The following is a 57,671-nucleotide window of genomic DNA, read 5'->3' as shown; positions in this document are numbered from 1 at the left end:
AACTGGTGGCCAGGCCGTGCAAATGGTTAGGGCTGGATTACAATCGATATATGTTTCCGGATGGCAGGCTGCAGCTGATAACAATACCGCAGGTCAGACTTTTCCCGACAGAAGTTTATACCCCTCGAACACAATGGCCGTGCTGACTAAGCGATTAAACCAGGCGCTGTTGCGAGCAGACCAGATTGAAAAAACAAATCTTGGCAAGTCCAGAGACTGGCTTGTCCCGTTATTGGTAGATGCAGAAGCCGGCTTTGGAGGCCCGCTAATGGTCTATGAGCTTTTTCAAAGTTTAATTGAAGCGGGTGCATCAGGCATTCATCTTGAAGATCAGCTCAATTCAGAAAAGAAATGTGGACATCTGGGAGGAAAAGTACTCCTCCCCTGCTCCCAATTTATCCGTAACCTGGTGGCCGCAAGACTTTCAGCTGATGTTGCCGGAGTGCCGATCGTCATCGTTGGACGAAGTGACGCTAATAGTTCAGGATTAATCTCCAACGACATCGACCCTGTTGACCGACAGTTCCTCACCGGAAATCGAAATATTGATGGTTACCATGAAATAAAAAATGGCCCTGAGCTGGCTATCGCCAGAGCAAAAGCTTTCGCCCCCTATTGTGACGTAATCTGGTGGGAAACCTCATCGCCAGACCTTGATGAGGCCAAACACCTTGCTGATGCTATTCATGAAAGTTTCCCGGAAAAGCCCTTAGCCTACAATTGCTCACCATCTTTCAACTGGAGCAAAAAGCTGAGTACTGCTCAAATCGCTACGTTTCAGCAGGATCTCGGGTCGCTTGGTTATAAATATCAGTTTATCACTTCAGCAGGTTTTCATTCTTTAAACTATGGGATGTATGAACTTGCTACTGATTATCAAAACAGGGATATGTCTGCATTTGTGACGCTACAGGAAAAAGAATTTAAAGCGGAGGCTAATGGATATACAGCCATCCGCCAACAGCTGGAAACTGCAAACGGATATTATGATGAAGTATTGCAAACGATTTATCAAGGTGAAGCTTCCACTGCTGCAATGCCCGAATCAACAGAACAAGATCAGTTCAATACGAGTAAATGAAAATGAACTTGAGTTCATCGTTGCTGTGTTAACAAAAAAACAAAAATCGTAGTTTTTCATAAGCGTCCTCGCCCGGCAATACCATAGCTGATCTTTAAGGAATATTTGGTTAGTGAAGGAGTCTGCTCAAGAGCCAGTGTTAATTTATGTAAGAATCAATACCTGGCGGTTGAATTATTCCGTGTTGATCTAATAAAAATTATTTATTTCCTCATAAATTTGAAAACATTTAAACACAGGAAGTGTATTATACAAATAAAATATTTTTTATATTTGTTTAGAGCCTGTTAAGCGACATAAAATCTGCTAAGTTCTAAACTGAATATACGCTTCAACGAATCTATAAACGCTCCAAAATGGAATTGATCATTCCATGATGTGATGACTAAAAATGTATGCTCTCTAACCATTTTATAAGGAAACACGTGAAACCAACTATTGCACCCTATTATCAAGATTTGCTTCAAAACACTAGGAAAATTCTCTATCATCGGATTTTCTACAGCAGGATGAACTGTAAAGTATTCACTCGTGATTAAACGACATTATTTAAATGACCACCATTTTATGCAAAATTTAGCGTGATCAATTGAAAACGCTTCTACAATTAACGCTCAACTATTAATACTAAACCAATGGACAGAAATCATCTATCCGATTATTTTTTTGAACAGAATGCTAAGGCTCCTGAGTACAGGGATGGCATGTACAGAAATAGGCTGCACAAGTTTATCTCTGCAAGGTTAATCACTAACGTTTACCCTAAGAATTTAATTGTACAGGTGCCTGGTAATGTTTGCGACCGGATCTATTTCGTAGATCAGGGAGCTATTCAGGGCTATGATTATGATCTGCAGCGCAATTCTAAGGAGACGCTTTATTTGTGGAATAAACATGCCCTGGCTACGGATGCGCTGAGTTTCAGTTATCAGCATCCTGGTGATTTCTATATGGAGATTATGGCCAACAGTACGGTGAGCCATCTGGGGTTTTTTGATTATCTGGAGCTGATCCATGAATTTTCCCCGGCCAAAAATTTTTCGGGTTCGTTGAAGGAGCTGGAAAAGTATTGGTATTGTGGAAGGTTTCGCAATTATCCTGGAAAGGCTGCTGAGAAACTGGAGTTTTTCCGGCATGAGATTCCTGGGGTGGAATTGTATATCACCAAGGGGAGCATGTCTTCATTTGTAGGGGTGTCCCGGGAGCATCTGAGCCGGAAGGATAAGTAATCCGACTATTTAGTTTTGAAATGTTATGATAAGAGAAGGGGGCGTGTTTTGATTTCCTTTTTTCTATGCTTATATCTTTTAACGACTTGCCTGATCTGGAATGATTGGGCTTTTTGCTGTTAGTTCTTTATAGTATACGGGTATTCCTTTAAATACTATTAATAAATCACCGTGATATTTCCAAATCTTTTGATCACAAAAGTTTGTGATAATATCACAATTTTTTGTGATCAAAAACTATTCCCAAAGGGGGTGAACCTGTCTAACTTAGTACTATCAAAACGAAACAAAATATAACCTAACCAAATAAATAAAAAGATCAATAAGATGAAGACGCTCCGAGATACTCATTTTCTTAACTCAGATCCTCAGCTAAAAACTGAGTTGTTGCTTTACTATTTCAGGTGTCTATTCTGTGCTGTTTTAGTGGCGATGACTTTGAAGGTGTTTGTTGACCTGGTGAATGGATGGGGAAGGGCTGAGGTAATGAATTATGTGGTTGCCGGTTTTACGGTGCTGATCCATTGCTCTTTGTTTCGCTTATTGATTTTTTCGAAGAGGCAAGTTATTGGGTTTGGATGGACGGCGGTGTTTATGGGTGTGACTACTGCGGGTATGCTGATCATGGCAGCTCACCTGATGGAGTTTTGGGAACCTTTTACTGATCAGATCACGCGCACGTTCGATGATAGCCGGATTTATCTGAACCTGATACTTGCCTTAATTGCTATTGCTTGTTATAAAATTGCCAAACAAACTAAACTGAATTGATATGAAAAGGATTTTAATTGGGTTGATTGCTATTGGGATGGCAGTGACCGGTAGTGTCTTTGCGAATGCAAAACGAGATATAGAATCAAGTTTAGCACCTGTTACGTATTCCAACTTAGGCAGTGGAGTTTATGTCCGCGGGACGTGGAGTTGTACCACACCTGATCCGAATCAATGTTTATTAACCTTTCCAAACCCAGCAAATAATACTCCTCCAAATGGTATTGTACTGCCCCACCTGCCAACTAATTTAGGTATAGGCACTTTCAGTGGTCCACTTGCAAGATCATAGTTTAATAAATAACAAAGGCTCAAAATATGAAACGCATTTTAATTGGCATAGTTGCTATCGGTATAACAGTATTTTTAGCTTTTAGTTCAAACGCGACCGATTTAGAAAAAAAATTTTCTGTAGTGGAATACATAAACATCGGAGGCGGCACATACATTCTGGATCGGAAGGATACCACTTGTTTGGTTTCCGATCCAAATCGATGTCGCTATTTTTTTCCTAACCCAGCAAATAACACGCCCGTCTTTACATTTACACTTCCGTTTATTCCAACTAATCTTGGGGTCGGTGTACAGTCAGGACCGTTTTTGAGAATTTAAATTTTCAGTAAATGATTTAGTATATAACCATTAAAACATAAAAATATGAAACGCTTATTATTAGGCCTATTGGCCATTATCTTCGCCTTGTCACCATCTGTGCTTGCTAACAGAGAAAAAGATATCAGTTCATCGTTCGCGATAGTGACGTATCACAATTTAGGGAGTGGGTTATATGCATTAGGTAGTGGTCCTTGCTCTACTCCTGATCCGAATCCATGTTTGTATTTCTTCGCGAATCCGGCCAATAATACACCCACTAATAGCTTTGTTCTTCCTAATATTCCGATGAATTTAGGAAATGGGGCTCAATCTGGTGCCAATCAGCGACTATAATTCACTTTTCAAAAACCAAATTCGATATGGAAACTACACTTACAACGGAATCTACACGTGGACTTTCACTCAAATCAAGAAAAATAATTTTCGACGTCACTGTTTATGCTTTTATAATTTTGTTTATTTACACTGCTACAAGCAAGATATTAACGATAAATCTATATACCGTCATCTTGAGCCTGCTACCCTTAATTGGAAAATACAACGAGACCTTAGCATATCTGATTCCGGGAAGTGAAGTAGTAGTGAGTCTATTGTTATTGATTCCGGTAACTAAACGATTGGGACTTGTCTGTTCTTTACTACTCATGACCGCATTCACAATATATATAACATATATGGTGCTCACGAATCCTCATTTACCATGTACATGTGGTGGTGTTTTACAGTCGTTATCATGGCAACAACACATTTTTTTCAACTTAGCATTTATTTTTTTAGCTCTTATAGGTCTTTCTGTGTCAGGCAATAGAAATAACATTCAAAAATGAAAGCACTTACATCGATAATTATTTTAGGGGTCGGAGTGTTCGCCGGAAATCTGAGTACACCAACAAGGGATTTTAGACAAACGGATTCTTGGATTGTTTATTCAAACGTTGGAAATGGAGTATATGTTTTGGGTGATAATATCTGCATGGTCCCCGATCCTAACGAATGTCTTTACTTATTCGAAAATACGCAAAACGCTACACCTATACACTCTTTCAACACCAATGCCTCACCAAGCCAAATCCCAACTAATCTTGGCAACGGTTACAAAATAGGATTATCACTAAGAGGACTTTGACAATTATGTTTAACAGGCTTCTGTGATGAGTATTAATTAAGCATTATTATTAATTGTCCAGCCACACCACTTGTGATGTAGAAGTTGAGTTTGTTGCCAGTTTTGATTAATAACTTTAGAAATAAAAATAATCATGGATAATTTTCTATTAAAATTACTACTTACATGGTCACCCATTTTAGTAGCAACGGTTATATTCAAATCGGATATAAACACGTGGCGTGCGGAAGTTATTTATCATAATATTGGGAATGGATATTATATCCTTGGAGACGGCATATGTACTAGCATAGATCCGAATCCATGCTTGTACATTTTTTCAAATCCAGCTAACAATACTCCAGTTAACTCATTCAGTATTTACAGTTCCCCAAATCAAATACCAACGAATCTAGGGATTGGTGTTATGGAGGGAGCGTTATATAGAAATTAAATTCTTGAAAATATTTTCGCGCGAAAAGCAGGTAAAGATACAACCTGGGTAAATAAATGTAGAAAACTACTTAACAACAAAAATTTAAAGTTATGAAAAAGTTATTTTTTGGCGTCATGGCGCTTACACTTGCAGTAGGTGCAAGTGCATTCACTACAGGATCCGATATCTCCAAAACAAGGGCAGAGGTAATTTACCACAATATCGGAAGCAATACATATGCATTAGGTGAAGCGACCTGTGCTACAACTGATCCAAATCCATGCTTGTATGTTTTCCCAAATCCATCAAACAATACAGCTCCTTCTACATTTACACTTTCTTCAGTTCCGACAAACTTAGGAACCGGAGCGCAAGAAGGTGCATTACGACGCCTGTAATTAAAAAACGGGAGTCGTAATGACTCCCGTTCTCTTTGTTATCACCTTGGATTTTGACGAATTCCACTTAGGAGGATTTCATCTTCTGGAATTGGGAGCACATATCTTAAACTGTTAGGTTCAAGTGAGAATATTTTGTCGTCTAGTTTACGGCTTATAATGACATTTCGTCCCTCGAGATTGAATCTTTTAAGATCAGTCCATCTTGTTCCACGAAATATAAGCGCTTTTCTCCGCTCTAATAGTATTTTGTTTAATGCTGTCTCAGTTGTAGAAGCATTTTCATTCTCATAAGGTTTGGAAGGAATCGTGGCATTTGGATTCCAGCGTTTTATTTTTAATGCATTCAGATAGATCAGTGCGTTTGATATATCATTTCTCCTAGCCAGACATTCGGATTTAATTAAATACATTTCATCGGTTGCAAGCCCAGAAAATGGAAAGGGATCTATGGTATTTATTGGTCGTATTTTATAGTTGCCTAGGTTATCTTTGATGTAGTAAACCTTAAGTCGTATGTCGTTCTGTTCGTACGTATTTATAAGTGAGGGATCGACTCCATAAGTTCCATATGAACGAATATAGAAGTAACCTCCAGTAGCTGAAGCAAAAGTATAATATATAGTTTCTTCGCTGTTTAAGCTAAACGCCGAATTTCCATTGTCTACCAGATTATTGAAATCGGTCAGAGTTGAAAATATTTTAAGAGACTTGTCCACGTATACTTCTGCGAGTTCATAGTTTCGCATGCTGAGATAAACTCTCGCCAACATGCCAAAGGCAGCGACTTTTGAAGGCTGGTTCCTTTTATTGGGGTTAATACTTTCATTTAGAGTTTCTGAAGCCTCTAAAATGTCTTTAATAATTTGATCATAGCATTCTTGTACCGAATTTCTTGGAACTATCTGCTCTATTCTACCACTCAATTTTAGTGGTATTCCTAAATCAGTCGTTGCTGTTGTAGCATCATATGCTTTTGAAAAAACACTTAATAAAGAATAAAATGCATATGCTCTGACAAATAATGCCCTACCTTTTATTCGTTGCTTTTGTACATCTTTGGAAATGTCTTGTTCCTTAAGTAAGTCCAATACACTATTTGCATAGAAAATCGCTACATATTGATTAACCCAATTGGTATTTTTGCTTTCTCCTTCATATACATCTTGCGCCCAAATAGCAGCATTGCGTTCACTAGCCGTTGGATTGGCTTGCCAATCACTTAATTTCGGAATGAAATACTCGTCAGCGGAAGTCTGAGGGAAATCTGGGGTTGAATAAATAAAGTCTTTGTACTCTAATAGAGCTTCGAGTTCTTCTGCCGATTTTGGAAGTATAATGCTGGAATTAGGTTTCAAATCAAGCTTACCTTTGCAGCCGAAACCAAATATAATTGTTAAAATGATCAATAATCTTTTCATTATTTTAAAGGCTTAAATTAACACCAAATGAACAACTTAAAGGCAGTGGTAAAACTGTAGACCCATAGTCAGGATCAATATTAAGTCGGTTTGCCCGCCAAGCAATTCCGATATTCCTAGCGTAAAAGAATAGAGAGGCTCGTTTTATAGATAACGTAGATAAGGCTCTTTTACCTACATCGTATGAGAATCGTATATCTTGCAATCGGATGTGATCTCCTTTTTCAATTAGATCACTCGAATTTAAGTAAAATTCGCCTTGCTGGATATTTGCTGGATACGATAAAGCTGGAACTCTCGTTGTCAATTCATCTCCACCTTTTTTCCACCGCTCGTCAAATCCAGAAATTTGAAAGTTTGGATTTGCTGCAGAGCCATAATTGCTTCCATTAAAAACATTGGTTCTTCGGAAGTAATATCCCAACTTATAAGTCATATTTATTGACAATTCAAACTGTTTGTATAAAAAGGTATTTATGAAGCTACCAAAAAATTTTGGTGATGCGGTACCATGATATTTAATTAGTCCCGTATCAAAAACATTCAGAATTTTGGATATCTCAGACGTTATTACCCCATTTAGATATCCTTGAGGTTTCCCATCTCCATTCAAACCAGCATATGGAAAACTGAAAATAGCGTGATATGGATAGCCTTCTAAAGGATTATTGAAGTTTTGTGGCACTAATAAGGCATTTGAAGATTGCTTCACCTCATACTTTGTAACTTTATCTAAATTGTAATTGAGAAGAAATGAAGTCAGCCACTGCACATCACCTTCCAGGTTTATTGAATTTAATACTAAATCAAATCCTTTTGTAAGGAGATTAGCACTATTCCCTCTGTATTGTGAGACACCGGACTGGTACGCGATTGGACTATTACCTATGAGGTCTTTACTATTCTTTCTATAAATATCGAAGCTCCCGGTAACTCGGTCATTTTTAGAGGCAAAATCAATACCTATATTCCATGTTTTGATTTTTTCCCATCTCAAGTCTGGGTTACTGGGATTCGTTATTATAGCATATCTACTTCCCCAACTATTTAATCTTGCGACTGATCGAGTTGCTAAATAGGCAGAAGTTGATCTGTCAAAATTTCCATTAAGTCCATATGTCATACGCAACTTTAGATTTGGTAACCAGTTTACTTTATAAAAACCTTCTTTATTTATATTCCATGCAATACCTCCAGACCAGAGTGGTATACCCTTTTGATTCGTTTCAACTCCAAAGAGATTTGATTCATCTCTTCTTATGCTTCCAGATAAAATATACCGATTTCTAAATCCGTAAGATCCATTTGCGAAGAAGCTTTGATTAATATCAACATTCATTACACTACTACTCGTTGTGCTGATACTAGCTGAGCCGGAACCATAGTAAAGTTTATAAAACCGAGTAGGATCAATTGTTCCGTTTGCATCACTTAAAGTTTCCCTATTATAGCCGTAATAGGGCTGACTTCCAATTTGATTTCTTGTATCGCTTCCTTCATAACCTCCCAAAAGGTTGATTTCATGTTCCGTTGCTAATTGTTTGGTATAGTTTAACTGAGCTCGGATGATTTTTGACGACCGTTGTCCTTTCAAGATGCTTAAATAGTCACCGAATGGAATAATTCGAGTGACCGTATTATTCGATACCGCTGAAAATTTATTAATAAGATCCCTTGTATAAAAACTGTTAAGATCACTTGTCCTATTACCATTTGTTACCTCATTCAAAAACTGATAATTTGCAATTAAGCTTAATCCTCTTACGATTTTAATATTAAAACCTGCTTTAATTCGATATTGATTTAAACTATTTGTTGAATTAGCATTTAATTCATCTAATGGGCGATAATGCCAATCCAATAGTTTGCCATTTGACACCGTATCAACATAGCTTTTACGAAGAGTAGAGAAACTTGTCACCGCCAGATGGTTATTATACTCGTCGGCCAATTTATCATACGGACTAAATGCAGTGTAGTTGTCGGAGGATGTTCCAGTCTTACTAGAGATAAAGTTGATGTCTGACGAGATTTCCAACCTTTCATTGAAAAAGTTGAATGTGTTGCTAGCATTTAAAGTAATACGATCATATGAATCAGATTGTTTACTTTCCAGTGTCTTATCGTAACCACCCGAAAGATAAAACTTGTGATAAATTGATCCGCCACTGAAGTTTAAAGCGTATTGTTGTTGGCTTTTTCTTCTGTAAGCATATTTACTCAAGTCAGCCCTAAAATCATTTGACTTTAGCCTGTCAATTTGTAATGAGGAATCTGAAGGCGACAACAGACCTAATCGGGTTTTATTGAATATTTCAATTGCGTCCGAAATTGGGAGATAGGGTTCGGTGATTTGCGCATTGTAAAAGCCATTATTAAACAATGTTTGTTCCAAATTGATAAATTGGCTAGAAGACATTTGAGGCAAATAGTATAAATCAGGTTTGTCTGCTGAAGTATAAGTTGATACTACTCCAATGGACAACTTTTTATTTCTTGTTCCTTTTTTAGTTGTAATAACTATAACCCCATTTCCCGATCTCACACCCCAAATTGATGATGCAGCAGCATCTTTTAATAATGTTATAGTCTCAATGTCTGCTGGATTTATCTGATCGATTGTACCGTCATAGGGGAAACCATCTAAAACAACCAATGGTTCCGGATTGGAGAAAAGAGTGCTTCTACCATGTATCGATAATTTGGAATTGTTTGTTCCAGCAAGCCCCTTGTTGAATACCAAGCCGCTTGCTATACCATCTAACCTATCTAGAATATTCGTACCTACATTTCGGGACAATGTCTTTTCATCAAGTGTTGTAAACGATCCGGTTGCCCTTTCTCTTGGTAATGTTTGGTAACCAGTGGTAACAATCTGAATCTCATTTAATAAGCTTATATCAGCAATCATTACTATTGATACTCGGCTTGTAGCTTTGAACTCTTGAGTTTTATATCCAATATATGTTATTGTTAAGATGTCGTTTTCGTTAACGCCATTCAGACTGAATTCGCCGTTATCATTTGTTCTAGTGTATTTGTTTGTTCCTTTTACACCCACGATTGCGCCAATTAGTGGTGAACCTAGGGTGTCGATGACCCTCCCCTTAACATCTATTTTCGAAATTAATCCAGTGATCTTATTCTCAATATTGTCAAGTATGGTCAGATTTTTTTTTGTCAGTAGTATGTTTTTTTCAACTATTTTAAATTGAATAGATGTATTCTTCAAAACTTGATTCAATGCATTTTTTATATCAGAATTTTTTAAAGAGACAGTAATTCTTGGTAACTCAGTATCTAGATTCTTCAATAGAAAAGTATAGCCACTCTGAGTTTTGATATCTAATAAAATTTCCTCTAAATGTGCATTATGTTTTTCCAATGTTATTTTCTGCGCTATCGTTTTGGCGCTGATCTGAGTGAGAGTAATAAATATTAGAATGCATGAGATTTTCATGATTAATAGCAATTTGGGTGGTAGCCATAGTAATGGCATACCTAGGTTAAAAGCATATAATTTCATACTTTTGTTAGGTTTGGTTAGCAGTAAATAAAACGGGGCTTAATTTGTTTTATCCCGAAGTTTCGGGACGGGTAGCCAAACATTTACTGCAGAAGTGCTAGTAACACTTCTGCGGTTTTTTTGAATACCATTGGATTCAGCTTACGAATCGGTTTCTTGTAGTCTTCTTTTCATGTTTAGGTTGTTTGGTGGTTAGGTTACGGTTAATTCGAAAGCAGTCAATCTATCTATATCTATTGTTACTGTCTGTTGCTTACGATTAATTTGCGACCATTAAGCCTAAATTGAATGTCAGGTGCTTGGAGAAGTTCGATTGTTTTAGCAAGTGATATGTTTTTGTGAAACTGTCCGCTGAATTTTGCTTTGGATAGTTCACCCTCGAAGACGACATCGACGTCATACCATTTAGATATTTGTCTCATGACGCTTCTGATGTCATCATTTTCATCGAATTGAAAGTACCCATCTTTCCAGGAGATGAACTCTGCGGCATCAACGTTTTTAACTTTGATATTGCCAGCAGTCGTAAATGTGGATTGCTGTCCTGGTTTCAAGATTGCTCCTGAGCTCTCTCCACCTGGGAGAGAGCTTTTGGAATCTTTGAGGGGGTAATTTAAACGGGCGGCGTTATTGTTATTATTTAGTGACTCATTAGCATTATTTGCTGATATAGCGTTCACAAGAACGCTGCCTTCTAGCAATGTTGTTTTTGTAGCTGGTTCATCAGCATAGGAGTTGATATTGAAATGTGTTCCTAAAACTGTTACCGTTTGTTTTCGAGTTTCAACAACAAATGGATGTTTTTGATCTTTTGAAACCTCAAAGTACGCTTCGCCGGCTAACACCACTCTTCGGATTGATAAGCCGGTAAACTTAGTAGGGAATTTGAGAGAGGACGCGGCGTTAAGCCATACTTTGGAGCCATCCGGCAAGATTATCTGATATTGACCACCTTTAGGGGTCGTTAAAGTTGAGAGCGCTAATTCGACAGAATTAGTGATTGTTTCTTTATTACCATTTATAGTAGTGCCATCGTTGTAAGCTAGGTTAGAGGCGTTTACTGTTATTCCATTTTTACTGCATTGCAGTTCAATAATTTTTCCGTTAGGCAGACGCAGGGTTGGTGCGTATTTTGCAGGATAAATTTTATCCAACGCAGCTGACGTGTTTTCTATTTCTATCGGGAAATCAAAAAAGTAAATCGTAACTGCTACGGTTATCATTGCTGCTACTGCTGCAACCAATTTTGGCCAAAATGTTAACACAGGTATTGCTCTGTGAATGGATGAATGTATCTGATTGATCTTTTTTTCAGATACTTCAATCTCGTCTTCAAGTAACACGTAATCAGCCACGAAGTCATATTCTTCTGAATTTGCATTTTCGGCTTGATACTTCGTTATCAAGCTTTTGGCATCCCTGTCTTTCATAATATCCCCTAATTAAATGTATAACGATTGCGAAAAATCAAATGGTCAAAATATTTTAAGTTTTTTATTTTGCTGCATGTGTCTTGATTGCCAAGCTTTCATCCAGCAATTTCATAAATGCAATCGCATTAGGGTTTTTCATAGTGACTTGGTCGTCAGGGTAGGCCTTGTATTTCTTAGTCTCAGGATCAATACCAAATAATTGTATTCCATCACTTGGTCTTGGAGGACGAGAAGTTACGAGCTGTCCATTTTTATCGATGACGACTTGCCAAGGGCCCCCTTGAAAATTATAGTATTTCATGATTGGGTGTTCTCCACCAAGTCCATTTGTGTAAAGGTTAATAGTCCCTGGTGAAGTATAGGCGTTCGTCTCCAGGCTTTTTATCCACTGATCTTTGTTTTTGTCTTCGCAAACTGTCATGAACACGATATCAGGGTTGTTCTTATATCGTTCAATGATAGTGTGCATAGCTGCATTTAGGTTAACGCACCAACCGCAGTTTGTAAACCAAAAGTCCATCACAATGACTTTTCCCTTGTAATCTGATAGTTTGTGAGATTTTCCATTTACATCTTCTAACTCGAAAGGGAAAGCTGTAAATTGTTCTCTTTTCCATTTAGCTAATGCTTGCTTATAGGATGGTGTTGTGATCGTGTTTAATGCTTGATCCAACTTAAGTTTTACTTGCTCAGATGAGGTTTTATTAAGTTCCTTAAAACTCATGAGTAATAACTCATCCCTCATGCGACCTGAATAATTTGATGTAATTCGATCGTAGAGAGAGTCAACCAAGAAGTTTTTATTTTTACCCGGGGTAAAAATCTTCAGGGGTGTCCATTCCTTTTGAAATGCCATCAATGGATAATAAACAGAATTTGTCACCAAAGTGGTGTCTATATTTTCTTCTATCTCCCTTTTAAAATATCTACTATAATATGTTGCACCTTCAGCTTTTGCACCTGGGTCTAGAAATAGAATAAAAAATGAGGAGAGCATCTTGAGTTCTGGGTACGCGCCAGCATTCACTGAAAGAATATTATATATTTGATCATTTAGGTTTTCACGAAACGAGTTCAGTATGCTCAAATTCAATTTTTGATCTAAATTCATAGCGGACTGCTTCAATTTGAAGAAGTCCGTGTATCGCTTTTGTAAATAATAGTTATCTCTCAGCTCATCTACTTTTAAAGTGTTTGGACCATTGAGTTTAAAAATCTGAGCCTGACAATTTAGCTTTTCCGAATTTGTTCCTGAAAAATTGAAAATGCCCCCTTTAGATATAGTCATGCCTATCTGATCACCAGATTCAAAAAGGTAAAGTTCATTAGAGCCTAACTCCATTCTTTCTGGAAAGTTAATTGGAATTATTGCGCCAGGACTGATTTTATTTGTTAAGGACTCATTTTGCATACAGAATCCGAAATAGTTAATCTCTTTGTCAACGGGAATATTTGTACGGAACTTACCTTCTTTATCAAGTTTTACCCTGATCATTTCACCTTCATTATTCAGTTCCTTGACGGGGTCATAAATTTTGATCACCATTTCATTGCTGGCGAATTTGTTCATGATGGCTGTATCAACGTTTCCAGTCAGAATGATTTCAGAGCCGTGTCCGAAGCAGGATAGTTCTGAAAATGAAAAAAAGAGCAGAAAACTAAAGGAGAGCACATACGTAAACATCGAAATCTTTTGACTTCTAAAGCTACCTCGTGGTTTTTTAGGGGTGTATTTAAACATTTTCGGTTGAATAGGTTAATTAAAGGATTTAGGCATGTTCAAGCAGATTAATGCTTGACAATTGGAAAACGGTTGAGAGTTAAGAAATGGTCAACAAAAAATTAAATCAATATTAATTACTTAGACAGGAAGTAAATCAGGTATAAATACCCGAATAATCCGAGTTTGTCTCTGAGGATTTTGAGCGCGCCTTTCATTTGGCTATTTACCGTTTGCTCGGGAAGGTCGAGGGCCTCGGCGATTTCTTTTCTGGACATGGAACCTTTCCGGCTCATCTCGTAAACGCGTTTCATCTTCGGAGGAAGCGCGTTGACTTCCCTTTCGATGACTGCGTGTAAGTTGTTGTGTCTCGCCCGGTAATCCGCGGTATCTTCACTTTGATCGATATAGTTCTGGAAACGTTCGATATAGCTCTGTGTAATCTTAATATGTCTGAAGTAATCCAGGATTTTGTTCTTAACCAATTTGAAGATATAGGCTTGGAATGCGGTATCTTCATTGAGATCATTTCTTTTATCCCAAAGTTTAGCAAAGACAGTTTGGATAATGTCTTTGGTATCTTCATCATCTTTGATTTTACTGTATACGAAGCGAATTAATACGGGAGTATATCGTTTGTAAATCGTATCGAAAGCAACATGGTCATCTGATTTGATCAACGTGACCAATTCAAAATCTGATATCTTTCTGTAATCAATCATGAGCCCCCTGTTAATTTTTGTAATAAAGCTAAAACGTATTATATACTACCTACCTTTAGCTAACGGCAATAATTAGCTAAATTTATATATCTAAAATATTCACAATTTCTTATTGACATCCCAATCAACATCAATCCAAAAATACCGCACGTACGTGTTTTTTTTTGATCTACGCAAACCGGATTATTATGGATTACATTTCCAAGACATTTCCCTCTTATTTTGAGTACTTTATCAAAATCTCGTGTTAAAATCATCGAATTCCCTATTGCAGAAACTGCAGTTACGCATCTATTTTCATTGATCCCATAATTTTCTAAAGAAAATCAAGGCTCCTGAGTTGATCCATATTTGTTTTTTATTCCCATTATTTCTATTTTCACACTGTCGCTCGGAAATCCTCCTTTTACCTCTCTCTCCTACTCCACCTCAACAAACATCACCTCAACTAAACTTTAACCTTTCAACCAAAATGAGTTTATCCAACATTTTCGCTTTCGACAAATGGAATTTTGTCACCCGTTCTGTGATAGAAAATCTTTCAGAAAATGACTACGACTTCTTGATAACCAGCCAAGGGAAAAAGCCCTATAAAAAGGGTGAATTACTTTTCAAAGAAGATGAAATACCCAAAGGAATATTCTATATTCATAAAGGTCTTGTGAAGAAATTCAAACAGCTTCCAGTCACAGAACAGACGCTTTACATTGCTGGAAGCGGAGAGCTGATCGGCTACCAGGCTGCCTTGGAAGAAGAAGGATATCCAGATTCTGCCGTAACGCTCCAGCCCAGCCTGATCACCTTTATACCAAGCAGCGTATTCTTTGACCTGCTTAAAAAATCCTGGGATTTTAACATGAGCATTCATAAGGTTAGCGGTCATGCCTTCAGAGTTCAGGAAAACTTTGAAACTCTTTTTTCAAAAGGCACATCCCCGCAAAAGCTAAGCATTGCCCTCATCATTTTTCGCGAAAAGTCAAAGGAAGGCGACGTCACTGGCGACAGCGCCCTTATCAATATCAAACAGGCCGATATATGCAGTCTTGCGGGAATTTCTGACGATACACTACAACGTAATCTGAAAGAATGGGAGGACAATAAAATCATAGCCCGTGAGGGTAGAAAAATATGGGTAAAAGACTTAAAGAGGCTGGTAGAAATGACGGCATGGCCTAAAAAAGAATAGATTGTCTAGTTGACAGCATAATATTTGCGGATCAACCATGCAATATTCTTATACCTCCACTACCCTATCCTGCTATTTGCATTCAAACCGGTTTTGGGTGCAGTTACGGTTGGCCGGTACCGTTGAGTTTTTGGTATCACTCAATAACCTTTTAGTGACGCAACACTAGAATGCGGATTGATAGTTCATATCATCAAAATGATTAGTTATCGCACAAATACCAGATGAATAATCACTCCCAGTGTCCTCAAATACTATCATTTATTTTTTCATTCTCTATCCCGATTTCCTGCCCTACAAGCCAGCAGTTTCCAAAACAAGTTAAAATACCATAAACAAATTCCCGCTCCCCTCATTTATCTCCGATAAACCCTTTGTTTTTAAAAATAAAAAGGCACTTTTGCAAAAACTAAAAAATGCTCCTTGGAAAACCTGCCTGCAGACATCTTCCAATCAGCAGCACACACAATATCGGTAATTAACAGAGCTGGAAAACATGTAAACATTGGTCTATGGAAGAATTGATTGTAGAAGAGGTAGTAGCGCTATTAGAACAGGAAGACAATACACAGTTGAAACAATATTTAGATGATCTGAATATTTCGGATGTAGAACACCTGATAGACGAACTCCCCCAGCATGCAGTCACCTTTATAGACGTCCTCTCTTCAAAACGAGCTGTTAACGTATTCCGGATCCTCGACTTCCCTACCCAGGAAAAGATCATTAAAAAGCTGCCTGGCAATAAACTCGCAGAGCTGATCAACCTGCTCCCACCCGATGACCGTACCTCCCTGTTTTCCGAACTAAAAGGTGATGCCGTAAAAAAGCTGATCATCCTGCTGCCTGCAAAAGACAGGGTCGAAGCATTGTCGCTGCTCGGTTACGAGGAAGACAGTGTGGGTCGTTTGATGACGCCCGATTATGTGGCCGTTAAGAAACACTGGACGGTAGCAAGAGTGCTGGACCACATCAGACGTTACGGAAAGAACTCAGAAACCATTGATGTAATCTATGTGATCGACAGGGATGGCGTATTGCTGGACGACATCAGGATCCGTGAGATCCTCCTGGCCAATCCAGAAGCACTCATCGGAGACCTTACGGATCAGCGTTTGATTGCCTTAAAAGCCAACGACCATCAGGAAGAAGCCATCAACGTCTTCAGGATGAACAATCGCGTGGCTCTGCCCGTAGTAGACAACAACAACGTCCTTCTTGGTATCGTGACCGTCGATGACATCCTTTGGATTGCCAACGAAGAATATACAGAAGACATGCATAAAATTGGGGGTACCCAGGCCCTCGACGAACCTTACCTGGACATGCCCATCATTGGCTTGTTCAAAAGAAGGATCGGTTGGCTGGTCGTCCTTTTCCTTGGGGAAATGCTGACCGCAACAGCCATGGGGCACTTTGAAGCGGACATTGCGAAGGCAGTGATCCTGGCTATGTTTGTACCGCTCATCATCTCCAGTGGAGGAAACAGCGGATCACAGGCGTCTACCCTGATCATTCAGGCCATGGCACTCGGTGAGATCACCGTAGGCGATTGGTGGAGGGTCATGCGCAGGGAGCTCATCTCCGGGTTGATGCTCGGTGTTGTCCTTGGCGCCATTGGATTTCTACGCATCTTCGTCTGGACGTTTTTCACCGACATGTATGGGCCACACTGGGCGCTGATCGGTATAACTGTAGGCGTTGCCCTTGTAGGCGTAGTCCTTTGGGGATCTTTAGCCGGTTCAATGTTGCCACTGTTGTTAAAGAAACTGGGGGCCGACCCTGCAACTTCCTCTGCTCCTTTTGTGGCGACATTAGTTGACGTGACCGGGCTGATCATTTATTTCTCTGTCGCAGTGATGTTCCTCACCGGAGTATTGCTGTAAGGAGCAATCATTTACATTTTTCTACAAAAACCAAAGCTGATGTGCTGCCAAGGCGGGATAAGGACATCTTTATGCCTATATCAGGAATAGACCAACACTATACGAACGTTAATATAAGTCCACGTTGTCTCCACGTTTACTGCACGTCAAGAGCAGGTATTTCCAAGAATACGTGGACTCACCATTAATTTATAGTCTATTTGCTATTGATTTATTATCTCGAGTGCTTATATTTGCCCTAGAGATTATACATAGTTAATACTGATCTTATATGGGAATTGTAAAAGGTAAAGTCATTACCGGAGCAGTAGGTCCGGTAACATTTAGCTCCTGGAGGGATATCCAGGTAGTTAAACAGCGCGTATTCGACATCAAGCAAAGCATTGCGACTAAAAATGTTTCTACCGTATTCGGTCTGGGCAGCAGGTTCAGCGCCATCCTTCGCAAATGGATGTACCCGATTCATTTTATTCATGACGGGGCCATGGTCAACCGGATGAATAAGGCAATGACCGCAATCCTGCTCAAACACCGGGATAAAGCCACCGGGAACTTTCATTTCCTACCTGAGAGCTTTAAGCCATTGGAAGGATTTGAGCTCAATGAGTCCTCCCCATTGAAAGAAAATCTGCATGTATTGCCACAGGTTAATCTTCAGGAAGGGAAACTGACCATAAGCATTCCTGAGTTCGAAATCAAAAAAGCCCTTAAATTCCCTACAGAGGCAGATCAATGCACCATCATTGTCTCCGTATACATCGCTTCCCTAAAAACAAAAGACGAATGTAAGATGACTGCAGAGCAGACAAAAACCTTCTCCGTAGACTGGTCTGACCAAAAATCCACTGCAATGGAATGGTCGTATGATGTTCCGGAGGGATGTTATTGCGTGACCAGCATGGCACTACATTTCCACAAACAATGGTCTAACCTGCAGGTATCCTTAAACAGTAAATCTTTCTGCCCGGCAATGATCTGTAACTTCAGCATCAACCCAGGAGCATTCAAGGATAGACCTGAAAATTTTAAAAAAGCACGTTTTGCATTCGTGGACGATGAATATCCTCCGATTAAAAGGAAAACCACCAGCAAAATCAAGGTAGCGAATAAGAAGGCTAAGGGCACAACCATAAAAGCAAAGAAAGGAAAGGTGGCTAAAGAGGCCGTTGAGGACGAAAACCATAACATCACCAAACTTAACAATGCGCAATTGCAGCAACAGGAAAATGAGGCATTGAAATCTGAGGTCAATGAACTGAAAGCACGACTGGCTGCAATTGAAAGCATGCTGAGCAATGCTAATACAGTTAATCAACAAACCGAAAGACCAAACATCGCATTAGAGGCTGGAATTCAAAGTGGTCTCCTTGGTAATCCATCCAGCAACGGCATTTATAAATTTCCAGTCCGTGATGCTATGGTAGCTCCGAAGATCACTCCGAAAGCCTTATCGGGTCAATTAAGCACTAAAAACAGAGGCAAACCCGCAGCATAACTGCTATTCCTTTTTGTTGTCTTTAGTTGGTTCAATATCATGATCTTCCAATGCCTTTTTGTACCCTGCGGAATAATTGATGGTTCCCCAGGCAGTAAGCATGGTGATAATATCTTCCTGTTTTAGCGGCCCTGATAGCTGACCCTGGCAATAATCTAAAAATTCCTTTTCCGTCATGACTAATTGATAATGGCCAAAATTAAGACATTTATCATGAACATGGCTATGGAAATTCAGAGAAACTGGCATCAATATTATGATATAAAATTAAACTGTTTAACTTGCATTAAATAAATCATGATCGTTATGAAAAGATTCATCCCCTATTTTGCTGTACTTGCCATCCCCGTTTTGTTCAGTTGTAACCAGGAAAGCAACAAAGGCGCCGCCAACGATAAGGCAGATTCTGTGTTAAACACAACTTGTTACCAGGCAATAGATGGACCTGATACGGCTAAAATGAACGTAGATGAGACCGCAGCGGGTAAAATCAAAGGGAAGCTGTATATCAAGTTTGAGGAGAAAGGTCCTAATGATGGTACTTTTGAAGGTGAGTTCAGGGGTGATACACTTTTCGTAGATTACAGCTTTACGATCAATACGACAAACAAGACGATCTATAAGAACCCGCTGGCTTTCTTGAAAAAAGATGGAAAACTGTTAATGGGTGTTGGTCAAATCCAGACCACTCTGGGCAGATCGTTTTTTGTGAAAGGGAAACCGATTGATTTTGAAAAAGGAAGATTTCAATTTGCTCCGGTAGACTGTAAGTAAAAGAAATGTTAGGCCGATCATTTTAGTAATGATACGGCCTTAAACATACAACTATATCTATTGTGCAGTCATACCTGCATCTATGCTATGCTCCGTTGCAGTGATGTACGAGGATTCCTCAGAAGCAAGGAACAAGACCAGGTTGGATACCTCTTTAGGTTCTGCAAGCCGGCCAAGAGGGATTTGTGCCAATGCATCTCCCCCCTCTTCATTTGTCGCGGCAACCATCATTGGTGTTTTGATAAAGCCCGGGTGTACGGAGTTTACCCTGATATTTTTTTCACCATATTCTATCGCTGTAGCCTTTGTCATTCCGCGGACGGCAAATTTACTGGCAACATAGGCAAGACTTGGAAACCCATAGTTGGCTACAATACCGGCAATTGAAGAGATATTGACAATAGAACCGATCCCTGCTTTAATCATTGAAGGGATCACGGCTTTCATTCCATAAAAAACAGAATGCTGGTTGATGTCACAAACTTTGAGGTAATCTGCCTCTTGAAGTTCCTGTGTTTTTACCATTGGTCCAAGGATGCCCGCATTGTTCACCAGCACGTTCACATGACCAAAAGCTTTTTCAGCTTCAGCGACCACATGCGCCCATTGTTCAGAACAAGTGACATCATGTTTGATAAATATTGCGTTTTCGCCAAGCTCGTCGGCTAATTTCTGACCTGCTTCTGCTGACACATCTGTTAGGATCACTTTGGCACCCTCAGCCACGAAAGTACGTGCGTGGGATTCACCCATACCTTGGGCTGCACCTGTGATAATAGCTACTTTGTTGATTAATCGTTCCATAATTTATACTTTGTAAGCAAAATTAATCGAACACACTTGCCGAAATATGTCAGGATCCGCTCAAAACATGTCAGTTTCCGGGTTGGCGCATGATATTAAAAAATGAGCTTTCGATACTGTGAAGGAATATAGCCACTTGATTTCTTAAAATACTTGCTAAAAGCAAAGGATCATTGAACCCTAACTGATAACCGATCTCCCCAAGGCTCTTCACGGAATAGCGGATTAAATATTTTGCTTCATTGGACGAGATCATCCGTCGTTTATGATTTCAATTCATACACTGTGCTCTTTGCTTCAAAAAGAAACATTGAAATGTCACAAAACATATATGCATAAACATTTTGGTTTTTTTAGTGGTTCATAATATAAGTTTAAACATTTAATAATTTTAGATATGAGCACATTACAAGGTAAAATTGCGTTAGTTACGGGAGCATCAAGAGGAATCGGTCAAGGTATTGCAGTGAGTCTGGCGAAAGCAGGAGCTGACGTAGCATTGGCAGATATCAGTCTGGATGTTTTAGAAGAAACAAAAAAGCTCGTGGAGAGCGAAGGTGTAAAAGTGAAAGCTTATCAGGTGAATGTTACGGAGTATGAAACGGTAAGCACTTTAGTAAAGGCTGTAGCGGCAGATTTTGGCACACTTGATATCGCAGTGAACAATGCTGGGGTTCTGGGTATTCATAAGGTGATCGATATGACACCAGATCAGTGGGATAGAATATTCGATGTAAATGCAAAAGGAGTTTTCCTATGCAGCAAGGCGGAGCTTGAGGTGATGTTGCCTAACAAATCCGGACGTATCATCAACGTTTCTCAATTTTAGGTAAGACTGGTATGTCTGATGTGTCCGCATATAGTGCTTCAAAATTCGCGGTGATTGGTTTTACCAATTCCCTGGCAAAAGAAGTAGCCAAAGAAGGTATTACCGTGAATGCACTATGCCCTGGAATTGTTGGTACAGGTATGTGGAGAGGTGATGATGGATTAGCAAAAGCATTTGCCAAAGAAGGTGAAACGGAAGAGCAATCCTGGGAAAGAAATCAGGAAAGCCTGTTGCCACAAGGTGAAGCACAGACACCAGAGGATATGGGGGCTTTAGTGGTATATCTTGCATCAGCAGCTCACGTAACCGGACAGGCAATCGCCGTGGATGGTGGCTTTGGTTTGTAGGTTTTTGCAATAGGGTTAAATATATATTATAACGGCAGGGCACAGCGATGTGCCCTGTTTTTTGGGGTTCCAAATAATCATCATTTAGATGGCTTTAGCACTACAACGATAATTTTGACTACATTGATTAATTTGTAAAACTATTTCAAGCCCAAGTAAAATGAAAGAGCAATAGAGATGACCGCAAGTGCTGTAGAACCGTCTGCGCCAGATTTACCATCTAAACTTCTCGAAACAAGTTTTGAAAGTTCTAACTAGAAGGGTAATACTGGTGGTTATTGACATAGTGAATATATGAATACTTCTCATATAGGCTTGGCTTATTGCTAATAAAAAAACGAGAGTTGTTACCGATAACACAGTTTGCAGGCTCGGTACTTATATTTTTTCATTGCCTGCTCCTTAGTCACTTTCAATATCTGATGGTTGCATGCCTTAATTCCCTTACATGTATCCCTTGTCTTATGATAAGCTACTGCTGTTTCGCTAATACAGATATATACGTAGTCGGATTTTTGCTGTCTATAAAGGCCAAGGCCCAAAACTAGTGCTATTGTCAATAATATTTTCATCATCGTTATATTTTTATTTCTGAGTTTATATGATTTTGAATCTCTCATCATTCAATAAATCTGGATTCATTAGAGTGTTCTGAATACATTAACTGGGCCGTACGAAACTCCCATTGAATTTATAGCATACGCTCTTACATAATAAGTTGTGCCGGTAAGTAATCCAGAGATACTACCTCCGACACTACCGATACCGGATCCATTATTGTTATGCATACTGGATGTAATTGTTGGACCAGTGGTGCTTGTCGAATAACACACTCCTTTTGAAGTAATAGTAGTGCCCCCGTCAGCGCTGACTGTACCTATGACGTAGGCTGAACTTCTAGAGATCAACGATATTGATACTGTGCCAACAGTTGCCAATCTCAATGGGCTCGTGCTGAAGCTGTACTCTGAGCCGTAGGCCGTTCCCGCTTGATTTGTTGCATATGCCCTGACATAATAAGTGGCTCCAGGAGTAAGCGGAAACAGGTCACCGACAAATGCCCCCAATCCACTGCCGGAAGCAACTTTAGCGTTGGCAATGGTAGGTAACGTCCTCGTGTTCCAACAGAACCCCCGAGAAGTTATAGTGCCCCCTCCCGCAGCAATGACGGTTCCGCTACCTACGGCACCGGTCATACTAATTCCACTAACCCCATTAGTCGCCACTGTGGGCAGGTGGTATCCAATTGTTTCGAAACTTACATTTTCACTATAAACCGTTTCATTCAAGGTCCTGAAATAAGCCCGGACAAAATAATCGGTTCCGGGAATAAGCCCCGTTATAGTCAAAGGCTGCCCACCCGCTCCTGGTCCGCCACTTATTTTGGTAGCCTCGATGGTCGGATCCTTAGTAGCTCCCCAACATATTCCTTTGTCTACAATGACATTTTGATCACCCGTGACATTCATATTCACAACTGCGTCAGTTTGTGTGACTGAAGATATAGACGGTATAAAGATGTTAACCATATTGCTTCGTCCAATGGTTGCAATGGGATCCTTTTGGCAGCCTGTAAACAGCGCAACTGCAGAAACGACAATGTTTACTATTTTTCTTATGTTCATCATTTTACAGATTAATTCCGATTCCCAGGTTAAAGTCAGTGTATTTAAATTTGATGTTGCTTGCACCCCCCATTATGTTAATAAATCCCAGTCGTAGCATAACACCGACCTCCAATTCAGCCCCCTTAAAACTAGAAGCAATATGCTTTGCATAACCACTGTAATGAAATCCACCACTACCGTAGTCATATTGGTCAATACCCCATAATAGCTCCCTGGAACCGTAACCTCCGGCCAAATACCCAGAGAGCATATGTCCACCGAAAAACATCCCCGCAGTATAGCCAGACCTCTTATCAACAATTTGTCCATTGTACTCGTAATAGCCCGGAAAGTTATAATTCATTACCGAAACATCATCGGTCTGAAAGGAAGCGGAAGTGTTTTTGCCACTTAGCTTCGCCCTTACAAATCCACCCAATCGACCACCGTAGCCTACAGAGATCATATAGTTATCAGTCTTCTCAATGTTAGTGATCTCGGTAAAGTTTACCCCACCATTAAGAATCAAACTAGATTTCCCCTTGTTCTTCCCGGCCAGCACCTGATGGCTACCGTTGACCACTGAGATTGAACGGGAGATGAATGATGTCTGGCTACATCCACCTTCAGCCCTTATGGAGAATACCTCTTTTTGATATAGTGGTCCAGTAGCAAATACAGTCCCATTTCCCACAGCCTTCATATTCGCCCCACTACCTTTATACCAAACCCATTTTGCACCCGGCGCAAGATAGCCACCCACAATCTTCAGGTTACTTCCTCCTCCATAATTTACGATTTGCGGCCCCTCTATTGCGTTGGGGTTAGTAGAACGACTTTTAACTGAGACCAGTAAGGATTGGCACATTGTTATATCATCCCCATTTTCGGCCCTAACAAAATACGTGGTGGTTTTGACGGGAGATACCTGAATGAATGCCCCCTCCCCCAGGCGCTCACCAGCACAACTTCCGGCGTACCAAACCCACTTAGCTTGCGCCACTAACTTGCCTCCACTCACGCTGAGGGTAATATTCCTTTCTCCTTCGCAGATCTCATTGCGGCCCAGGATGGCTGTTGGCGCTATGCTACCCTGCTTCACGCGGACCTCTGCATAAATACATGGCGTATTTTTTTGGCCAACTGCACGAACAAATACATTGGTTGTTCGTAGAGGTGAAATGGTAAGAGTTGCTCCTGAGCCGAGTAGCTTACCCTCGCAAGATCCTTCGTACCACATCCAGCTTGCACCGGTTCCAAGACTCCCCCCTTCGAGGCCTAAAGTCGTTGGCTCCCCACTGTTGATATCTTTAATACCAGTGATTGCAATGGGTTCCATGGAAAGTACTGAGATAGGTTTATAAGATCCGATCTCTGGAAGTCCAGAGGAGCGTCTCACGTCATTAAAATAATTTGACATTTTTTTGCCGGCAAAGGAGTTTCTTTCCGGGACAGATACGCCGAGTTTAGTCTGCCTAACGATATGCAGGCTATTTAACTGCGTTTTAAGTTCGTTATTACAGTTGAAGAAATCGAACCTCCAATTGATATAATAATCTCTAATAGCACCCAGCCTAGTAATCTTATAGCGAAAATAAGAAAGACTACCACCTTCTTCGCATCCAACAGGCGATATTAGGTATTCAATTTCAACCGCAATATTCTTATCAGAATAAAGCGTTCCCTTTGACTGCCACCTTTCTTGTGCCCGAAGACCAATACTGAATAGCAACAAAGCCATAATTAAGAGAGTAAATTTAGTCTGCATTTTTTATTTTATAATGTGTCGTTTATTTGAAATATCTCTAGTAGGTATCTATTGACAAAACTCCGGTACAAAGGCTTCGACTAAAGGGATCAGCTGCCGATCGCGTGGCTTCAAGCTTCGCTTCGTAGTAATATTGTATACTATTGGCTTTGACCTTACCCTGCGGACCAGACAGCGCGTACTGGCCCGGCTGTGGAATGAATATCGATTCCCAATCGCTCCATTCCCCACCCTTCACCTTTGCCGTACGGTAGAAAAACCTCAAACTATCCGACCTTACCGTTACGCTTACTACCGCTGTCCGTTCCTCGCAGGCCAGCCGTGCAGGAATATCTTCCCTTTTTACTTTGGCATCTACTGCTTTCAATTTCTTACGTCGTTGTACAGGGAGCCTGACCTTCGATACAATCGCAGGAGCATCCACTGTGTCGGCAGTTGATTTCTCAGCATAGACATCAGGCCGAGGTGTTATTTGTGTAAATGGGCCAGTTCCGAGCAGCAGACTAAAAATCAATACTACCACAGGAAGGCAGGAAAGCAGATTTACTATTTTTCCCAGTTTAAACTTCCTCGAGGCCACTACGCTTCCTAAAATTATTCCCAGAAATGATCCTACAAGGCTCCACATGAATACGGGAGAACCTGCGCCAAACGAACTAAAGATATTATCCAGGATGACGAAAGCATTATAGGATAAGGCACCGAGGACATTATGTAAGGCAACAAGGATGAATAAAAACAGTAGCACATACTTCCAGGTGTGTTTTTTCTTTGCATTCGAAGCAGTGTTTACAGATCGTCTATTTAGGCTCATAATTGCTCTATTTTTTTAATTCTTGGCCATATCAGAAATGGTGCAACAACAGCCAGTATAAAGATGAAAATGTAAGCGGCATGGTTAATGGGTACCTGTGCAACGATATGGTCCCACGCGAGTTCTGGGAGTAACCAACCAGATTGGGGGCTAGCAGCAGCGACCAACAACCTTATCATACCGAAAAAGATCGCTCCCAGGAGACCATACTTCAACAGGCTTAGTGCAAATCCCCATACCGGAAATACCGTTTTGAGCGAAACAGGGATTTCAATTAACTGGTAATCTGTATGGATAATAATCGAAAGTGTGTATAGATTATTCTTAATGAGCTTTGATGGATCGACGTTAAAATATAAAGTAACAGACGCTTCCCCATGCAGATCAGATAGTGAAAACCGGGTTTTCGAAACGGTGATCCCCGGAATGTCCCTGTCCAATCCGACTGTAACACGAACATATCCTTTTGTTTGCAGACTGACGACAATAGGTTGCAACAGTGGTTTAGCCTGAATGCTTAAAAAGCTAACTTTGTCCACTGACACCGATATAGACGGAACTTCAACTTCTGGCTCCAAGGCCTCCAGGAACTTCTGCACCAGATACATGGAAAGATCGTCGCTCGGTTTTTCAACGGCGCGCAACGCTGACGTCTTTATTTTAAAATTCGACATCAGTTGCCCCATCCCCTTTCGTTCCAACCATATAACTAGCAGGTTATCATCTATGGATGCCAAAAGGGGTTTCCAGAATGCACCCGCTTTCCTGGCCTTGGAAACGATATCCCCAGGTTGAAGAAACAGTTCCTTTCCTACATAAAAAGGATAATTTGAATTGAGGTCATAAAGGAAAGAAAGAAAGTTAGGAAAGTTGTTTATCGATGGCAGTAGCGATGCAAGCTCCGGAAAAAGTCTATATATCCAAATCTGAAGATGGCCAATGGAAAAATTACGATAGATGTCTAAGAAGAAATCGTGATTGATCCAGCCACGTTCCAGAATTTCCACAACAGTTGAAAAAGAAGCGACACCAATCCGGAACGGCAGCCTGGAATTTAGTTGGTAACATACCCTCAAGAAGCGGCGCTCAGCATCCTGATCTCCAGCATGGAGCTCCATCATATCCATTGCCAAATCCACATTCTGATGACTGAGGTAGGTCACGTTTTCTTTTAGAAAAACACCATCTTCCAGATATTTCATTGCTTTGACCCTATTTCCAAAAAGAACCTCCCCCAATTTCTCCAGGCTCCGCACTTCCGCTCCAAAAATATGAATTGGTCTTAGCACTCTATCAGGTCCTTCCTGCTGATCTCGTAATGCACTCCAGTTGATGCTTAAATGTATTTCCTGAAGCAAGAAGCTGAACTGTCGATTGTCCATTCCAAGATGCTGGGCATGCTGTTTTAACCTGACCTGGTCAGAGTCGGATAGCACACCAATCCGCTCCACCAGCAGGTCCCTAATCTCTTTTCTTAATGCACTAAGCTCGTCCATATCCTATCATTATTTGAATGAAATCGTAGCCTTTTCCTTAATTTCCCATTTGCCTCCCAAAAGAGACAGCAGCCCCGGTTTCTCATTGACAATGAGTCCCGATGGAAATGTATCATAATGACAGGTTTGTTCGAGGAAATAATCTGCATTGCTAAGTGCATATTTTTGAGCCACAGGATTGACACTCACCCTGAAGCTTGCTTTGTTTGGAGAAAGTAGTGTAATCTCAAAAACGGTATCTTTATCCTCCCGGGGGAGTAATTCCGAAGCAGAAAAGCCATCGATCAAATCGGCATAGCGACTGTATAAAATCTCCGTTATCCGCGTAGGATTTTCCGGCTTATCCCATACGACCGTATTCGCTTGCACCTGCAATTCAACTTCCCGTTTGGCTTGCTCGTCGTTTTCTGCGTCTTTCAATCGGCTAAGCTCAGCTTTAAAATCTTCCGCCATTGCCCGTGACTCCACAAGATCGTTATGCAAATGATCCCTTTCCGACTTATCCGATTCCCTGTCGATTTTCATGCGCCGCAGATCTTCTGAAAGTTTCCTTGCTTTAGCGCGCATTTTACGATTATTGAATAAGATATAGGTTAATAAGACAAAGATTAACCCCAACTCAGCATAGGCAATACTAGAGGACGACAACCAGTCCTGATCTGATGTATGTCCCACGATCCCATCAGTGTTTTTTGAAATGACTATACCTTTGGTTTCCAAAGCTTTGAATACTTTCATCTTTGCCTCTGTAACCCGCCCGGAGAGGGATTGGCCCCTGGCATTAAATGTCATAGCGATTAAACAAAGCGAAAGAAATAAGATTATTCTTTTATACATGACTTATAATGAATTTGATTGTATGATAAACCTGGACAAGCGATAAAGTGTGTCCTTTAACGCATAGAAGAACAAGGACTCAGGAAGTGGTTGTTCGTGATCTAACTTATGAAGATCTTTCAGCACCTTTTTATAGCTATCGTAAATTAAGCCCTCACCATCAAAGACACCACCATCCCATTTTAATTCATCATAGACAGCCTTAGTATTGTTAATCTTAAAATCACTTAGAAAGTCAATAATTTGCTTATTAGCCAGGGTAAGTTTTAAGAACTCATTGACGTTGTCGAGCACGCCGATATTCAATGTATTGTCAAGATCCAGCGTATCCTTAATGATTACAGATTCAGCACCTATCCCATTAACCTGACCATCTCCGCTCAACACAAATTCCTGATACTTTTTCCTCGGATCATGCTCGAATGCTGAAAAGTCCGCATTCCGTGGAACTTCTACGAACTGATCTTGTTGATCGGCAGCAAAGTACTCAATCGTACCATTCGCGGTAATCACCTTCGGATCCTCATTGACATGTACCTTGAATGAACTTTGTAATTGTTGATTATTATAAGACTTAAAAAGCAATTTGGTCAAATTGTTTAACTCATTCTCGCTTCCATTGCAGAGTAATTTCAGGTATTGACTGCCTTTTCCTGTAAAAGACAGATAGCGGGGCAATGGATATCCTTTATACTTGATAATCTGGCAGATGTGATACACGATTGCACTGTAGTGCAGGTAAAGCACGATGGAAAGATTTGTATTACCACTGGTAATAGAATCACTGAACTTTAAACTTTTATCATATTTAAAAAGCAGACTAATGAGGTCATCGGAACTCAAGTTGTCATCAACAAGTGCATTTTTATAGTACTTATTGTCTTTGGTTTCTATATGATTTGCCTTTTGAAAAGCCGAGTAGTTTTTTATAAACCCATTATCCTTCAGGTTACCCTTATATCCACTACCCCATATGTCATTTCCCGCAAAACGGAATGAACTGGCAAGGTATTTATCATCTCTGTTGCCAGTCGACTCCATGAACATCATGACGTCTGTCGTACCACCACCAATATCGATATTAACTACATTCGCACCCTCCTGAATTCCACTATCATTTTTAGTTAAAAAGAAGTATGGCGCTACCGACTCCTTAATGGGGTTCTCAATTTGCGTCCGGCGAGCAGGATCAGCATTTGGGAATACGGACAAGTAAATTTCACTGAAAATCTTCGTCAGTTCAGTGCGGGTTTTTCGGTCCATTGAAGAAGGAATTGACCAAAGGATGTCCAGTTGTTCTGGTTTACAGAAATTGAGAATCGCTTTGGTACGAATTTGTAACATCAGCTGCTTTAAAAAGAATGCGACCCTTTCTTTATTGGAAATCATCTTACCGATGTCCGTATTATTTTCTAATAGCCATTTTAAATTAGTCGTATATACTGCACTATTTGCAGTCTTCTCTTCCCGTTCAATGTTATACCCAATATTTATATGGCCGAAAAGCTCAACGGATTGTTTATCCATGTTATGGAATGAGGAAACCTCGCATGTAGCAGTTTTAAAAGGATAAGATACCGCGGAATGGCCTTTAGATTTAATTACCCTTGGCATAAACTCTCTATTTACGGTAAGGGCAGCGGACGGCAATTGCCCAAAATGGTCATACCGCACTCCCAGGTCAGCAGAAAGTAAGGGTTCATTGAGCATTACCATCTGCTGATCTACCTCATCGATTTCAAAAGCAATTGGCAGTGGTGAGCTTTTTTCTTTGAACGCAATATGGGTATTTGAAGTCCCGAAGTCGATGGAGAACGTCATCTTTTTATTCAAATTAAAACGATTGAAGACCCTCCCATCAAAATTAGGAATGATCATCCCAGTGACCTCAAGACCATTGTCAAGATAACGAAGTTCCATATAATCAAAGGAATCCTTAACCTTGTAAAACCTTGATGCCGTCATGGCCAGAACCTCTACATCCGCAGCTGTTGTACGTTCTACAACCGTGGTTTTTAATTGATCAGGCTGACTATTATCGGAATATACCACGCGATCGTAGTTGTAAAAGTTCAAAGTTTCAAGTTGAAGATCAGGGTTATCTTCTGCCAGAAGCACCGTAAAATCATTCAGAAAATCATAGCCTGGATCCTTTTCATCAATTTTATAAAAGGGAAAAATGCCAATATCTGCCCTGCACATTTTGATTTGATCGCCAGCATATATCTTCTCGAATACGATCTCTCGAATTCCTTTTTTATTTCGAATTGGAATTTTTAGCGTTACCACAATTTTATCCTGATCAGCTTTGATGTTCAAGTTTCTCTTAAGATCATTGAAATCAAAGAAATTGAAATACTCTTTTTTTATTGGTAGAAGGAATTTGAAATCACCACCTGCACCAGTATAAAATTTATCGCGATTGATCTTAAAAGGCATTTCCATAAGGAAATCCTCTAGGAAGTCGCCAGTAGTCAAAAATGGATAGGTAACCGTGAGTGAATCCCCCTGAGGCAACCTACGCTCATCGAGGGGGGTATGTTTCTGTAAGTAATAATTGATCCTGGTTGTCGCATCCCAGGGAGCATTATCCTCCATATAGTCGCCTGGAAAGTTCATGCCCTCGACCAAAACCAGGGGAGGCTCCACATGTACGATATTGCCATCTTTGTCCTTCTGCTTGGCATATTTTGTATTGGAAGCCATGATTAGAAAGTCGCTTACATTTTTGATCTTTCTACGCTTCACCTCCTCACTTTGGTGATAGAAGAAGACATGATTTACCTTCAGTAATTTCGAGTTTATATTGGTCTTGAACGGGGAATATTCATCACTAAGTTTTTTTGTTCCTGTTGGTCCCCAATCTGCAAATTGGTGTTTAAACTCTGGAAAATAGCGATCCACAGTTTTGTTGATGTACTGCCTGAGGCCAGCACAATAGGTAAAACCGGAGAGATTACTTAACAGTAGTTTATACAGGTATTCTACAAAGAAACGGTCACGCTCGAATAGCGCACGGTATCTGTCACTAAAAAAAGGAACACCATCACTTCCCTTTGGTATATCGGCAACCTGGTTGTCCGAGATATACCGATCCCAATTTGGCGAGGTGAAAAACAAAGTCAGTGGCGAGGTGCCACCCATCAGCTTATTCTCATAATATATGAGATAGATGCTTTCCATACCAGCAAAGCCCGACTGAGCAGCAGTTCCATCAAAGACAAGGCCGAAGGCCTTTGCTAAAAGCTGATGTGGGTGATCGGCAGGTTTACTACGCAGACGGGTTAAGGTCTCTTCCACCCTCCACTCCTTAAACCAGATTTTCTTGCCTTCGCCAATGTCTGAAGAATTGGTATTGAAGAGTACCTGTATCATGTCCAGGCAATCTGAAACCAATTGGTGGTATACTGATAAACCCTCAAGCCCCTTTTGGTTGTCTGATGAAACCATTTGAAATGCAGTATCAAATAATTCCATTCTCGCCATTGGAGAAGGAATTGAGGTGCCAATTTTAGACGCACCTCGCTTGGACTGCGTATCAGTGATCTCAAAATTATCAATCCGGATCAATCCTGTTGGCGACCAACATTTGACCTCATTAGCATTATAGCCAGCGTATTTTCTAAATGTATATGGCATGTCGTTTATTCTGTCATTGTTGGTAATGCCCCCAGCACGTTGTAGCACTCTAAGGCGATCTGGTTAAGTAATTGTAGGAACCTTTTTTCTTTCTCTGTATCAGGAATAGTCTTTCTGAGCTCATCTTCAATCTTCCCCAATTTTTCGCTGAGAAAAGATGCGCTAAGACCTGAATCTCTTACTATGCCAAAAATTTTCTTAATCGGAATGACCTTGCCGGTAATGAAACTATTTAGGCTTTCGTCGAGCTGTACCGGCTCAAACTTTCGTTCGTTTGATGCCATTTCTTTCAACCATCCCCTGAAATGGGTATCAAAAAATGAAGAAAGCGTCTGATAGAATAAGTCAGAATGTAGACTATCTTTTAACAAATCTTTGTAGAAGACCTCCCCCGTAAGATTCGGAATGTAATCCAGATAGACCTTCATCGCATAGGACAATAGTGCTAACGGCTGCATAATCTTACTGGCCGACCAATTGTAGAAATGCCGGAAGTCTACAGATGAGCTTTCCTGGATGATGCCGTAGTCAAAATATTTAGTAACGCCTTTTTGCCCAAGTGCCTCATCTGGTTTATTGACGAAATCAATGATGGCTGTAGCACCAATCATCTCCACCAAATGAGCAGGATCGAGTTGTTTGTCTCCCCCTGCATTATATTCATACTGCTTTATTGCCGTATCCCAAACATGGTATAGTGCATTGAGTTGTCCGGCCATATGTTTAGCATAGTAACTAAGAGCAGCCTCTGTTTTAGCATCGAAGCTTTCAGAACTAATCTTACCATCACCTCCAGTCTTTTTCTTTGCTTCAATTTTGTAGTAAGGCATCACCGTGAGCGCCCCAATTTTTATATCACGTAAACGGTCGTCTCCCTTAATCAATTTGATCAGCTGAGGAAATCCGGAAGATCCGGTTCCGCCGAAAATAGAGCTGACAATGAAGATTCGGTCATCTGGATTGATACTTTTGGCTACAAATTGATATTCTTTTAACGACGACAATCCATTAAATACTACACAGCCGATATTTGGATTTCCTTTAAAACCTTCGTCTAAACGAAGATTAAGTTCTGTATTTTCATATCGTTCGTGGTTGGAAGGAGTATCATCATAAAGCGCACGTAGCATGTCCATTGTGACATCATTGACAAGCTCCTCTTTTGGGTCTACGTATTTTATAAAAGAAGTTTCCAGGTTATCAAACTTCAGCTGAAACGAATCATCAATTTTTTCAGAACCCTCTGTTTGCAGGGAGCTCAATGTATTTAAATTGGTGTTAAAGAAGCCCGTAGAGCTGTCAGAGCCATCCGAATTACGTTGTGGGGCATACGCTTTGCTACGAATTAACTTGTAGGCCTCTAATGCCTTAAGTGTTCTAGACGTATCGGCATTCCGGGTATCAACATCAATGATGATAGGAATGACTTTATTTGTGTCATTAAGTTTGGAGCCAGCTGCGAGGAGCATCGTAAGGGCGCGTACAACCCTTGCACCCGTCCCACCGATTCCAAATATAAATGTGTTTCTGATCATGTCTATAATGTTAAAAAGGGGTTCGTTTGGAGAAAACCGACATCCGCTTGAAAATGATAGAGAGGAGGATGAAAAGGAGTGCTGATAAAATGGCGTTCATTAAAGAGAAGCGAACGGTATAAGCATCAACCTCCCCGATAACATCCCTTGCCGTTATAAATGCAATACCAAAAGCTGCTACCATGATCAGTATTAAGGTGCTGATCCAATGTCCGAGTTTATGAAAAACTGGCTTCCACCTTCCGAGCAGCAGATAAAATATCAGGATCATTAACATAATGACCGCCACCGTAATTTGCCCTACGGTATCGTACACCTCATCGAAATATTCAGGAACATCTTCATTTGATCCTGAGATGAGCTCATAAAGCCCTGAGAAAATAGTGAGTAACATATTTTTTATTGGTTAATTTGAAATTTTAGATCTATAAAGTCCTCACCTTTATTATTATAGGCTTCCATCACGCCATCGACCAGGTGCACTAATGAGAAAGTTTTTTTTCCAAGATTCTTGACATCTTTGTCGTCCATTGTCGACCAGTCCTTATACCATGAGTCATATTTTAGCGGTACACTTAAATTCAGCGTCGCATTTTCCAGGCGAAGCTGCTTGATGGTTATGATTACCTCGTGACTTGCCTCTTCATAGTAAGCCCGCTGCCTTTTACTCTTTAAATGAACCGTTGGTGATCGCTCCATAATTTTCACTACCGCACTACATCCTTTCGCCTCTACTTTAAGATTTTCTTTCAGATAACTCAGCTTTCTTGCATATGATGGCAATTCATGGAGATCAATTACCGCAGAGAATGCGATGTCCTGATCCGATTTTGATTCAACGTTTTCAATTCCAATATCACTGACGGCCGCTTTACCTGCCTTTATCAACTTGAAATGGCCTTTTTTATTTAACTCAGTCAATATCCGGTAGCTCTTGACTTTTTTATCCAATAACCCGAAATGAAGCTCCTGTTCAGGTTTGAAATTCGGAATCTGGTTTAATTTATCATCAAATATTGGAAGAACATTGTTTTTTGCGATAACCCAAACATAGAAGGGCCTTTGCGTTCCTGGCAAAGTTTTCTTTACATTCTGATAGTCGTAGTACGTGCCGAAAAAGGCTGAGCTAAAGGCGTATAGACTGGCGGCTTGTCCTCTGTTTTTCAGATCAATAAATGTCGAATAGATATGATTCTTTAATGTGCCAGACGATTCGATGTTGACTTGGGAATTTTTCTTCACCTCTTTATTTGGGAAAGAAAGGATACAATCTGAAACAAGAATGGAGATCTCTCCAGCCTTCGTTGCTTTTGCTACTTGGTCAAAGATGTTGTGCAACTCGGAACTCCTAGCCAACGTTACTTTTGTAGTTGCAATATCACTCGTGAACTTAGCTGCATCAAACTGGTAATCAGTGATTGAATCAGAAATAAAGTGAATCTTTAATGGCGATATTTCTTTATCGACTTTCACGGCTAGGTCGGAAATCACCTGCTTAAAATCCGCTGCGCCATTGAGATATCCACCCATGCTAGCGGAGATCTCGAGATATAGATGGACCGTACCGAGTTTTGTGATTATGGGGCAGCCGTTAGGTTTCGGCCCTTTGACATCGACGCATTTATCTCTTTTATCAATTATGCCGTCTTTATCCGAATCTTTTCCGTCACATCGAACAAGAAGGCTGATTGAGATTAGGATTAAAAGCACCGATATAACAGTCCACGGTTGAGACCTTTTTCTATTCATACTATATATCTTTAATTACTTCAAAATGACTTGCTATCTCCCTGTCTATGACGTTCAGATAGGCTACCTTAAGTCAGAGGCTCGTTTAGTTTTTGGCAAGAATTAAGGGAATACGCTGCCTAAATTCAATTAGTAATTGGTCAACGTTTGGTGCAGCTGCTCTCTATATTGATAGATATCGTCCAAGGAAGTTATCAGCCGCTTTTCACCTGCGTCCTTGCCATTCGGAAAGGTTTCAAAATATTTATTTGTCGTATTAAAATGGAGCCTACAAAGCGGCTTCCTATTGTTATCGTCAAGCAATACACCGAAATAGGATTGGGTATCCCTGGCAGCAATACGAGAGGCTGCTACACGTTCCCTGAGAATCGCCTTGACAATTTGAAAAGCTTCGAGTTCTTCTTCAGTAGTAACGATTTTATTATCTCCGGTCTCATTTATAGGAGTTACCTTATTATCTTCAGTTTTCTCAATCGTTTCGTTGATACTCAACGCGGATTTCAGTCTGGCGCTGATGGATTCATTGATGGAAAGCATGAGTGCTTTTCTGGTATATTCTTTAAACGTAACCATTCTATTTGAGGTAAGTGGTTTGTCGAAGAATCTATTCACCAATAACTTTACTAGTTCATCAGAAGGCTGTTCGATCTCGTTTTCAAATTCTTTGCGAATGGACTTTATGTATTTAAGGCTTTCGGCCGAATCCAAAATACTTTCCAGGGAGTAATCCGTTTTGGTGAAACCTTCCAATATTTTAATCGAACTATCTTTAAGATCTTCGATATCAATGGTAAAGAAAGGCTTCTCATCCATGATATTAGGTTTTTCGAGATCCATATAGAAGTTATATATGGTACCATTTGTTAACACCCCGAAGCGGGCTTTTGAAACATGATAGTAGCGATGAAGTTGAGAATTATGAGCATCAGCTTTCTCCTTCCAGTGCTTGCACTCAAAGATCAAGATAGGTTCATCATCCTTCTTGATCACATAATCTATTTTCTCCCCTTTTTTTGTGCCGATATCACAGATATGCTCAGGGATAACCTCCGTAGGATTGAAAATGTCGTAACCCAGAATCTGAATAAAGGGCATAACGAACGCGTTCTTTGTTGCTTCTTCGGTATTTATCTGATCTTTTAAGCCATTAACACGTTGGTGTAACTGCTCGAGCTTTAATTTTAGTTCCATCTCTTTGGATTATATCTTTTATCGGAAATGATTGTTGACCAAAAGTAGGCAGGAGCCCAAGCCTTTCCTTACGGGAAACCGTAAGAATGAAAAGTATTTGAAAAAAATAAGTAATTAAAGAAATAGAAAAGAGCTAAAAAAGGAACTGGCTCAAACACCATCTGTTTGAGCCAGTTACAAACCCGAAATGGATTTTAACAATAGTCAGAAAGAGAAAATCTAGATAATTCCGAAGTCCTTACAATAGGCCACAAGCTGCTCGTTTTTGCTAAACCCAAGAACTTCTTTCATTACATTTAAGCGCTTTTCCACGCTACTTAAACCGGAGGGTTTTATATGATTTGCCTGAAGATAGTCAGGAATATTTTTTTGTAGTGTACCACCGGAAAGGAGGCTGATGATAGTAATGTCAAAACTGGTAAATTCAAAAGTATTTTTTTCTTTTACAGACTGCTTCAGGTCTGCAGAAAGATAGGTTTTACCTAAAAATATAGTCTCCATTGCTGCTCTTAGATCCTTCGCATCATGTCTTGCTTTACGTACATAGCCATCAATACCAAGGTCTTTGAACAAGCCATCCACCAACGCAGGTTTATTTTCAGCAGAGAAGACCAGAACCTTTAGGTCCGCCTGAAGCGTCTTAGCTAAGGCGATGAGCTCTGTACCGCCAGAAATACGCTGTTTGCGATGATCCTCCTCAAAAGAAAGATCCGTAATTAAAAGATCGAAAGGTTGTCCTTTTGCTATGGCCTTTTTGATGAGCATCAGCGCATCATCACAATAGTAAGTATATTCAGTTTCTGATATTCCCAAATCCCTCATGGTCTTGGTTACAGATATACTGGTCATTTCGTGGTCTTCGGCAATTAGTACTTTTGTGAACATCAATTTTTAGAATTTCAAGAAACTGGGAAGGAAATCTCAACATTAAGTCCCCTTTCAACAGCAGTATCAAAGGTAATTGCTCCATTTATTGTTTCTATACGGTTTCCCGTATTCCTCAGGCCATTATTAAATATCGTATCATTTTTCATTCCTTTGCCGTTGTCGGAATAGTAAATCTTAATATGATTTCCGTCTCGTTCAAACCTTAATAGGACTTTCTCCGCACCACTATGCTTTTTCATATTGATCATCAGTTCCTGAATGATCTGCACAAGCTCATAACGAGTGCCCTCCGTCACCTTACTCCATAGCTCATTAGAATTTCCCGCAATCAAGACCTTGGTGTTATCATTTGCAAACGATCCAAGAAGTTCAGATATCAGCTGATTGAACGGCTGTTCACTAGCTAAGGGATCTTCATAGGAGATGTCGCGCGACTTTTCATAGAGATGTTCAATCTTGTCCAAAACAACCTCTCGATTGAGACCATGTTGGTTCTCAATCTCTGTCATCACACGATATAGACCGTTGGCCACTACATCATGTACTTTTTTTGAGGTGCGAAGCTGGCTATCCCTTATTGCATTTTTTGCTTCAAGAGTTAACTTTTGCTTTCTATTACGATATAACAAAGTGGCGATCACAAGGGTTAATAGTATTCCAAATCCTAGCAGAACGATCTGATAACGCTTAGCTTGATTGTCTTTCTGCAGCAAAAGTTTGTCAGCCTCATTTTTTTCGGACTCATACCGGATGAGCGCAAATTGATTCTTATCAGCATTCTGCACACTAGTTATACTATCTTGCAGTAGTTCGTAAACCTTAAAATATTGTTTGGATGAACCACCAGGACTCAGTTTAATCAACTTCTGGAGTGCCGTTAGCTGATCTTCCGTGCTTTTAATGTCTTGCGCAACCATATACATTTTGTTCGCGTAGCTCAATGCAAGTTCAGGTGACCTGTCAACGTAATAATCAGAAAGATGCGCATAACTTGCATTTAGCCCCCAGAGATCTTTTTCCTTCATACGGATCGATAGCGCATGCAAGAATTCCTTCTCCGCGACATAGCTGGAATGCCATTGCCACTTTGCCCTGGCAATATTAGATAGAGCCCTTGCATATTCCCGTGGATTCTTGCTGACATGAGACAGCACATGTTCATATATAGAAATTGCTTTTGGGTAATCCTTCATCTCCTGATAGACCTTGGCTTTATTATTCATGCATACCCTAGTATCCAACGAGTCACTGGAAAATTGTATTGCAGCATCATAAAACCTCAGGGAATTATTAAAATCTCTAAGTTTATAGGTGGCAATTCCAAGATTATTGTAATTTGAACGGACAAAGACATATTGATTTTTGACCTTTTCATTAAAAAATTTCTGGGCATTGAGCGAGAGTTCCTGCCCACCAAAATAATCGCCTTTGTCAGTAGAGATAATGGCCATGTTCAGTAGACATTTGCCCGTCCCCAAACTATCGCCTCCCCTCAAAAATATATCTTTAGCTTTGTTAAAATAAAAAAAAGCGCTGTCGATACGTCCATTCTCCCGAAATTCAAAAGCCTTATCATAAGCAATGTTTTCAACAACCATTTTCTTGGATACCTTTTTATCGGAGCAAGCGTAGATGAACGTGAGGAGTACGAGAATAATAGAAAAGCGTTTCAAGAGTCTTAGTTTTTCTCTAAGTTATAGAAATTTAGGGATTCAATCGCAATAGATATCTGAACATATTTTCATTGAATTATTTCAATTCATGTAATTGTTAGTTTCAATTTGCAAGTAGGCGATGCTTTTTAATACTTGACATATCATAAAGCCCCTGACTCGTCGTCAGGGGCAGTCTTTAATGATGTTCAAGAATTAATTGAGTGTACTTCGATGAACTAGTTTAGCCTGGAGCAATGTGCACACTTAGGCTTGCCTCCTGTTCCAGATCGTCGATTCTCTTTTTCAATGTTGTTACCCTCTGTACACTGTGTGTTGTCATGATAAACATTCTGCTTCACTGAATGAAACGCACTTGTTTTTGCCATAAAAAATTAAATTATGTAAGCCACAAAAAAATCCAAAAAACATTAGCAATCCTTACGGTTAACCGTAGGCCGAAAAGATGGTGATGAGGATTTTGTTTTGAACAATTCAGAACGCTATTATTAAATACAAAAAAGCTTATAAAAACCTGGTAGATATATGTCTACCAGGTTTTTTGAATTGTGCTTATTATTTTATTTTGGTGGAGGGAGCTGTCCTGTCTCTCCACCATTACCTGGTCCACCAGTGGTACTAGAAGTGGTAGTTGTAGAGCTGGAACAATTTGTATTCGTATTACCTGTTGGGCTAACGAGTCCCAAAAAAATTGCAATAAAGAAAGATAAGAACATGAGTTCAAAAATTTAAAAGTGATGTAAAGTGTAGTCCCCCGCGACCGTTCGCGGGGATTGCTACAATTGCATCAGAAGGCCTTCTGAATTTTTGGGAAGTCGAGATTTGGAATACGGGAACGTTGCTACTGCTTCCCAACCCGGCTACAGATTACCGTACCCTCATCTCATTTTTTGTGAATCGGCTCTTTCTATTTACCGGTAGCGAGCCGGTATCTGAACTGATTGACGACTCAAATGTATGGCGACATAACACCCTGAATACAACCAAATTCCGATCATTCCGCTTTTTCCTTTCGTTCCGATATGAATTCCGGGAAACCCTTTTTTCAATTCCGGGATTTCCGCTACATTGCGCTTATTAATACATTGAGAATGTTTGAAGAATACAAAATGCGGGTCATGACCGCTTATAGAGAAAAGCATTTGTTAGGAGAGCTATCTAACAATATTTCAAATTCAACACCTGGAAAACTTAAAGAGGAATGTAAGTTTGTCTATGAGACAAGGGAACTTATCGGCTCTGACCGTCAAATCTTAAGAGATTTTTTTGGAGCCATACCAGATATGACCGATTTTAAAAGTATTATCAAGAATTTTGACCGCGATAGATTTAGGCCACTCAATAGCTTTCTCCATGATAACAATAGAATTCCTGACGGTAAAAACATTGAGCTTCTCGCTTGGTTGATTGACTATCAGGATAGACCATTTCGTTTCGACGTGTTTAAATCAGAGGGAGAGGAAACGCCACAGACTCCGGATCCTCCAACAATTGATCTGCCAACTCAGCTGGTTCGGCGGCAAAACAGGTACGTCAAATGGTCAACAATGGCATTTGTAGCAGCGGCTGTGACAATCGGTGTATCATCAGTAATTCCAACTCCAGCCTCAGAGCAATGTATGTATTGGAACATAGATCACTATGAGCCAATAGCCTGTCATCAGAAGGTTTATGGAAAGGATATTGTAGCAATAGACACCGCCAAGGTTACCAACTTTAGATTAATCACGCAGCCCGACACACTCACGGCGTATGCGATTGGCAGGGTTTGGTATAGTAAAATTGATAACGTAGTGGAGTGCTTTACCTCAAAAGGAAAACATCCAATCCACGGATACAGGCAGCTAAAACCGATAACTTTGCCTATTTTGAGGACGTATTGCAGTTCTAAATAAGAATTCTTCATACGGTATCGAGCACTCATTTAATTCCTCTGTTGTAAAGGAAGGGAGAAAGAAATATAGCCGTTATGGAATTCTGCCAGTCCTTGCATCTAGTAAGTGAACCTTGTTATTAAGCCGATGAGATATTTGTATATACCCGCCAGCTTTGGCAAAACTTTTCTATGTTTTGTTTTTGTATTATTTGCCACTTTCAGTGCCTCATCCCAGGTAGACACGCTTAAATGGATCAATGAGCAGGCTTACCCGCTGCATTCAGATGCTACTATGGGTAATTCTGACTTACATTTTTTAAAGAATGAATTAAAGGGAAAAAGTATTGTTGCTTTAGGTGAAGCATCACACGGGACTCACGAATTTTACACAGAGAAGTCCCGCATTATCAGCTATCTTATCGAAAACTGTGGATTCAGATCAGTCGCTTTTGAAATTCCAGATTCTGTAATGATGCAAATCAACTCATTTGTTCATGGCGAACAGGTAGACCTTAAGAAGATCATGAAGGGGCTGGGATTATACGGCACAGAAGAAATTTATGGATTATTCGTAAAACTTCGCGACCACAACAGGAATAGCTCACCTGAAAAACAGGTCACATTGAAAGGATTCGACAAACCGGAATACTGGTCGGATCCAATTTCCAGGGACGGCTTTATGGCTGAAAACGTGATCAAGATGGTTTCAGATAAAGATAACAAAATCATACTTTGGGCACACAATGTGCATGTACTCAAAGATACCACGGCCAAGTATATGAGCATGGGTGGTTATCTAAAGAAGCATTTTGACGACCGTTATTTTGCGTTAGCGATGGATACTTACCAAGGATCAGTAAATGTAATGGACAGTGCAAGAGAATTCGAAGCACATACTTTTCAGACCAATGAGCATACCCTCTCGGGTTGGCTTTCCAAGGCAAGATCAGACCGTTTTTATCTTAAGTTTGATGCCACACAAAATCCTTTCAAAGATACTATTAGTTTCATTACCAATATTTACTCCAACTGGCAAGAGCTGAAACCAATTCCGATCCATCCAGGGATAGATATAGACGCCATTATCTTTATTAAAAACACGACACCATCTACCAAGTTGAAGTAATGAGAAACTATTGCTGAGGGAGCAAGCCGGCGAACAGAAATCCTATTCTTCCTCAACAAACTGGATCCATTGCGTGATATCAGTATCTTCAAGCTCTGTGAACTCACCAACGATCAGCAATTCTTCAGGAACGATAGGGTTCCCACTCAATATCAACGTCTCCAGAGTAGCTGCGCTATTGAGCAAAAACTTTACACAGCTGCCATTAAATTTATTGTCTGCCAGACGAACTTCTTTTAAGAACCTGGCGTGCTCTAAAAATTGAAGATCATCATCGCTGATACTATTGCCGGATAAATTCAAAACCTCCAGAACAGATGCTGAGGTGCGAAGGTTAATCAGGCCATCGCCTTCTACCAGATTCTGCGATAAATTCAATGTATTCAGTGAACTGAATGCTTCCAGGTAATAGAGATTCTGATCATTCAACTGGTTATTGGCCAAATTCAGTTCTTCAAGTTCAGTTGCCAGATGTTTCAACTGGATTAAAAAAGATCCAGTAAATCTGTTTCCCGAGAGGTTTAGGTCTTTCAATTGCTGAAACCCGCCAAAGACACTCAAATCATTGTCTTGTAAGTTAAGATTTGACATGTAAAGACGTGTCAACGTAGCTGCACAGTGCGAAAAGTAATTGAGGTGGCCTGGGTTAATTTGGGTATTTGACAGGTTGACTTCGTTAATATGATGCGAGTCTTTAAAAATATCAGGAAGAGAGCTACCAATCTGGTTGTCGTTGATATCGAGACGTTCAAGAAATTCAAGCTTCCCGCGGAAGATGTCAAAAACTTCACCAGTTAACGCGTTTCCGCTAAAATCTATCCGCTTTAGTTTGTTGCCAAAAACCAAACTCTGTAGATCCTGATCAGTTATTCCGGTATTGTACAGTCTGATATCTTCAAGCAAATAGCTGTTAGTGAAATATTTAAGTCCGTCTCCCAATCTGATGTTACCAAGTTCGAGATAGTTTAATTTATCTAAATTCCGGAAATGAATTAAATATTGGGAATCTATGGGATTGTCTGAAAGAGACAAAGTGTCCAAAGACTTCGCATTTTTCAGGTATACAAAGCCACTTCCGTTAAACTGGTTCTCATTCAGATATAGTGCCGTCAAATCCAAATTTCTGGAAAAATACCGCAGGCAGTCATCAGTGAGGCGATTACTACCTAGAGTTAACCATTCCAGTTCTGTAGTACTTTCAAATATATCGAAACCATGCCCTTCTAACTCATTCAAATGTAAGTTAATGGATTTCAGATTAGGACAACTGCCAAGCAGTTTTAAATTATCATCAGTAATTTCGTTATAGCTCAAATCAAGATGTTCAAGATTGAGGCCAACAAAATTTCTAAGACAAGATCCATTAAACCGGTTGCGGTCGAGGTTTAAATAACGAAGACTTTCCGCACCCCGAAACACTTCCAGATATTTATCCTCCAGCATATTGAAGCTGAGCTGCAGTATTTGTAAATTAATGGCGCAGGAACTGAAAAAGGCTAGCCCATGCCCTTCAAGATCGGATCTGGAAATCTCGATCTGTACAATTTGGTCACAACCCTCAAAGCACGACAACATTTCATCCTGGATCACAATACCACTAAATTGAACAGCACCGATGGCAGGTTTGAGGAGTATAATGGCAGTATGTGATACTGGGTCGGGAGTATGTGTCTGGAAATCCCAGAACGATTCGTTGGTGATGATGAGCACTGTCTCTGTTCTCAATTGATATGTCCAATTTGGGTCTTCCTTACTAAGCAATTCCTGCATTTGTCCCTTTTCAAACATTTTGGTACAGAAATCAATGTTACCGACCAGAGTAAGTAACGGCATAGCAACCGCAGACAGCTCAGCTTTGGTAGGTTCAATCATATCATTCCCGTCAGACGCTCCCGCAAAATGGGGTACAACAGATGACTTTACGCTACGCCAACGGTGGCCAACCAATAGCTGTAGGGTGAAACTGTAACGTTCAAAATTGAATTCATGCTCCAGCTCCGGATGTTCCAGGAGGTGCATGAATAAGAAAAACTCAAGAAAAGATTCATGAATAAACTTGAAATTGTCCAGCAAATTGCCCGCCCTCTGACTATCCCTGGCATCATCGACACGTATAAGCAGAGACCTGCCTTGTACACCTTTGAGGTCGGAAATTGTATTCAGCACTCTTTCCATTTCCAGCAGTTGCTCCCCACTCATGCTATGCTGACCATTGCTGCTGATCTGCCAGGCAAGCAGTTTACAATAACGTTCCATTCGTGCCTTATCCAAAGCAGAAGCCCCATCACTAGACTTTCCTTCACGTTCGAACCATTTATCAATGATGACGCGATAGATGAACTCGTTACTAAAAAACTCATAGTTGTGCGCAGTTCGGTAGTGTGTCTGAAAAGCGGTCCAGACGTCTTCCATAAAATTCAGGATCAGGGGTTTCTCTACGAAAAGCAGGCCTTTCTCATGCAACTTCTCCACTAAGATGATGATCCCATCCCTTCTCATGATTTCATCAGACTCTGTGCCAGCAAAGCGCTTCTGAAGATAAGACTTTCTTTGGGCCTCTTCTGAAAATGGCATCAGCCTGATTTTTCGTATATCTATGTCATTAATGGTAATATCTTCCAGATCACTGGAATTAAAAAATTGTTCGCGAACACTGACTATGACTTTTTTAAATTTGGATAACCGCTCATGTAGCAGCTTTTCCTCCCATAGTTGATAGAATAATTGCCAATAGTTTTCCGGATTTTCGTTACGGCGTATTTTAAATTCATCCAGTGCATCCAGCAAGAGGATACTGTTTTCAGCCTCGCCGGATTTCAAAATTTTGTCCAGCTCCTCCAATGTCCTGCTGTGGTGTACTTTCCCTAAGTATAGCATCGGCTGTCCGCTCCATCCTGAACGTTTCTTGTAGCTTAGAAAAACCTGAGAGAGAAAAGTGGTCTTTCCCACTCCAGTGGGTGCAAGTAGTAGATAAAATGAACTTGATGGATCCAATAGAATCCGGTCTATGAAAAGGTCGACCTCTTCAGTATGTTCTGTCTTTGAGATGTCGATTGCAATTCCATGTTTATTGAATACTTCAAAGAGGTTTGGTATAAAGAACTCTTTCGACCGTTCGATCTCAGACAGGAAGTCCTGATGAAGCAAACGGGTTGATGGTTTGACCCATTGCCCGACCCGCTGGAAAAACCGGCCTATATGTTTGGATAAAATTACAGCGACGATCAACGAGGCAATTACACCACTTACAATCGGAAAGGTAAGCTGAGCGCTAAGATCGCTGCTCTCTCCTTTTGGCTTAGGCTGATCGTTTGCCTTTGGCTCGAAATTGATGTGCGTAGCATCTGCTTTTTTTTGCATGCCAGCTGATTTAGCAAGAGAATCCCCTGCAAAGTGCGTTAATGACGTCATATAATGTAAATTAATCCCGTACTAATCTATCTATAATGACCTGATTGTGCAAGTGGTTACACCAATTTTATTGAGATACTAAACTGAACTGTAGCATTTTACAATCACTAAGAACCTCACTTACCACCGCCAATCCCGAACCCGATCCGAGTTTAACCCAGACCTGATTCGATCGAAAGGGTGGCAATGAAAAACCTCAGGCTACTTAGTACGGATAACGATGGTGTGAGATTTTTACTGGAGCTGATTTTAGGGATGGAAAATGACTTGATGGAGTTTATGAAATTGAATACGCGTAAATCCAACAGAAAGAAAAAGACACCTAAACCAATCTATTAAAGCATCAAAAGCCAACTTTTCAGTCGGCTTTTGATGCGTATTAAAAATATTATTATAACGGCAAAAGTATAATAATCTTCTAAAATCACAAAACTTTTGAGAATATTTTCTTGAATTAAAACATTGTTCTTTCATATGGATTTAAATTCGCTTTTAGGGCTAACAAATAATAGATTGGTTTCAAAACTGAACGATGGATTATTCTTTAAAAAGCGAGCAATTGATGCTCCTGTATCATATAAATCGCAATGTGTGATTCAAAATTCCGACCACACAAATAACAGTAAAACAACACAAAATTAATTTTTAAAATAATTAGCCAATAATTAACAATAATTAGCACACTATTGGTAGATTTACATCTTGCGGATCAGGCGGGGGTAGCTCCCGGATGATCTGCATGAATTTTAATTGATTTGGCTTTTAAATCAACGAAACTTTGCACAGTAGACCTAGTAAACCTCAGTAAGCAAAGTATGGATTGATAGACAGCCCGATTTCTGTACCTTTACCCAGAAATATGGGCGTCTTCCGTGCTGCTTACTGGAGAACTCTGTTCTCGCCTTTACTAGGAGGTGCTGTGCGTGCGGGAGGCGACCATATTTCATTGTTCCCTCCTGCTTATAGGATCATTGCTTTATTGTCCTTAAACCCAAAAAAGCAATGATGACCTTAAACTGTACATTTCGGCGAATGTGACCCCAGCCTTTCGGGGCAAAGTGGCCGCCAGTTAGGCTGCCGAGTGAGTCCGTAAAGTTCCCTTCTCCTGAACGAATATAGCCAACACCCTGGATAATTCATCCTTGGCCTCTAAAGCCCATCCCATTCCGCCTCCAGCTGCATTCCCATTTCAAAATATCCCCTCAAAACCCTTCCAAGCACCCCTTCACCATTCGGACTTCATTTAAAGAGATTTAAGACCAGCTCATCGCCCCAATGAACAAGGTCCAGCAGATGACCTTAAGATGCTGTCAAAGGCCCTGAAAAACGAGGCCAAAGGAATTTATAATCAGCTGACAGGAATAAAAGATATCTTAATAAGTCCACAAAAATTCTCTTTAGTAACTATTCACCGCAACAATATACACTATAAATTTCCGCTACAAGTAGGTCAATTGATAACAGCTCAAACGGCCATAGAAGAACGTAATGGAAATTATTTCTTCCAAGACTTCGATCGCAACCATCATCAGATGGCGCGGTTATTTGAATCCTTTGTTCGGAGATTTTATATGCGGGAGCAGAAGCGATTCAAAGTGAGTAGAGAAAACATTGAATGGCGAATCAATGAATCAGAAAGTACAGGCAACCTCGCTCTTATACCAAAGATGCAGACAGATATAAGTCTGATCTCCCCAGAGCGTAAAATTATCATTGATACAAAGTTTTATCTCTCGGCTTATAATAGTCGTTATGACAGTCCAAAACTTCACTCCTCTCATCTCTATCAGCTTTACTCTTACCTTTGTAATCTTGAGGAACAATCTTTGTCCAGAAACGGTGGAGCAAATAAAATTTACGAGGGCATTTTGCTCTATCCAAAAAATGGAATTGCGTTGGATGAGTCCTATAAAATTGGCAGTCATAGAATAAAAATCTATACAATAAATCTTGAGGGACCGTGGCAAGATATTCACGACCGACTAATTTCATTGCTAGATTAGACTGTTCTCACATCCTCACAACTAGAGTCAACTAAAAAGACAGTCTAAAGTCTAGTTCTCCAATGAAATCAGAAAGGTTAAATTCAAAAAACATTATTCTTTTCTATATTTGAATAGAGAAATCACAAAACTTGGACATGATGACCCCGCTCCCATCCAGCTCTTCCCTACCGATAAACCTATTAGCCTCCTGCTTCAACAGCACCGCAGCTGCCTACAAGTTTTATTGGTTCATTTCACTGATTGAAGCGGTTGAACAAGGTCATCATCAAATTAGCAAGAAAGAACTTTTTGCAGGGATGATTGCCAACGCTTGGTACACCGTCAATTATTTCAACGTAAGTTTTGGTAAACAGGATCAGATACAGCAGGCAATTGAAAAGTTAATCGTGTTGGAAAACCTAAGTATCGACACAAAGAAACCAGCAATTGTAAATACGCTTAAAGCAAGTGACAACAAACCAACCCTTAGCGTACTTAAGCACTTTGATGCTGAAGTTCCCCATCGTTTTCTGAGTCCTTGGTTTCCGGGTACCAAAGGAGATAGGAAAATGGTATACCAACTGTCAAAACCATTTCTAAACGACACTCTTTATGCCGTCAATGAACGAGAAGTTATTATTAATCCTAAATGGGTTCCTTATCTCCGTCAAAATAGCGGCATATTAAAATCTTTCTGTTATTGGCACCTCAGCCTATACCTGCAAAAGCACAATCCAAATGTACCAGATATACCAAACAAATTAGTCAAACCACCAGTTAGGAACGGATTAACTAAACAGCGCAAAGATTTCTGGGATATCGTAATTCACCACAACGGTCCTGTAGACTGCATCTATACAAACAGGCAGTTAACAATCGGCGACTACGCTGTTGAGCATTTTGTACCATATGCATTCGTATCTCATGATCTGCTCTGGAATCTGATTCCGGCAGACAAAAGCTTCAACAGTAGCAAATCCGATAAGTTACCATCCATGACGCAGCATTTCGACCTCTATTATGATTTGCAATTGCTCGGCTTAACGACCATACTCAGCAATGCACGGAATAAGAATACGGAGAAATTGTTGCAGGACTACCTAACCTTCATTCCTGACATCATGGAACCAGCCAACTTAAACCTTCACGAGTTAAAAACTAAATTTAAAGACAATGTCAGCCCATTAATTACCATTGCTGCTAATAATGGTTTTGAATTTATGAGTGTTTAACAAGAAAAGAACAAAAATACTACCGCTGATTCCGATTCTTCTTCGGATATACATGATCCACAGCCGCGCCCTCATCACCCTGCTGTTCCATCCATTTTTTCAACTTCGTTTCGTACCCATTCACCAGCTGCTCATTCTTCCCATCTCCAGCAATATTATTCAGTTCATCCGGATCTTTCTGCAGATCATAAAGCTCTACCCTTGGCCTTGTGGTAATTCTATCCACCAGGTATTTGACCTTTGCCGAAGAATCCGACAAAGAAACCCACTCATTCCAATAGCTGTTTTTATTGGCAGGATTCATCATGTATTTGATGTAGTAAGGCTGATCAGACAAAAGGTTCATGACCAGCTTGTACCGCTGATCGCGGACCGATCTCATTGGATAAGGAGTTCCTTCAGGAATATTGTTATGGATTCCAAAAGCTTCAGTACGGTGCGAGTTGCTTTTACCCGTAAGCACATTCAGAAAGCTGCGTCCATCCAGATCTTTGATCGCCTTCCCACCTGCAATATCAACCAAGGTAGGCGTAATGTCCTCATATTGCACAATCGCATCCGTAGTCACATTAGCCTTAACTTTTCCAGGCCATTTTACAATCATGGAGCTCCGCAGCCCGTTATCATACAAAGTCCATTTACCACCAGGAAACTGTGGCCCCTGTTCACCGAGAAATATGAAAATCGTATTCTCGTCCTGTCCCGTTTCTTTCAGCAACTTTCTGACGTCTCCCACCTGATTATCCAACCGTCTCACCTCAGCAAGATATTTACAGTAGATGGCACGCACACTTTTGGTATCCACCATGTGTGCCGGCAGAATCACCTTGTCAGGATCAAATTCACTCGCATCGCCCGATACCCATGGCGCATGCGGGTTGATGCTCATGATAAAAAGACAGAACGGATCAGCATTCTTCCTGGTGATGTAAGATCTGATGCTGTCAAGCTGATAATCATCATTTGGAGACACGCAGTCCTTCTGGAATCCCTTGACAATTTCGAAGGGGAATACCGATTGAGGTTTAGTGCTATGGTCTTTTCCAGTCAGCGCTACACGATAGTCCTGCGCTTTCAGATACTGACAAATACTTTGCAGACCAGTATCATATACCGGCTTATGGTTCTGAAAAGAACCATGTCTCATTGGGTAAAGACCGGTAAACAAGGAAGCCCTTGTTGGGACGCACATCGCTTCAGAACACATCGTCTGTTGGAATTTCATCCCTTCAGCAGCCAGCGCATCAATATTTGTGGTCTGCAGGTTTTTGCCGCCATAACAGCTCAGCTGCCTGCTGTCCAGGTCATCCGACATGATGATCACAATGTTCGGTTTTGAAGGCTTAACCTGAGGTTTATCCTGGTTATCCTCCGTATTATTTTTTGTAAATGACTGTGCGGAAATCAATAAAGCAATGACAGCACAAAGTGGCAACAGTTTAGATTTGATTTTCATGGCGACGATGACCTTGGTTGATTTTATTGCGGATATATTAGTTTCTGGGTAATTTGGGGAGCGACTTCCACCAGGTGATCAGCTTATCACTCAGCTGCTTTTTTATTTTTGCCTCGCTGGCTTCAAGGTTGGTGGTTTCTTTAGCATCCCTGATGATGTTGTACAGTTCAACCTTACTGCCATCACTGTCCATCAGGAGCTTCCATTCACCAGAGCGTATGGCCAGTCTCGGACTCCTGTCGCGCCCTTTAGGATAGTTGTAAGCAATATCATTCCGGCCATACTCCCAGTACATGTCTTTTTTTCTCAACGAAGATTTGCCCAGCAGGAGATCAGAGCGGTCTATGCCATCACCAGCGTAGCTGTCAGGCAGCTTTACGCCGCTGAGTTTAGCGAGCGAAGGTAATAGGTCGGTCGCATTCAGCTCCGAGCGATCATCTGTTTTACCTGCCGGGGTATGTCCCGGCCAGCTGATGATAAACGGCATGCGGATGCCACCTTCGTACAAGGAAGCCTTGGCCCCTCTGAACCCGCCGGTCCTGCTTCCCCTGAAGCTTGGTGCCGGGCCATTATCACTGGTAAAGATGATGATCGTATTTTCAGCAAGGCCCAGCTCCTGCAGTCCGTCGAGCAGCCTGCCAATCTGCACATCATAGGTTTTCAGCACCCCTTTAAAGGCTTCCTCCTCTTGTGGGTCCATCGGGAACTTGCCGTTAAACTCATCACCACTGCGGGGCACCCATGGCGTATGCACATCATCAGGCCAGAGGTTCACGAAACAAGGCGTCCCTTTATGGCGCTTCATGAAATCGAGGGTCTTGTCTACAAAATATTTAGTTCTGTCCCAACGTTTGATGCTGTCCTGATCAGACCAGATCCAGTTGGTTGCCGTGATGGCCGGATCAGGTTCCGGGCTTTCATAAGTACTCACATGTTCATCAATGCCATACTGGTCAAACGTAGGGGCTCCGGTCACATCACGTCCACCGCCCATATGCCATTTGCCAAAATGCCCGGTCGCGTATCCAGCTTCTTGAAAGAACCTCGCCATTGAGGGCGCATCGGTACTCAGAAAGTCAATCTGTTCTGCATTTCTATTGTGTTTTTTGGTATCCAGAAATGTGGTAAAATTCCACCTGCCGGGATTCATGCCCGTAAGCAGGCTCGCCCTGGAAGGCGAACATATCGGTGCGCCGCTGTAATACTGGTTAAGTTTAAGTCCGCTGGAGGCAATCCTGTCGATATTAGGAGTCTGCACAAAATTGCCGCCAAATGTCGCTACATCGCCGTAGCCCATATCATCCGTCAGGATGATGATGATATTTGGTGGTGATGGTTCCTGCTTTGCCTGCTTAACCTGTCCGGATGCAGACAGGCAGCCGGCAAATAACCCAAAGCCAATGAACAAAGAGAATCGCTGGTTGTATTTCATATTGATGGTGTAAACATAATCTACTCAACTGGTAGTCAAATTAAAATATTAAAAACATAGTATCAAATTTTAGTGTGTAACAACAATGTTTGTTGCAGTTGACTGCCGAATAGCCGATTAAACCGCATTCGCCTGATCAACTGTCTTTTCAGGCAAGCATAGTCTATTAGACTGGTAGATTTTTATATCTTTGGTTACGAGGACTATGAAAATTGCAATACAAATCATGAGCTGCCTTTTTTTATGGGCATTGAGTACCACACCTGTAACTGCACAGAAAAAGCAGCCGAACATCATTCTCATCATGGCAGATGACATGGGCTATTCTGATATCGGCAGTTATGGAGGAGAAATAAAAACACCTCATATCGATGGCCTGGCAGCAACAGGAATCCGGTTCAAACAATTCTATAACGCCGCCCGCTGCTGTCCTACCCGTGCATCCCTGATGACCGGGGTTTACCCGCACCAGGCAGGAATGGGCTGGATGGCTGCTGCTGATATGGGCACCCCCGCCTATAGCGGCAACCTGAACAACAACAGCGTCACGATAGCAGAAGTACTGCGCACTGCCGGTTACGGGACCTACATGACCGGGAAATGGCACCTGACCAATGAAAGAAAGATTGATGGCAATGTGAAAGACAACTGGCCGAAACAGCGCGGCTTTAACCGCTATTTCGGCATCATCCCCGGAGGGGCAAACTACTTCACACCGGAACTGTACAGCGACAATCGACGCTACCAGGCACCGGAAGATTTCTACCTGACCAATGCCATCAGCGACACTAGCGTAAAGTTTATCGGCGATCATTTCACTGCACAGCCAGAAAAACCGATGTTCATGTATGTGGCCTATACCTCACCGCACTGGCCATTGCATGCATTACAAAAAGACATCGACAAGTATAAGGACACCTATCAGAAAGGCTGGGACCTGATGCGGAAAGAACGTTATGAGCGCCAGGTAAAAATGGGGCTTTTCCCGCCAGGCATGCCGATGTCAGCAAGAGATCCTGATGTTCCTGCATGGGACAAGCTATCCAAAGATCAACAGGAAAAGATGGCGAAGAGAATGGCCATCTATGCTGCGCAGATCGACATCATGGACCAGGGCATCGGCCGGATCATTGCAAAACTAAAAGCCGAAGACCAGCTGGACAACACACTGATATTTTTCCTGAGCGACAACGGTGCCTGTGCTGAATTCATCAGCAGCGGTGCCTCCAAAGAACTGACCGGCGAAGCGGATACCTTCGAGAGTTACCGCATCAACTGGGCGAACCTCAGCAGCACCCCTTTTAAGGAATACAAACATTACACCTTTGAAGGTGGAATTGAAACACCGCTGATCGTACACTGGCCTGCAGGCATCAGTCAGCAACTCAACAACTCTTTTGTGAAGGGTTATGGCAATTTATCTGACATCATGGCTACTTGTGTGGATGTCGCCAGGGCCTCCTACCCGGCCACATTTAATGGACATCAGATCATTCCATTGGAAGGTAAGTCGATCAGTGCTGCCTTTACCGGCAAACCTATGGAGCGGGGCAAGATATTCTGGGAACATGAGGCCAACATCGCCTTCAGGGATGGCAAGTGGAAACTGGTGGCCAGCACACCGGAGAATGCGGAGTTTGATCCCAATACACTGCGTCTTTATGACCTGGATGCTGATCCTATTGAAATGAACGACTGCTCCAAGGCTGAACCTGAACGTTTAAAGGCGATGTATGCAGAATGGCAACAATGGGGCAAGCGGGTGGACGTATTTCCGCTGAGCACCAAAGGGTATGGTGCCCGTATACAGGAACACAAAAGGGTGATCAATGGCAGTTTCGATGATCTGCTGGGTGGCTGGAAGCTGAACAAAGACACCCATGCGGAGGCACTTGCAGAAATTGACACCACAGGTCGCATCTCCGGAAAAAACGCACTGAAGGTCAATATGATCAAACCAACTGAAAGACCAAACGGAGTGATGCTTGCCTGGCCTTTTCAGGCAAAAAAAGGAGAGAAATTCAACATCGGCCTCAAAGCCAGGGGAAATCAGAAAAGCACCATACTCGTCAGACTGGAAAAAGCAGGGGGCGACTTCCACAAGGTGATTGACCAGGAATTCCTGGTGGATACGCAAACAGGATCGGGTAACTTTTCATCTGTTGAAATACCCGCAGACGGCAATTATAGGATCGGCCTCTACTTTGGCAAACTGGAAGCTGGCAACGTGGTTTGGGTAGATGATGTCACGTTCAACACCTTATGATGTTAAAACTTTTGTACTTCATCCGGACCGGGGAAGGCATAGTCTGGATCTAAGGCTTTGATGCTGACAGTTCCATCTTTTAAAACCCTGACATCCAGCGGAACCAGCGTCAGTCCTTGCTGGTTGATCGTTTGTGCAGTAACGCTTAAATCCCTGGTTCTGATCCCCTGCTTATCCAGCGGGGGCACATTTGCATTAAAAAAGGCGGTACACCACCAACGCCCCTCTCTATCCTGAAAAGGAGTGCCATGCCCTAAAAAACGACCCGCAAACTGTCTGGAGCCATAAGGGCCTTTAACGTTATCGGCAAGGGCATAATACAGGTTATAACTTCCTTTGCGCCCGGCATTGGTAGACCAGCCGGTGCCGAACTGCACATATTTGCTGCCGATCTTTTTAATGGCCACCCCTTCATGCCCGATGCCCTTTTCCTTTTTGCCATTTGGCATATCGCGCAAGGTAGATGGATAGATGAACTCGGGTTGTCCGACAAAACTTTTCAGGTCTTTGCTCAGCTCCACAATTTGGGTGTTGCCGTAGATCAGATAGATTTTTCCATCGGTATCCTGTATAAGTGAAGGGTCGTGTTTGTCTTTAAATAAAGTCCCTAAAGGGAATTCAAAGGGAGGCTCCAGCTTGTCGCCGGTACTGATGCCAAAGTTAGCTCCCCCTTTTACCGGTGCAGGTGTGGTATGCAGAAACATCCATCTGCCATTGATAAAATGCAGTTCAGGTGCCCATAAATGCCAGGTAGATTGCGGAACCTCTGTAAATGCCGCTGGCTGCTCTTTTGCCCAGAAACCGGTGCTCAGGTCGAAGGGGACCTTCATCTCATCCCAGGCCACCAGGTCCTTACTTTTCCATACCCTCATTTTCCATCCCACCAGGCTGGAATCTCCGAGGCCCACATTGTATTTTATGGCTTCATTAAAAGATAACTCCGGCATCTGTGTGGTTCCCGTCAGATAATAATGGTCGTCGGGCCCCAGGATGATGTAGGGATCCCTAATCCAGAAATCATCTTTTACCAGCACCGCCTTCTGGTGTGCCTTGATGTCCGCTAAAAGCTGCTTTTTATCAAGAGTCTGGGCGGATGCCGATAGCATGCCCGTTAAAAGGAATAAAGCGCAGCTGAGTATTTTCGTTTTATCTGTTAATTTTCCAAACATCTGAGTAGATCAATTCCGGAGTTCCAACAATTTTCACTCCAATTCTGGCAAATGTATTTGGTGTGGATGAGATGGGTGATGCGTCCAGATTCTGACTGAGGGTAATGACCTGCGAGAGGTCCAGTCCGCTGCCGGATTTAGTACTCAATGGCATGAAACGATTTAGTATGGAAACCATCACTTCGAGCCTTACTTCGAACTGCAATTACTCGGCGTAAAAACCATACTGACAAATGCTTTGAATAGAAATACGGAAAAACTGCTACAAGATTACCTGACCTTCATTCCGGATCTATCGGATTTTGATCACCTGGATGACCATGAATTAAATACCAAATTTAAAGACAACGTCAGTCCATTAATCACCATTGCTGCAAATAATGGATTTGAATTTATGAATTGTTAAAAGTCTTTTTACGCGAGCCCCAGTTGAATAACGTATTGTTGAAAATTAAATCAACGACCTTTGAATCATTAAATCACAACAACAGGCACTAGGGATGATATGAAAACTGCTAACTCACTTGTTGAACAGAAGTGTATAATAATTTCATTGAGAAAAAACATGATTCTCATCACATGAATAATTCTAAAATACTATAAAAATAAGTAATAGAAATATTACTTATTAAAATATTAAATTAAATATTTTTTGTATTAAAATTGCATAGATAAATTTAACAAAAAAAAATATGAAAGTTTTTAAAATTACCGCTCTTGCGTTCTTAGCGCTAGCAGTACAGTCATGTAGTAAAAAAGAAACGATAACTGTTAAGAAAAAAGCCGAAACAGTTGAGATACAAGAAAAGCCAACACTGATGTATTCTAAAGAATTTGGCAGTTACTACGCTCCCGGAAGCATTGTACCGGAGGCTGAAATCATTCAGGGGGTTAATAGTGCTTCAGATCTCCCTTTTACACCAGTTGAACCTAATACATTGGGCACCGCGTTAATTCTTGCGTCTTTGGCTAGCCAAAGATATTACACAACCAATAACCCTATTGCCAGAACTGGCCAATACACGCTGAGAATCGAGACCGATGGCAACCTAAATTTATACAAAGAAAATGGTAACAATCCTGCAACTGTGTTATGGACTTCAAATTCACCCCAAAGCAACGCTTCAGGTGCTTTCGTTGAGTTTACGAAAGCCGGTGATGTATGGTGTTCAAAAAATGGAGTCAATGGCTACTGGGGATCAGGTACATCTGCACCTGTACCGATATGGGTACTACAATACGATGGCAACTTTGTTGGATATCAATATTGGATTACAGAATGGTTACCAGATGGGAGTTGGAGACGTGTAATCACCGCCGGCCCTTTCGCCGCAACAATGACTCAAGGGGGACAGGTAAGTAGTAGGTTCGGTAGATTAAAATAAAATTCTATTGGTCGTTCCATTAAATTGGAATGACCAATCAGTCATTGCGACTTATTCATATTTATTTACGCTTATCCAACAACCTGCTATTCAGATAATCCGTCGGCGACATCCCAAACTGCTTCGCAAAGTTCCTCCCGAAATGAGACTGTGAGCTATACCCTACCATTTCCGAAATCTCATAAATCTTCAGCATTCCTTCATTCAGCAGCTCCGCTGCTTTCTTCAACCTCGCCAGATTAATCAGCTCGTTCGGCGACAGGTCAGAAATCGACTTGATCTTGCGGTACAACGTTGGCCTGCTGATGTTCATATGATCAGCCAGATGATCCACATCCAGATCAGGGTTATCGAGATTCTTGTAAATCGTATCATTGAGTTTGCCCAGGAAACTCTCATCCGCTTTCGAATAAGCCATGGACTTCATATGGATCAGCGGTGAACTCGAATAATACGCCTGGATCTTGCTCCTGTTTTTCAAAAGAGAAGCAATCTGCACCTGCAGGAACTCCGGTGAAAAAGGTTTCTCCACGTACGCATCCGCACCCATCTCCAATCCTTCTATCTTCGACTGCATGCTGTTCTTAGCCGTTAGCAATACCACAGGAATGTGGCTAAACTCTAACTCCGACTTAATCCTGTCGCACAACTCAAAGCCATCCATTTCCGGCATCATCACATCGCTCACGACAAGGTGCACGATTTCAGTCTGCAGAAGCGCCAGTGCCTCTACCCCATTGGTGGCAGTCAGTACTTCATACTTCTCGCTCAGGTCATCAGAAACGAAGTCGAGGATATCTTCATTGTCATCTACCAGGAGGATCACCTGACGGGGCATTTCCAGAATTTCTTCAGTAGTGGTGGTGGTTAGAACTTTTTCCATTTTCCTTTCAGGTTAAACTCAATGCTTTGGTGTATTGGCAGTTCAATAATAAATACGTTGAAATGGTCAGTATGATGTCTCATAAAAAGCGTGCCATTATGGAGCTCCGCTAAGGCTCTGGCGAGGGAAAGACCAATGCCTGTTCCCGGCTTGATTTCCGTCTCCTTCATCCGGTAAAAGGGTTCAAAAATGCGCTCATGAAGCTGACGTGGAATAATAGGGCCATCATTTTTCACCTCAATATGGAAGAAGTCGTTATTGGAACTCTGGCGTGAAAGCAGTACGTGAACCTTCCTTTCCCCATACTTCAGGGCATTATCCAGCAGATTACTGATAATTTTATGAAAAGCCTCCATATCGATGTAGGCATTCAGGTCTTTCTCCGGCACATCAAGCTCCAGGCTGATCTTTTTATGCTCCGCAGCGGCTTGAAAATCAGACACCATATCCTTCAGGATCTCCGAAATATTGGCTT

General features: G+C 41.0%; 46 protein-coding genes and 1 pseudogene (1 of these 47 running past the window's edge). 21 read left to right on the top strand and 26 right to left on the bottom strand.

Annotated features, from left to right (window positions below):
* The 8 genes from aceA to PBAL39_RS17020 all read left to right on the top strand — a co-directional run.
* On the top strand, positions 1–1,081 hold the 3' portion of the coding sequence (gene aceA, locus PBAL39_RS17040) for an isocitrate lyase (protein WP_008243762.1). It extends 191 nt beyond the left edge of the window; 1,081 of the gene's 1,272 nt are visible here — the last part of the coding sequence; its start codon lies off the left edge, out of view; its stop codon occupies positions 1,079–1,081.
* 635 nt (positions 1,082–1,716) lie between these two features.
* Entirely contained in the window at positions 1,717–2,310 is a 594-nt protein-coding gene (locus PBAL39_RS17035; RefSeq protein ID WP_008243761.1) for a hypothetical protein, read from the top strand.
* Positions 2,311–2,637: 327 nt separating this feature from the next.
* Positions 2,638–3,081: a hypothetical protein gene (locus PBAL39_RS17030; protein ID WP_157274076.1), complete on the top strand. Its 444-nt coding sequence runs from the start codon at positions 2,638–2,640 to the stop codon at positions 3,079–3,081.
* 1 nt (position 3,082) lies between these two features.
* Entirely contained in the window at positions 3,083–3,373 is a 291-nt protein-coding gene (locus PBAL39_RS25425) for a hypothetical protein (protein WP_157274075.1), read from the top strand.
* A gap of 26 nt (positions 3,374–3,399) precedes the next feature.
* Positions 3,400–3,693, top strand: coding sequence for a hypothetical protein (locus PBAL39_RS25420; RefSeq protein WP_157274074.1), 294 nt, complete (start codon positions 3,400–3,402; stop codon positions 3,691–3,693).
* Positions 3,694–3,738: 45 nt separating this feature from the next.
* Positions 3,739–4,029: a hypothetical protein gene (locus PBAL39_RS25415; protein WP_157274073.1), complete on the top strand. Its 291-nt coding sequence runs from the start codon at positions 3,739–3,741 to the stop codon at positions 4,027–4,029.
* Between the two features lie 26 nt (positions 4,030–4,055).
* Positions 4,056–4,523, top strand: coding sequence for a MauE/DoxX family redox-associated membrane protein (locus PBAL39_RS25920; protein WP_039866932.1), 468 nt, complete (start codon positions 4,056–4,058; stop codon positions 4,521–4,523).
* Between the two features lie 824 nt (positions 4,524–5,347).
* Positions 5,348–5,635 carry a DUF6520 family protein gene (locus tag PBAL39_RS17020; RefSeq protein WP_008243756.1) on the top strand — a complete coding sequence of 96 codons (288 nt, stop codon included), beginning with the start codon at positions 5,348–5,350 and terminating at the stop codon, positions 5,633–5,635.
* A gap of 41 nt (positions 5,636–5,676) precedes the next feature.
* Here PBAL39_RS17020 and PBAL39_RS17015 read toward each other — a convergent pair whose 3' ends face one another.
* From PBAL39_RS17015 to PBAL39_RS16995, 5 genes are all read right to left on the bottom strand, one after another.
* A complete protein-coding gene (locus PBAL39_RS17015; RefSeq protein WP_008243754.1) occupies positions 5,677–7,056 on the bottom strand; it encodes a RagB/SusD family nutrient uptake outer membrane protein in 1,380 nt (459 codons plus the stop codon).
* A gap of 4 nt (positions 7,057–7,060) precedes the next feature.
* Positions 7,061–10,582 (bottom strand): SusC/RagA family TonB-linked outer membrane protein, encoded by a 3,522-nt coding sequence (locus tag PBAL39_RS17010; protein ID WP_008243752.1) that lies wholly within the window; start codon positions 10,580–10,582, stop codon positions 7,061–7,063.
* 239 nt (positions 10,583–10,821) lie between these two features.
* Complete coding sequence (locus PBAL39_RS24785; protein ID WP_008243750.1) at positions 10,822–12,012, bottom strand: FecR family protein; 1,191 nt, start codon at positions 12,010–12,012, stop codon at positions 10,822–10,824.
* A gap of 64 nt (positions 12,013–12,076) precedes the next feature.
* The gene (locus tag PBAL39_RS24780; protein ID WP_008243749.1) at positions 12,077–13,756 is read right to left on the bottom strand and encodes a TlpA disulfide reductase family protein; all 1,680 of its coding nucleotides are present in this window, start codon (positions 13,754–13,756) and stop codon (positions 12,077–12,079) included.
* Positions 13,757–13,872: 116 nt separating this feature from the next.
* Positions 13,873–14,457, bottom strand: a complete 585-nt coding sequence (locus PBAL39_RS16995; RefSeq protein WP_008243747.1) for an RNA polymerase sigma factor — start codon at positions 14,455–14,457, stop codon at positions 13,873–13,875.
* Positions 14,458–14,983: 526 nt separating this feature from the next.
* On the opposite strand from PBAL39_RS16995, the gene PBAL39_RS16990 reads away from it, so the two are divergent.
* From PBAL39_RS16990 to PBAL39_RS16980, 3 genes are all read left to right on the top strand, one after another.
* Complete coding sequence (locus tag PBAL39_RS16990; protein ID WP_198139843.1) at positions 14,984–15,643, top strand: Crp/Fnr family transcriptional regulator; 660 nt, start codon at positions 14,984–14,986, stop codon at positions 15,641–15,643.
* 512 nt (positions 15,644–16,155) lie between these two features.
* On the top strand, positions 16,156–17,529 hold the full coding sequence (gene mgtE, locus PBAL39_RS16985; protein ID WP_008243744.1) for a magnesium transporter: 1,374 nt from the start codon (positions 16,156–16,158) through the stop codon (positions 17,527–17,529).
* A 271-nt stretch (positions 17,530–17,800) separates the two neighbouring features.
* Complete coding sequence (locus PBAL39_RS16980; RefSeq protein ID WP_008243742.1) at positions 17,801–19,024, top strand: hypothetical protein; 1,224 nt, start codon at positions 17,801–17,803, stop codon at positions 19,022–19,024.
* Positions 19,025–19,027: 3 nt separating this feature from the next.
* On the opposite strand, the gene PBAL39_RS25410 is transcribed toward PBAL39_RS16980, so the two are convergent.
* Entirely contained in the window at positions 19,028–19,201 is a 174-nt protein-coding gene (locus PBAL39_RS25410) for a hypothetical protein (protein ID WP_008243741.1), read from the bottom strand.
* Positions 19,202–19,330: 129 nt separating this feature from the next.
* Between PBAL39_RS25410 and PBAL39_RS16975 the strand changes: the two genes are divergently transcribed.
* On the top strand, positions 19,331–19,798 hold the full coding sequence (locus PBAL39_RS16975; RefSeq protein ID WP_039866931.1) for a hypothetical protein: 468 nt from the start codon (positions 19,331–19,333) through the stop codon (positions 19,796–19,798).
* Between the two features lie 57 nt (positions 19,799–19,855).
* On the opposite strand, the gene PBAL39_RS16970 is transcribed toward PBAL39_RS16975, so the two are convergent.
* Positions 19,856–20,602, bottom strand: coding sequence for an SDR family NAD(P)-dependent oxidoreductase (locus PBAL39_RS16970; RefSeq protein ID WP_008243739.1), 747 nt, complete (start codon positions 20,600–20,602; stop codon positions 19,856–19,858).
* A 397-nt stretch (positions 20,603–20,999) separates the two neighbouring features.
* On the opposite strand from PBAL39_RS16970, the pseudogene PBAL39_RS25730 reads away from it, so the two are divergent.
* Positions 21,000–21,734: pseudogene (locus PBAL39_RS25730) on the top strand (SDR family NAD(P)-dependent oxidoreductase); the annotation flags it as partial.
* Positions 21,735–22,419: 685 nt separating this feature from the next.
* On the opposite strand, the gene PBAL39_RS16955 reads toward PBAL39_RS25730, so the two are convergent.
* The 12 genes from PBAL39_RS16955 to PBAL39_RS16900 all read right to left on the bottom strand — a co-directional run bounded on the left by PBAL39_RS16955 (position 22,420) and on the right by PBAL39_RS16900 (position 38,975).
* On the bottom strand, positions 22,420–23,406 hold the full coding sequence (locus PBAL39_RS16955; RefSeq protein WP_008243732.1) for a hypothetical protein: 987 nt from the start codon (positions 23,404–23,406) through the stop codon (positions 22,420–22,422).
* 1 nt (position 23,407) lies between these two features.
* The gene (locus PBAL39_RS16950; protein ID WP_157274072.1) at positions 23,408–24,784 is read right to left on the bottom strand and encodes a hypothetical protein; all 1,377 of its coding nucleotides are present in this window, start codon (positions 24,782–24,784) and stop codon (positions 23,408–23,410) included.
* Positions 24,785–25,190: 406 nt separating this feature from the next.
* Positions 25,191–25,967, bottom strand: coding sequence for a hypothetical protein (locus PBAL39_RS16945; RefSeq protein ID WP_008243726.1), 777 nt, complete (start codon positions 25,965–25,967; stop codon positions 25,191–25,193).
* The gene (locus PBAL39_RS16940; RefSeq protein ID WP_008243724.1) at positions 25,964–27,463 is read right to left on the bottom strand and encodes a hypothetical protein; all 1,500 of its coding nucleotides are present in this window, start codon (positions 27,461–27,463) and stop codon (positions 25,964–25,966) included. Before PBAL39_RS16940 ends, PBAL39_RS16945 begins: the two co-directional genes overlap by 4 nt.
* A 9-nt stretch (positions 27,464–27,472) precedes the next feature.
* Positions 27,473–28,201, bottom strand: coding sequence for a hypothetical protein (locus tag PBAL39_RS16935; RefSeq protein ID WP_157274071.1), 729 nt, complete (start codon positions 28,199–28,201; stop codon positions 27,473–27,475).
* A 102-nt stretch (positions 28,202–28,303) separates the two neighbouring features.
* Complete coding sequence (locus PBAL39_RS16930) at positions 28,304–31,939, bottom strand: hypothetical protein (protein WP_008243720.1); 3,636 nt, start codon at positions 31,937–31,939, stop codon at positions 28,304–28,306.
* A gap of 5 nt (positions 31,940–31,944) precedes the next feature.
* The gene (locus PBAL39_RS16925) at positions 31,945–33,474 is read right to left on the bottom strand and encodes a tubulin-like doman-containing protein (protein ID WP_008243718.1); all 1,530 of its coding nucleotides are present in this window, start codon (positions 33,472–33,474) and stop codon (positions 31,945–31,947) included.
* Between the two features lie 10 nt (positions 33,475–33,484).
* A complete protein-coding gene (locus tag PBAL39_RS16920; protein ID WP_008243716.1) occupies positions 33,485–33,868 on the bottom strand; it encodes a hypothetical protein in 384 nt (127 codons plus the stop codon).
* Positions 33,869–33,873: 5 nt separating this feature from the next.
* Positions 33,874–35,223 carry a hypothetical protein gene (locus PBAL39_RS16915; protein ID WP_008243714.1) on the bottom strand — a complete coding sequence of 450 codons (1,350 nt, stop codon included), beginning with the start codon at positions 35,221–35,223 and terminating at the stop codon, positions 33,874–33,876.
* Positions 35,224–35,352: 129 nt separating this feature from the next.
* Positions 35,353–36,414: a type I restriction endonuclease gene (locus tag PBAL39_RS16910; protein WP_008243713.1), complete on the bottom strand. Its 1,062-nt coding sequence runs from the start codon at positions 36,412–36,414 to the stop codon at positions 35,353–35,355.
* Between the two features lie 219 nt (positions 36,415–36,633).
* Positions 36,634–37,299 (bottom strand): response regulator, encoded by a 666-nt coding sequence (locus tag PBAL39_RS16905; protein WP_008243711.1) that lies wholly within the window; start codon positions 37,297–37,299, stop codon positions 36,634–36,636.
* A 14-nt stretch (positions 37,300–37,313) separates the two neighbouring features.
* A complete protein-coding gene (locus tag PBAL39_RS16900) occupies positions 37,314–38,975 on the bottom strand; it encodes a tetratricopeptide repeat protein (RefSeq protein ID WP_039866930.1) in 1,662 nt (553 codons plus the stop codon).
* Positions 38,976–40,066: 1,091 nt separating this feature from the next.
* Between PBAL39_RS16900 and PBAL39_RS16895 the strand changes: the two genes are divergently transcribed.
* Entirely contained in the window at positions 40,067–40,870 is an 804-nt protein-coding gene (locus PBAL39_RS16895; RefSeq protein ID WP_157274070.1) for a hypothetical protein, read from the top strand.
* Positions 40,871–40,996: 126 nt separating this feature from the next.
* Complete coding sequence (locus PBAL39_RS16890; RefSeq protein WP_008243693.1) at positions 40,997–41,977, top strand: erythromycin esterase family protein; 981 nt, start codon at positions 40,997–40,999, stop codon at positions 41,975–41,977.
* A gap of 42 nt (positions 41,978–42,019) precedes the next feature.
* On the opposite strand, the gene PBAL39_RS16885 is transcribed toward PBAL39_RS16890, so the two are convergent.
* Positions 42,020–45,337: a leucine-rich repeat protein gene (locus PBAL39_RS16885; protein WP_008243692.1), complete on the bottom strand. Its 3,318-nt coding sequence runs from the start codon at positions 45,335–45,337 to the stop codon at positions 42,020–42,022.
* A 237-nt stretch (positions 45,338–45,574) separates the two neighbouring features.
* On the opposite strand from PBAL39_RS16885, the gene PBAL39_RS25725 reads away from it, so the two are divergent.
* From PBAL39_RS25725 to PBAL39_RS16875, 3 genes are all read left to right on the top strand, one after another.
* Complete coding sequence (locus tag PBAL39_RS25725; protein WP_008243689.1) at positions 45,575–45,727, top strand: hypothetical protein; 153 nt, start codon at positions 45,575–45,577, stop codon at positions 45,725–45,727.
* 965 nt (positions 45,728–46,692) lie between these two features.
* Positions 46,693–47,391: a 5-methylcytosine-specific restriction enzyme McrBC, subunit McrC gene (locus PBAL39_RS16880; RefSeq protein WP_008243687.1), complete on the top strand. Its 699-nt coding sequence runs from the start codon at positions 46,693–46,695 to the stop codon at positions 47,389–47,391.
* A 137-nt stretch (positions 47,392–47,528) separates the two neighbouring features.
* Positions 47,529–48,605, top strand: coding sequence for an HNH endonuclease domain-containing protein (locus tag PBAL39_RS16875; RefSeq protein ID WP_008243686.1), 1,077 nt, complete (start codon positions 47,529–47,531; stop codon positions 48,603–48,605).
* 19 nt (positions 48,606–48,624) lie between these two features.
* On the opposite strand, the gene PBAL39_RS16870 is transcribed toward PBAL39_RS16875, so the two are convergent.
* Both PBAL39_RS16870 and PBAL39_RS16865 read right to left on the bottom strand, forming a co-directional pair.
* Positions 48,625–50,061: a sulfatase gene (locus tag PBAL39_RS16870; protein ID WP_008243685.1), complete on the bottom strand. Its 1,437-nt coding sequence runs from the start codon at positions 50,059–50,061 to the stop codon at positions 48,625–48,627.
* A 37-nt stretch (positions 50,062–50,098) separates the two neighbouring features.
* Positions 50,099–51,493: a sulfatase-like hydrolase/transferase gene (locus PBAL39_RS16865; protein WP_008243682.1), complete on the bottom strand. Its 1,395-nt coding sequence runs from the start codon at positions 51,491–51,493 to the stop codon at positions 50,099–50,101.
* Positions 51,494–51,698: 205 nt separating this feature from the next.
* On the opposite strand from PBAL39_RS16865, the gene PBAL39_RS16860 reads away from it, so the two are divergent.
* Entirely contained in the window at positions 51,699–53,759 is a 2,061-nt protein-coding gene (locus tag PBAL39_RS16860) for an arylsulfatase (RefSeq protein WP_008243681.1), read from the top strand.
* A gap of 2 nt (positions 53,760–53,761) precedes the next feature.
* Here PBAL39_RS16860 and PBAL39_RS16855 read toward each other — a convergent pair whose 3' ends face one another.
* Positions 53,762–54,928: a family 43 glycosylhydrolase gene (locus PBAL39_RS16855; protein WP_008243680.1), complete on the bottom strand. Its 1,167-nt coding sequence runs from the start codon at positions 54,926–54,928 to the stop codon at positions 53,762–53,764.
* Complete coding sequence (locus PBAL39_RS16850) at positions 54,906–55,133, bottom strand: hypothetical protein (RefSeq protein WP_039866928.1); 228 nt, start codon at positions 55,131–55,133, stop codon at positions 54,906–54,908. Before PBAL39_RS16850 ends, PBAL39_RS16855 begins: the two co-directional genes overlap by 23 nt.
* A 33-nt stretch (positions 55,134–55,166) precedes the next feature.
* Between PBAL39_RS16850 and PBAL39_RS25405 the strand changes: the two genes are divergently transcribed.
* Complete coding sequence (locus PBAL39_RS25405) at positions 55,167–55,334, top strand: hypothetical protein (protein WP_008243678.1); 168 nt, start codon at positions 55,167–55,169, stop codon at positions 55,332–55,334.
* A gap of 286 nt (positions 55,335–55,620) precedes the next feature.
* Positions 55,621–56,313, top strand: coding sequence for a hypothetical protein (locus tag PBAL39_RS16845; RefSeq protein WP_008243677.1), 693 nt, complete (start codon positions 55,621–55,623; stop codon positions 56,311–56,313).
* A gap of 61 nt (positions 56,314–56,374) precedes the next feature.
* On the opposite strand, the gene PBAL39_RS16840 is transcribed toward PBAL39_RS16845, so the two are convergent.
* Complete coding sequence (locus PBAL39_RS16840) at positions 56,375–57,196, bottom strand: response regulator (RefSeq protein ID WP_008243676.1); 822 nt, start codon at positions 57,194–57,196, stop codon at positions 56,375–56,377.
* A partial coding sequence (locus PBAL39_RS16835) for a sensor histidine kinase KdpD (RefSeq protein WP_008243675.1) occupies positions 57,181–57,671 on the bottom strand: 491 nt, incomplete at its 5' end. The genes PBAL39_RS16840 and PBAL39_RS16835, both read right to left, overlap by 16 nt.

The sequence above is a fragment of the Pedobacter sp. BAL39 genome, assembly GCF_000170795.1.
GTDB lineage: Bacteria > Bacteroidota > Bacteroidia > Sphingobacteriales > Sphingobacteriaceae > Pedobacter.
This window is presented reverse-complemented; position numbering and strand designations above follow the sequence as displayed.

Excerpts from the sequence above, each read along its gene's own strand:
- PBAL39_RS17035 (WP_008243761.1), top strand. The coding sequence starts at position 1,717 with ATGGACAGAAATCATCTATCCGATTATTTTTTTGAACAGAATGCTAAG.
- PBAL39_RS17030 (WP_157274076.1), top strand. The coding sequence starts at position 2,638 with ATGAAGACGCTCCGAGATACTCATTTTCTTAACTCAGATCCTCAGCTA.
- PBAL39_RS25425 (WP_157274075.1), top strand. The coding sequence starts at position 3,083 with ATGAAAAGGATTTTAATTGGGTTGATTGCTATTGGGATGGCAGTGACC.
- PBAL39_RS25420 (WP_157274074.1), top strand. The coding sequence starts at position 3,400 with ATGAAACGCATTTTAATTGGCATAGTTGCTATCGGTATAACAGTATTT.
- PBAL39_RS25415 (WP_157274073.1), top strand. The coding sequence starts at position 3,739 with ATGAAACGCTTATTATTAGGCCTATTGGCCATTATCTTCGCCTTGTCA.
- PBAL39_RS25920 (WP_039866932.1), top strand. The coding sequence starts at position 4,056 with ATGGAAACTACACTTACAACGGAATCTACACGTGGACTTTCACTCAAA.
- PBAL39_RS17020 (WP_008243756.1), top strand. The coding sequence starts at position 5,348 with ATGAAAAAGTTATTTTTTGGCGTCATGGCGCTTACACTTGCAGTAGGT.
- PBAL39_RS17015 (WP_008243754.1), bottom strand. The coding sequence starts at position 7,056 with ATGAAAAGATTATTGATCATTTTAACAATTATATTTGGTTTCGGCTGC.
- PBAL39_RS17010 (WP_008243752.1), bottom strand. The coding sequence starts at position 10,582 with ATGAAATTATATGCTTTTAACCTAGGTATGCCATTACTATGGCTACCA.
- PBAL39_RS24785 (WP_008243750.1), bottom strand. The coding sequence starts at position 12,012 with ATGAAAGACAGGGATGCCAAAAGCTTGATAACGAAGTATCAAGCCGAA.
- PBAL39_RS24780 (WP_008243749.1), bottom strand. The coding sequence starts at position 13,756 with ATGTTTAAATACACCCCTAAAAAACCACGAGGTAGCTTTAGAAGTCAA.
- PBAL39_RS16995 (WP_008243747.1), bottom strand. The coding sequence starts at position 14,457 with ATGATTGATTACAGAAAGATATCAGATTTTGAATTGGTCACGTTGATC.
- mgtE (WP_008243744.1), top strand. The coding sequence starts at position 16,156 with ATGGAAGAATTGATTGTAGAAGAGGTAGTAGCGCTATTAGAACAGGAA.
- PBAL39_RS16980 (WP_008243742.1), top strand. The coding sequence starts at position 17,801 with ATGGGAATTGTAAAAGGTAAAGTCATTACCGGAGCAGTAGGTCCGGTA.
- PBAL39_RS25410 (WP_008243741.1), bottom strand. The coding sequence starts at position 19,201 with ATGACGGAAAAGGAATTTTTAGATTATTGCCAGGGTCAGCTATCAGGG.
- PBAL39_RS16975 (WP_039866931.1), top strand. The coding sequence starts at position 19,331 with ATGAAAAGATTCATCCCCTATTTTGCTGTACTTGCCATCCCCGTTTTG.
- PBAL39_RS16970 (WP_008243739.1), bottom strand. The coding sequence starts at position 20,602 with ATGGAACGATTAATCAACAAAGTAGCTATTATCACAGGTGCAGCCCAA.
- PBAL39_RS16955 (WP_008243732.1), bottom strand. The coding sequence starts at position 23,406 with ATGATGAACATAAGAAAAATAGTAAACATTGTCGTTTCTGCAGTTGCG.
- PBAL39_RS16945 (WP_008243726.1), bottom strand. The coding sequence starts at position 25,967 with ATGAGCCTAAATAGACGATCTGTAAACACTGCTTCGAATGCAAAGAAA.
- PBAL39_RS16940 (WP_008243724.1), bottom strand. The coding sequence starts at position 27,463 with ATGGACGAGCTTAGTGCATTAAGAAAAGAGATTAGGGACCTGCTGGTG.
- PBAL39_RS16935 (WP_157274071.1), bottom strand. The coding sequence starts at position 28,201 with ATGAAAGTATTCAAAGCTTTGGAAACCAAAGGTATAGTCATTTCAAAA.
- PBAL39_RS16930 (WP_008243720.1), bottom strand. The coding sequence starts at position 31,939 with ATGCCATATACATTTAGAAAATACGCTGGCTATAATGCTAATGAGGTC.
- PBAL39_RS16925 (WP_008243718.1), bottom strand. The coding sequence starts at position 33,474 with ATGATCAGAAACACATTTATATTTGGAATCGGTGGGACGGGTGCAAGG.
- PBAL39_RS16920 (WP_008243716.1), bottom strand. The coding sequence starts at position 33,868 with ATGTTACTCACTATTTTCTCAGGGCTTTATGAGCTCATCTCAGGATCA.
- PBAL39_RS16915 (WP_008243714.1), bottom strand. The coding sequence starts at position 35,223 with ATGAATAGAAAAAGGTCTCAACCGTGGACTGTTATATCGGTGCTTTTA.
- PBAL39_RS16910 (WP_008243713.1), bottom strand. The coding sequence starts at position 36,414 with ATGGAACTAAAATTAAAGCTCGAGCAGTTACACCAACGTGTTAATGGC.
- PBAL39_RS16905 (WP_008243711.1), bottom strand. The coding sequence starts at position 37,299 with ATGTTCACAAAAGTACTAATTGCCGAAGACCACGAAATGACCAGTATA.
- PBAL39_RS16895 (WP_157274070.1), top strand. The coding sequence starts at position 40,067 with ATGTTTGAAGAATACAAAATGCGGGTCATGACCGCTTATAGAGAAAAG.
- PBAL39_RS16890 (WP_008243693.1), top strand. The coding sequence starts at position 40,997 with ATGAGATATTTGTATATACCCGCCAGCTTTGGCAAAACTTTTCTATGT.
- PBAL39_RS16885 (WP_008243692.1), bottom strand. The coding sequence starts at position 45,337 with ATGCAAAAAAAAGCAGATGCTACGCACATCAATTTCGAGCCAAAGGCA.
- PBAL39_RS25725 (WP_008243689.1), top strand. The coding sequence starts at position 45,575 with ATGAAAAACCTCAGGCTACTTAGTACGGATAACGATGGTGTGAGATTT.
- PBAL39_RS16880 (WP_008243687.1), top strand. The coding sequence starts at position 46,693 with ATGCTGTCAAAGGCCCTGAAAAACGAGGCCAAAGGAATTTATAATCAG.
- PBAL39_RS16875 (WP_008243686.1), top strand. The coding sequence starts at position 47,529 with ATGATGACCCCGCTCCCATCCAGCTCTTCCCTACCGATAAACCTATTA.
- PBAL39_RS16870 (WP_008243685.1), bottom strand. The coding sequence starts at position 50,061 with ATGAAAATCAAATCTAAACTGTTGCCACTTTGTGCTGTCATTGCTTTA.
- PBAL39_RS16865 (WP_008243682.1), bottom strand. The coding sequence starts at position 51,493 with ATGAAATACAACCAGCGATTCTCTTTGTTCATTGGCTTTGGGTTATTT.
- PBAL39_RS16860 (WP_008243681.1), top strand. The coding sequence starts at position 51,699 with ATGAAAATTGCAATACAAATCATGAGCTGCCTTTTTTTATGGGCATTG.
- PBAL39_RS16855 (WP_008243680.1), bottom strand. The coding sequence starts at position 54,928 with ATGTTTGGAAAATTAACAGATAAAACGAAAATACTCAGCTGCGCTTTA.
- PBAL39_RS16845 (WP_008243677.1), top strand. The coding sequence starts at position 55,621 with ATGAAAGTTTTTAAAATTACCGCTCTTGCGTTCTTAGCGCTAGCAGTA.
- PBAL39_RS16840 (WP_008243676.1), bottom strand. The coding sequence starts at position 57,196 with ATGGAAAAAGTTCTAACCACCACCACTACTGAAGAAATTCTGGAAATG.